Annotated in this window: 42 protein-coding genes and 3 pseudogenes; 23 read left to right on the top strand and 22 right to left on the bottom strand. The window is 75.0% G+C overall.

The window, feature by feature from the left end; all coding sequences use genetic code 11:
• Positions 1 to 301 precede the first annotated feature (301 nt).
• The 3 genes from IE271_RS21555 to IE271_RS21545 form a co-directional block, all read right to left on the bottom strand.
• Positions 302 to 1,324 (bottom strand): hemolysin family protein, encoded by a 1,023-nt coding sequence (locus IE271_RS21555; RefSeq protein ID WP_190192016.1) that lies wholly within the window; start codon positions 1,322 to 1,324, stop codon positions 302 to 304.
• Positions 1,321 to 2,658 carry a hemolysin family protein gene (locus IE271_RS21550; RefSeq protein WP_190192015.1) on the bottom strand — a complete coding sequence of 446 codons (1,338 nt, stop codon included), beginning with the start codon at positions 2,656 to 2,658 and terminating at the stop codon, positions 1,321 to 1,323. Before IE271_RS21550 ends, IE271_RS21555 begins: the two co-directional genes overlap by 4 nt.
• Before the next feature lie 331 nt (positions 2,659 to 2,989).
• On the bottom strand, positions 2,990 to 4,498 hold the full coding sequence (locus tag IE271_RS21545) for an LCP family protein (protein ID WP_229919480.1): 1,509 nt from the start codon (positions 4,496 to 4,498) through the stop codon (positions 2,990 to 2,992).
• Positions 4,499 to 4,892: 394 nt separating this feature from the next.
• Here IE271_RS21545 and IE271_RS21540 point away from each other — a divergent pair, with 394 nt between their 5' ends.
• Positions 4,893 to 6,086 carry a spore photoproduct lyase family protein gene (locus IE271_RS21540; RefSeq protein ID WP_190192014.1) on the top strand — a complete coding sequence of 398 codons (1,194 nt, stop codon included), beginning with the start codon at positions 4,893 to 4,895 and terminating at the stop codon, positions 6,084 to 6,086.
• Between the two features lie 107 nt (positions 6,087 to 6,193).
• On the opposite strand, the gene IE271_RS21535 is transcribed toward IE271_RS21540, so the two are convergent.
• From IE271_RS21535 to IE271_RS21525, 3 genes are all read right to left on the bottom strand, one after another.
• Positions 6,194 to 6,808, bottom strand: coding sequence for a hypothetical protein (locus IE271_RS21535; RefSeq protein WP_190192013.1), 615 nt, complete (start codon positions 6,806 to 6,808; stop codon positions 6,194 to 6,196).
• Positions 6,805 to 7,605: a MerR family transcriptional regulator gene (locus tag IE271_RS21530; protein WP_190192012.1), complete on the bottom strand. Its 801-nt coding sequence runs from the start codon at positions 7,603 to 7,605 to the stop codon at positions 6,805 to 6,807. The genes IE271_RS21535 and IE271_RS21530 overlap by 4 nt, the downstream gene beginning before the upstream one ends.
• Before the next feature lie 244 nt (positions 7,606 to 7,849).
• On the bottom strand, positions 7,850 to 9,070 hold the full coding sequence (locus IE271_RS21525; protein ID WP_190192011.1) for a cytochrome P450 family protein: 1,221 nt from the start codon (positions 9,068 to 9,070) through the stop codon (positions 7,850 to 7,852).
• A gap of 803 nt (positions 9,071 to 9,873) precedes the next feature.
• Here IE271_RS21525 and IE271_RS21520 point away from each other — a divergent pair.
• The 4 genes from IE271_RS21520 to IE271_RS21505 all read left to right on the top strand — a co-directional run bounded on the left by IE271_RS21520 (position 9,874) and on the right by IE271_RS21505 (position 17,184).
• On the top strand, positions 9,874 to 11,400 hold the full coding sequence (locus tag IE271_RS21520) for a hypothetical protein (protein ID WP_229919479.1): 1,527 nt from the start codon (positions 9,874 to 9,876) through the stop codon (positions 11,398 to 11,400).
• Between the two features lie 8 nt (positions 11,401 to 11,408).
• Entirely contained in the window at positions 11,409 to 12,992 is a 1,584-nt protein-coding gene (locus IE271_RS21515; RefSeq protein ID WP_229919472.1) for a vWA domain-containing protein, read from the top strand.
• A gap of 98 nt (positions 12,993 to 13,090) precedes the next feature.
• On the top strand, positions 13,091 to 14,215 hold the full coding sequence (locus tag IE271_RS21510; RefSeq protein WP_190192009.1) for an ATP-binding protein: 1,125 nt from the start codon (positions 13,091 to 13,093) through the stop codon (positions 14,213 to 14,215).
• Between the two features lie 32 nt (positions 14,216 to 14,247).
• Positions 14,248 to 17,184, top strand: a complete 2,937-nt coding sequence (locus IE271_RS21505) for a DUF5682 family protein (protein ID WP_229919471.1) — start codon at positions 14,248 to 14,250, stop codon at positions 17,182 to 17,184.
• Positions 17,185 to 17,227: 43 nt separating this feature from the next.
• Here IE271_RS21505 and IE271_RS21500 read toward each other — a convergent pair.
• From IE271_RS21500 to IE271_RS21480, 5 genes and pseudogenes are all read right to left on the bottom strand, one after another.
• A pseudogene (locus IE271_RS21500) lies at positions 17,228 to 17,850 on the bottom strand (histidine phosphatase family protein).
• Between the two features lie 785 nt (positions 17,851 to 18,635).
• A complete protein-coding gene (locus IE271_RS21495; protein ID WP_190192008.1) occupies positions 18,636 to 19,775 on the bottom strand; it encodes an XdhC family protein in 1,140 nt (379 codons plus the stop codon).
• Positions 19,768 to 21,912 (bottom strand): xanthine dehydrogenase family protein molybdopterin-binding subunit, encoded by a 2,145-nt coding sequence (locus IE271_RS21490; protein WP_190192007.1) that lies wholly within the window; start codon positions 21,910 to 21,912, stop codon positions 19,768 to 19,770. Before IE271_RS21490 ends, IE271_RS21495 begins: the two co-directional genes overlap by 8 nt.
• On the bottom strand, positions 21,909 to 22,901 hold the full coding sequence (locus IE271_RS21485) for an FAD binding domain-containing protein (protein ID WP_190192006.1): 993 nt from the start codon (positions 22,899 to 22,901) through the stop codon (positions 21,909 to 21,911). Before IE271_RS21485 ends, IE271_RS21490 begins: the two co-directional genes overlap by 4 nt.
• The gene (locus IE271_RS21480; protein WP_190192005.1) at positions 22,898 to 23,461 is read right to left on the bottom strand and encodes a 2Fe-2S iron-sulfur cluster-binding protein; all 564 of its coding nucleotides are present in this window, start codon (positions 23,459 to 23,461) and stop codon (positions 22,898 to 22,900) included. The genes IE271_RS21485 and IE271_RS21480 overlap by 4 nt, the downstream gene beginning before the upstream one ends.
• A 284-nt stretch (positions 23,462 to 23,745) precedes the next feature.
• Here IE271_RS21480 and IE271_RS21475 point away from each other — a divergent pair, with 284 nt between their 5' ends.
• Positions 23,746 to 24,345 carry a TetR/AcrR family transcriptional regulator gene (locus IE271_RS21475; RefSeq protein ID WP_190192004.1) on the top strand — a complete coding sequence of 200 codons (600 nt, stop codon included), beginning with the start codon at positions 23,746 to 23,748 and terminating at the stop codon, positions 24,343 to 24,345.
• A 51-nt stretch (positions 24,346 to 24,396) separates the two neighbouring features.
• Here IE271_RS21475 and IE271_RS21470 read toward each other — a convergent pair whose 3' ends face one another.
• Together IE271_RS21470 and IE271_RS21465 are read right to left on the bottom strand one after the other, a co-directional pair.
• Positions 24,397 to 25,227: a class I SAM-dependent methyltransferase gene (locus tag IE271_RS21470; RefSeq protein ID WP_190192003.1), complete on the bottom strand. Its 831-nt coding sequence runs from the start codon at positions 25,225 to 25,227 to the stop codon at positions 24,397 to 24,399.
• Positions 25,228 to 25,346: 119 nt separating this feature from the next.
• The gene (locus IE271_RS21465; protein WP_190192002.1) at positions 25,347 to 29,852 is read right to left on the bottom strand and encodes a cation-translocating P-type ATPase; all 4,506 of its coding nucleotides are present in this window, start codon (positions 29,850 to 29,852) and stop codon (positions 25,347 to 25,349) included.
• Between the two features lie 143 nt (positions 29,853 to 29,995).
• Between IE271_RS21465 and IE271_RS21460 the strand changes: the two genes are divergently transcribed.
• Positions 29,996 to 30,409: a hypothetical protein gene (locus tag IE271_RS21460; RefSeq protein WP_190192001.1), complete on the top strand. Its 414-nt coding sequence runs from the start codon at positions 29,996 to 29,998 to the stop codon at positions 30,407 to 30,409.
• A gap of 323 nt (positions 30,410 to 30,732) precedes the next feature.
• Here the strand turns inward: IE271_RS21460 and IE271_RS21455 are convergent, their stop codons facing one another.
• Positions 30,733 to 31,404, bottom strand: a complete 672-nt coding sequence (locus IE271_RS21455) for a formylglycine-generating enzyme family protein (RefSeq protein WP_190192000.1) — start codon at positions 31,402 to 31,404, stop codon at positions 30,733 to 30,735.
• A gap of 87 nt (positions 31,405 to 31,491) precedes the next feature.
• On the opposite strand from IE271_RS21455, the gene IE271_RS21450 reads away from it, so the two are divergent.
• The gene (locus tag IE271_RS21450) at positions 31,492 to 32,085 is read left to right on the top strand and encodes a GNAT family N-acetyltransferase (protein ID WP_190191999.1); all 594 of its coding nucleotides are present in this window, start codon (positions 31,492 to 31,494) and stop codon (positions 32,083 to 32,085) included.
• Between the two features lie 96 nt (positions 32,086 to 32,181).
• Here IE271_RS21450 and IE271_RS21445 read toward each other — a convergent pair whose 3' ends face one another.
• Complete coding sequence (locus tag IE271_RS21445; protein WP_190192086.1) at positions 32,182 to 33,105, bottom strand: GNAT family N-acetyltransferase; 924 nt, start codon at positions 33,103 to 33,105, stop codon at positions 32,182 to 32,184.
• A gap of 499 nt (positions 33,106 to 33,604) precedes the next feature.
• Here IE271_RS21445 and IE271_RS21440 point away from each other — a divergent pair, with 499 nt between their 5' ends.
• The gene (locus tag IE271_RS21440) at positions 33,605 to 35,170 is read left to right on the top strand and encodes an SLC13 family permease (protein WP_190191998.1); all 1,566 of its coding nucleotides are present in this window, start codon (positions 33,605 to 33,607) and stop codon (positions 35,168 to 35,170) included.
• A gap of 67 nt (positions 35,171 to 35,237) precedes the next feature.
• Here the strand turns inward: IE271_RS21440 and IE271_RS21435 are convergent, their stop codons facing one another.
• The gene (locus IE271_RS21435) at positions 35,238 to 35,840 is read right to left on the bottom strand and encodes a DJ-1/PfpI family protein (protein ID WP_190191997.1); all 603 of its coding nucleotides are present in this window, start codon (positions 35,838 to 35,840) and stop codon (positions 35,238 to 35,240) included.
• A gap of 279 nt (positions 35,841 to 36,119) precedes the next feature.
• On the opposite strand from IE271_RS21435, the gene IE271_RS21430 reads away from it, so the two are divergent.
• Together IE271_RS21430 and IE271_RS21425 are read left to right on the top strand one after the other, a co-directional pair.
• Positions 36,120 to 36,767, top strand: a complete 648-nt coding sequence (locus tag IE271_RS21430; protein ID WP_190191996.1) for an HAD family hydrolase — start codon at positions 36,120 to 36,122, stop codon at positions 36,765 to 36,767.
• 271 nt (positions 36,768 to 37,038) lie between these two features.
• Positions 37,039 to 37,398, top strand: a complete 360-nt coding sequence (locus IE271_RS21425; protein ID WP_229919470.1) for a DUF4190 domain-containing protein — start codon at positions 37,039 to 37,041, stop codon at positions 37,396 to 37,398.
• Positions 37,399 to 37,578: 180 nt separating this feature from the next.
• On the opposite strand, the gene IE271_RS21420 is transcribed toward IE271_RS21425, so the two are convergent.
• The 3 genes and pseudogenes from IE271_RS21420 to IE271_RS43360 all read right to left on the bottom strand — a co-directional run.
• Positions 37,579 to 38,058: a general stress protein gene (locus tag IE271_RS21420; RefSeq protein ID WP_190191995.1), complete on the bottom strand. Its 480-nt coding sequence runs from the start codon at positions 38,056 to 38,058 to the stop codon at positions 37,579 to 37,581.
• A gap of 202 nt (positions 38,059 to 38,260) precedes the next feature.
• Entirely contained in the window at positions 38,261 to 39,226 is a 966-nt protein-coding gene (locus IE271_RS21415) for an ABC transporter substrate-binding protein (protein ID WP_229919469.1), read from the bottom strand.
• A gap of 726 nt (positions 39,227 to 39,952) precedes the next feature.
• Positions 39,953 to 40,359 (bottom strand): annotated as a pseudogene (locus IE271_RS43360) (zinc-binding dehydrogenase); the annotation flags it as partial.
• A 70-nt stretch (positions 40,360 to 40,429) separates the two neighbouring features.
• Here IE271_RS43360 and IE271_RS21410 point away from each other — a divergent pair.
• Positions 40,430 to 41,860, top strand: coding sequence for an APC family permease (locus IE271_RS21410; RefSeq protein ID WP_190192083.1), 1,431 nt, complete (start codon positions 40,430 to 40,432; stop codon positions 41,858 to 41,860).
• A gap of 99 nt (positions 41,861 to 41,959) precedes the next feature.
• On the opposite strand, the gene IE271_RS21405 is transcribed toward IE271_RS21410, so the two are convergent.
• Entirely contained in the window at positions 41,960 to 42,700 is a 741-nt protein-coding gene (locus IE271_RS21405; RefSeq protein ID WP_190191994.1) for an SOS response-associated peptidase, read from the bottom strand.
• Positions 42,701 to 43,140: 440 nt separating this feature from the next.
• Here IE271_RS21405 and IE271_RS21400 point away from each other — a divergent pair, with 440 nt between their 5' ends.
• The 4 genes from IE271_RS21400 to IE271_RS21385 all read left to right on the top strand — a co-directional run bounded on the left by IE271_RS21400 (position 43,141) and on the right by IE271_RS21385 (position 48,652).
• Entirely contained in the window at positions 43,141 to 44,055 is a 915-nt protein-coding gene (locus tag IE271_RS21400) for an AurF N-oxygenase family protein (RefSeq protein WP_190191993.1), read from the top strand.
• A gap of 90 nt (positions 44,056 to 44,145) precedes the next feature.
• Entirely contained in the window at positions 44,146 to 45,801 is a 1,656-nt protein-coding gene (locus IE271_RS21395; RefSeq protein ID WP_190191992.1) for an FAD-dependent oxidoreductase, read from the top strand.
• A gap of 428 nt (positions 45,802 to 46,229) precedes the next feature.
• Positions 46,230 to 47,768 carry a hypothetical protein gene (locus IE271_RS21390; protein WP_229919468.1) on the top strand — a complete coding sequence of 513 codons (1,539 nt, stop codon included), beginning with the start codon at positions 46,230 to 46,232 and terminating at the stop codon, positions 47,766 to 47,768.
• An 83-nt stretch (positions 47,769 to 47,851) separates the two neighbouring features.
• Complete coding sequence (locus IE271_RS21385; RefSeq protein ID WP_190191991.1) at positions 47,852 to 48,652, top strand: SDR family NAD(P)-dependent oxidoreductase; 801 nt, start codon at positions 47,852 to 47,854, stop codon at positions 48,650 to 48,652.
• 88 nt (positions 48,653 to 48,740) lie between these two features.
• Here IE271_RS21385 and IE271_RS21380 read toward each other — a convergent pair whose 3' ends face one another.
• Positions 48,741 to 49,277, bottom strand: a complete 537-nt coding sequence (locus IE271_RS21380) for a cupin domain-containing protein (protein WP_190191990.1) — start codon at positions 49,275 to 49,277, stop codon at positions 48,741 to 48,743.
• A gap of 363 nt (positions 49,278 to 49,640) precedes the next feature.
• Between IE271_RS21380 and IE271_RS21375 the strand changes: the two genes are divergently transcribed.
• The gene (locus IE271_RS21375; RefSeq protein ID WP_190191989.1) at positions 49,641 to 51,473 is read left to right on the top strand and encodes an FAD-binding dehydrogenase; all 1,833 of its coding nucleotides are present in this window, start codon (positions 49,641 to 49,643) and stop codon (positions 51,471 to 51,473) included.
• A gap of 37 nt (positions 51,474 to 51,510) precedes the next feature.
• Here the strand turns inward: IE271_RS21375 and IE271_RS21370 are convergent, their stop codons facing one another.
• On the bottom strand, positions 51,511 to 52,044 hold the full coding sequence (locus IE271_RS21370) for a hypothetical protein (RefSeq protein ID WP_190191988.1): 534 nt from the start codon (positions 52,042 to 52,044) through the stop codon (positions 51,511 to 51,513).
• Positions 52,045 to 52,137: 93 nt separating this feature from the next.
• On the opposite strand from IE271_RS21370, the gene IE271_RS21365 reads away from it, so the two are divergent.
• The 6 genes and pseudogenes from IE271_RS21365 to IE271_RS21340 all read left to right on the top strand — a co-directional run.
• Positions 52,138 to 52,632, top strand: coding sequence for a DUF2243 domain-containing protein (locus IE271_RS21365; RefSeq protein ID WP_190191987.1), 495 nt, complete (start codon positions 52,138 to 52,140; stop codon positions 52,630 to 52,632).
• A 26-nt stretch (positions 52,633 to 52,658) separates the two neighbouring features.
• Positions 52,659 to 53,483: a cytochrome c oxidase assembly protein gene (locus IE271_RS21360; protein WP_190191986.1), complete on the top strand. Its 825-nt coding sequence runs from the start codon at positions 52,659 to 52,661 to the stop codon at positions 53,481 to 53,483.
• Between the two features lie 32 nt (positions 53,484 to 53,515).
• A pseudogene (locus IE271_RS21355) lies at positions 53,516 to 53,890 on the top strand (cytochrome P450); the annotation flags it as partial.
• A gap of 201 nt (positions 53,891 to 54,091) precedes the next feature.
• Positions 54,092 to 54,898 (top strand): thioesterase family protein, encoded by an 807-nt coding sequence (locus IE271_RS21350; RefSeq protein WP_190191985.1) that lies wholly within the window; start codon positions 54,092 to 54,094, stop codon positions 54,896 to 54,898.
• A 163-nt stretch (positions 54,899 to 55,061) separates the two neighbouring features.
• Positions 55,062 to 56,003, top strand: coding sequence for an alpha/beta hydrolase (locus tag IE271_RS21345; protein ID WP_190191984.1), 942 nt, complete (start codon positions 55,062 to 55,064; stop codon positions 56,001 to 56,003).
• 174 nt (positions 56,004 to 56,177) lie between these two features.
• The coding region (locus tag IE271_RS21340; protein ID WP_190191983.1) for an acyl-CoA dehydrogenase family protein at positions 56,178 to 57,671 on the top strand (1,494 nt) is incomplete at its 3' end.

Genomic DNA, 57,671 nt, shown 5'->3' with positions numbered 1-57,671 from the left:
CATTACCGCAGTTCGCCTAAGCGAATTCTGCGCCGCAATGATCGTTCGGCGCATGTCAGAGCCGCTGCCCAAATTCGTGCACATTACACCTATGAGGATGCGGGCCCACCGTCGTCGCGCAGCACCCCCTCCCAGGTCAGAGCGTCCGCGAAGCCGTACCCCCACCGTCCCGACCGGCCGCTGCGGCCCGCGCCGGCCACGACGCGTCCGGTACCGCGGTCGACGTCGTCGCCGTCGCACGCGCACACGTGCCGGGCCGCCCCGGGCGGGGTGCGCCCGGGACGGCCGTGCGGTCGCACCGTCATGCGGCGGCCGGGGCGGGGCCGACCAGTTCGGACAGGACGTCCTCCATGGTCACGAACCCGATGACGCGGCCGTTCCCGCCGAGCACGGCGGCGAGGTGGCTGCCCTCGGCGCGCAGCGCGGTGAGGGTGTCGTCCAGCGGGGTGTCGATGCGGACCCGGGTGACCGGGTGCAGGGCCGCGCGGGGGAAGGGCCGGTCGCGGTCGGCGAGGCCCAGGGTGTCCTTGATGTGCAGGTAACCCAGCAGGGTGCCGTCGGGGCCGGTGACGGGGAAGCGGGAGTACCCCGCCTCGGCGGCCGTCCGCTCCAGCTGGGCCGGTGTGACGGCGTGCCCGACGGTGTGCATGCGCTGGACGGGGACGAGGATCTCGCCGACCGGGCGGGTGCCCAGCTCCAGCGCGTCGCGCAGCCGCTCGCCGTCGGCGGGGGTCAGCAGCCCGGCCTCACTGGAGTCGACGACCATACGGGCCAGCTGGTCGTCGGTGAAGACGGACTCGACCTCGTCCTTCGGCTCGACGCGCAGGAGCTTGAGCAGCGCGTTGGCGAAGGCGTTGACACCGAGGACGACCGGGCGCAGCGCCCGGGTGACCGCCACCAGCGGCGGGCCGAGGAGCAGGGCGGTGGGCACCGGCGCGGCGAGGGCGACGTTCTTCGGGATCATCTCGCCGACCAGCATGTGCAGATACGTCGCCACGGTCAGCGCGAGGGCGAACGCGATCGGGTGCACCAGGCCGTGCGGGACGTGGGCCGCCTCGAAGGCGGGCTCCAGCAGGTGGGCGATGGCGGGTTCGGCGACCGCCCCGAGCACCAGCGAGGAGGCCGTGATGCCGAGCTGGGCGGTGGCCATCATGGCGGAGATGTGCCGCAGCGCCCACAGGGTCATCCTGGCCCGCTTGTTCCCCTCTTCCGCGCGGGGCTCGATCTGGCTGCGGCGCACCGAGACCAGGGCGAACTCGGCACCGACGAAGAACGCGTTGGTCAGCAGCGTCAGGGCGCCGAGGGCGAGCTGCAGGGCGGTCATCGGGCGTCCTCCGCGAGCTCGGCGGACCGCGCGGCGGCCGGCGCGGTGATGCGGACGCGGTCGGCGCGGTGGTGGTCGACGTCGAGGACCTCGATCCGCCAGCCGCCGACGTCGACGGTGTCGCCCTTGGCGGGGATGCGGGCGAGGCGGGTGGCGATCAGCCCGGCGGCCGTCTCGTACGGGCCCTCCGGCGCGGTGAGCCCGATCGCGGCGAGCTGGTCCAGGCGCACGCCGCCCTCCGCCTCCCACGCCCCGGGCCCCTCGCCCGTCCGCGGGACGGGCAGCAGGTCGGGGAGTTCGACGGGGTCGTGCTCGTCGCGCACCTCGCCGACGACCTCCTCGACGATGTCCTCGACCGTGGCCACGCCCGCCGTGCCGCCGTACTCGTCGATGACGACGGCCATGGTGCGGGTGGCCCGCAGCCGCTCCAGGAGCCGGTCGGCGGTGAGGCTGCTGGGCACCAGCAGGGGCTCGGTGGCCAGGTCGGTGACCGGGGTGACGGCCCGCTCCCGCGGGGCCAGGGCCAGGACGTCGCGGATGTGGACGGTGCCGACGACCTCGTCCAGGCCGTCGCGGTAGACGGGGAAGCGGGACAGGCCGGTCGCCCGGGTCAGGTTCGCGGCGTCGGCGGCCGTGGCGTGCGCCTCCAGCGCCTTGACGTCCACGCGCGGGGTCATCACGTTCTCCGCGCTCAGCTCGCCCAGGTGCAGGGTGCGGACGAACAGCTCGGCGGAGTCGGCCTCCAGGGCGCCCTCGGCCGCCGAGTGCCGGGCGAGCGCGACCAGTTCCTCCGGGGTGCGGGCGGAGGCCAGCTCCTCGGCGGGCTCCAGGCCGAAGCGGCGCACGACGTGGTTCGCGGTGCTGTTGAGGTGCCTGATGAACGGGCCGAACGCGGCGGTGAAGCCGCTCTGCGGCCGGGCGACCACCTTGGCGACGGCCACCGGCCGCGAGATCGCCCAGTTCTTCGGCACCAGTTCGCCGACCACCATCAGTACGACGGTGGAGACGGCCACGCCCAGCACGGTCGCCGCGGACGCGGCGGCACCGCCCAGACCGGCCGCCTCCAGCGGGCCTTCGAGCAGCGCCGCGAGCGACGGCTCGGCGAGCATGCCGATCACCAGCGAGGTCACCGTGATGCCCAACTGGGCGCCGGACAGCTGGAAGGTGAGGCGGCGTACGGCCTTCAGCGCGCCCTCGGCGCCGCGCTCCCCCGCCTCGACGGCACGTTCCAGGTCACCGCGCTCGACGGTGGTCAGCGAGAACTCCGCCGCGACGAACACCGCGCAGGCCAGTGTCAGCAGCAGAGCCAGCAGAAGCAGCAGCAGTTCGGTCATCGTGCCGCTCCCGCTTCCTCGACCGCCGCGGCGCCCGGACGGCGGGACAGGGCACGACTACTACTGGGAGGCTCACCCATCGGGGGTTCATCGCTCCTTCGTGGAATGCGCACGACGCGCGGGAGGACAGTGGGTGAAGACAGGATTCCCTGCTTCTACAGTCACTGTAAAGGAGCTGCGGGGAACGGTAACCGGCCCTCCGGTCCGCCCTTTGCCACCGGTCGCGGCGCACCCGCCCGTCCGCGCCCCACCGGACGCGACGGGCGCCCCACCGGACGCGGAGGACGCCCCATCCGCTTCGGCGGGCGCCCCACCCGGCGCGGTGGACGGCTCATCGGACGTCGTCGGCGTCGAGACCGGGGCCGACCACCAGGGTGACCACACCGTCGGCGGCGCCCGCGTCGCGGACGGCCCGCACACCGGGCAGGCGGGAGGCGAGCGCCGCGGCCTGCCGCTCCAGGCCCCGCGGGTGGACGACCACGGTGGTACGGACGACCTCCGGCGCCCAGTCCGTGCCCTCCGGCGCCCCGTCCGTGCCCTCCGGCGCCCCGTCCGTGCCCTCCGGGACCCGGTCGTCCTCCTCGCCCCTGCTCCCCTCCTCCCCCCTGCCGCCCTCCTGCTCCCCGTCGCCGTCCTCCTGCTCCCCGTCACCGTTCTCCTGCTCCCCGTCGCCGTCCTCCTGATCCCCGTCGCCGTCCTCCTGGGACCCGTCCGCGTCGACGACGGTGTATCCGCGTGCGCGCAGTGCGCCGGCGACGGCGGCGGTCCGCTCCGGGTCACCGGCGCCGTCGAGGACCCGTACGCGCACGGAGGACGCGTGGACGGGGTCCACCGCGCCCGTCCTCAGCCGCTCCTCGTCCACCTCCTCGTCCTCGGCCAGGGCGGAGAAGAGGCCGGCGGCCTGCGGGTAGCGCCACACCACGTTGGCCTTGTCGGTGGCCACGTCGGCCTGACGCGGGTAGTTGGGGACGGTGAGGAAGGCCAGCCGGTCGCCGGGCACGTCCTGCAACTCGGACGCGAGTTCGTACAGCGGCCTGATGCCGGCGAGCCCTTCGTCCGTGGTCAGGGACCCGGTCACGGACTTCAGGGCGCCGTAGACCGCGCTCGGGCTGGTCAGCCTGGACCGCGCCTTCCGGGCCAGGGCCGCCACGAACTCCTGCTGGCGGCCGATGCGTCCGAGGTCGGAGCCGTCCCCGACGTCGTACCGGGCGCGTACGTAGCCGAGGGCCGCCTCGTCCCTGACCGTCTGGCAGCCCGCGTCCAGGTCCAGGTGGGCCTTCTCGTCGTGGATGGCCTCCTCGGGACAGACCTCGATGCCGCCGAGCGCGTCGACCATGCCCTTGAAGCCCTGGAAGTCCACGGACACGTAGTGGTCGATGCGCAGCCCCGTGTTCCTCTCCACCGTCTTGACGGCGCAGGCGGCAGCGGCGGCGACGTCCCCGCCGCTGCCGCCGATCGCGAAGGCCTCGTTGATCTTGTAGTGGTGCGGGGACGAGACGGTGCCGTCGCCCCGGTCGCAGGCGGGTATCTCCACCCAGGAGTCGCGCGGGAGGGACACGACGGCGGCCCACTCACGGTCCGCCGGGAGGTGCACCACCATCAGCGTGTCGGACTGCATGGTGGTCAGCCCCGTGCCGTACCGCGCGTTCCCGGCGTCACGGCTGTCCGAGCCGACGACCAGGATGTTCCTGGAGCCCGGACTGCGGTTGACCGGCCGCTCCCCGCCGATCCTGGTGTTCACGTCCGCAGCCCTGATGCCGCCGTCCAGGTCCTCGTAGACCCAGGCGCCGGCGCCCGCGACGCCGAGGACGAGCGCCGCGCAGGCGCCCGCGCCCCACATCAGGATCCGGCCCCGCCGCGCCGTCTTCACCGTCAGCCCCTTCGCCGGCCGGACTCCCACCGCTGCGCGGGCGCGGCCCGCCCCGCCCCTCGCACCACGGGGCCGCCCGCGGGGCAGGGAGCCGGCACGGCTCCACGCGTCGCCCAAAGGAAGACGATCGCTCCGGACCACGGGTACACAAAAGGCACAAACAGGCCGTAGCGCAGGAGGCCCGAACACCTCGGTGGAGCGAGGGGGCCGCGCTCGGCGCGGCGGGCCCGCGCGCCACCGGCAGCCTTCGGCGATCGGCCCGGAATGCGTAGAATAGAGGGGTCGGTCCAGCCATGTGGCAGACCGCGGCCGACCACCGGCCCGGGCGACCGGCGCCCGCCGTACGACCCGCTCCGGAGCACCCATGACCCACCCGTCCGCCGCGCCGGGCGACGGTTCCGACGCCCTCTTCGGCCTGGAGGCCCTCGGCTCCGCGGCACCCGCGGCGGAACCGGCCCCCCGGTCCGGCACCGAGCCGCTCTTCCGCGACTCGCCCGCGGCCCGCCGGCTGCTGCCCGTGCGGGAGATCTACGCCGAGCCCGGGGCCGCCGCGTCGCCCCGCGGCCGGCAGGTCCTCGCGCGCTTCCCCGACGCCCGACTGATCGAGGTGGAGTCCCACTGGCGCATCCCCGAGCTGCACGGCAACGAGGGGAACGTCGAGCGCTGGGTGCGCGTCAAGGGCGAGACGCTCGTCCTGGGCGAGCGGAAGACCTTCACCAGCCGCCCCAACGGCCGGTCCGCCGACTGGATCGCCCCGGGCCCCTCCAACGGCTGCGCCATGGCCTGCGCCTACTGCTACGTGCCGCGCCGCAAGGGGTACGCCAACCCCGTCACGGTCTTCACCAACATCGACCGGCTGATCGCCCACCTGGGCCGGCACATCGCTCGGCAGGGTCCCAAACCCGAGCCCGACCAGGTCGACCCCGAGGCCTGGGTGTACGACATCGGGGAGAACGGCGACTGCTCGGTGGACGCCCTGATCTGCGACAACACCGCGGACCTCGTGCACGCCTTCGCCCGGTGGCCCACCGCGAAGGCGTCCTTCGCCACCAAGTTCGTGAATCCCGACCTGCTCGCCCTCGACCCGCGCGGCCGGACCCGGATCCGCTTCTCCCTGATGCCCGCGGACGACTCCCGGCTGCTGGACCTGCGCACCTCGCCGATCGCCGACCGCATCGCCGCCGCCCCCGACTTCCTCGACGCCGGCTACGAGGTGCACTTCAACCTCTCCCCCGTGGTGATCCGCCCCGGCTGGGAGGACGACTGGGCCGAGCTGCTGCGTCACCTCGACGACGTCCTGCCGGACCGGGTCAAACGGCAGGCGGCCGCCGAGGTGATCATGCTGACGCACAACCAGGAGCTGCACGAGGTCAACCTCGGCTGGCACCCCCGCGCCGAGGAGGCGCTGTGGCGGCCCGGCCTCCAGCAGGCCAAGCGGTCCCAGAACGGCGCGCTCAACGTCCGCTACCGCAACGACGTCAAGGCCGGGGCCCTGGAGACCCTGCGCGGCCTCGTCGCGGCCCACGCTCCCTGGCTGCGCATCCGGTACGCCTTCTGACCCGCACCGGCGCGGACCGCGCCCGGCTCCCGCCGACGGGACACACCGTCCGCCGCGCGCCGTCGGTCACACGGTGGCAGTCACACGCTGCGGTTCGCACTTCCGGGTCACACGTTGTCGGTCACCGCGCGGGCGCGCAGCGCCGCGACGGCCGCGGCCGGGTCCTCGGCGTAGAAGCGGAAGGTGCGGGCCTCGCCCCGCCGGCCCAGGGGCCGGACGAACACGACCGGCTCCGTCAGCTCGACCGTGACCGTCGTCCGGCTCCCCACCGCGAGGTCCACCCCGCCGTCCGCGCCCACGGACACCGGCCCGGCGTCGGGGTAGCGGCGCTCGACGCGGACGGAGGCCACGCGCCCGGCGGGGACGCGCAGGTCGAACAGTGCCCCGTAGCGCAGTCGCAGCGAGCCGTCGGCGCCGACGACGTGCGGGCGCACGACGCAGGAGGCGTGCAGGGCGATGACGAAGTACACGCCCCACAGGTCGAGGACGAGTGTGATCGCGTGCACCACGGGCCAGGGGACGAGGTACGCGAGAGCCACCGTCTCCACGACGGAGACGAAGAGGATGCCGTACATGAAGGCCGCCTGCCCCGGGGCGTACGGCACGGCCGTGTCGCCCTCGCGCACACCGTGCGGTCCGCGGCGGGCGAGCCACCGGAGGAGGCCGGCGGACAGGGCGACCTCGTGCGCGACGAGCCGGCGCGGCACCCGCGGCCCGGTCATCGGCCTCGCTCCCGCAGCAGCCGGACGGCCCGGCGCACCACCGCGGCCTGGGCCGGCGAGAACTCCGCGAGGAGGGCCCCGGTGAAGCCGCGCCCCGCCGCCTGCTCGTCCCACTCCTCGGGAACCGGCATCGCCCGCAGCGCCTCCTCGGGAATGCTGCCGGCCACGGCCCGCGCCGCCTCCTCCACCCGGGGGTCGTCCTCCGGGGCCTCCGCCAGCTCGTCCAGCAGGCCGTACACCTCGTACGCCCGCACGAGGGCGCCCGGGTCGGACTGCAGCGCGCCGAGCAGCGTGTCGAGCCAGGCGCGGTGGCCGTCCGCGGAACCCGTCTCCAGCAGGGCCAGCAGCTCACGCTCCCTGACCGCCATCGCGGGCTCCGGCCCGGGCAGGCCGGCCGAGGCGCGGGCCATGTGCTCGAAGAGGGCCGCGAGCTCGGGCGAGACCGGTGCCTCGGCGGGCAGCCCCTCCCCCTGCCGCGCCGACCGCAGCAGCTGCGCCAGGCGGAGCCGCCGCTGCCGGATGTCCTCCTCCTGGCGCGCCAGGTCGGCGTCGAGTTCGGCGAGCACCTCGGCCAGGTCGCGGTCGGCGTCCCCGGCCACGACGTCACGGACCTCGTCGAGGCTCAGCCCCAGCTCCGTGAGACGGCGGACGCGGGCGAGCTCGACGGCGTGGCGCAGCGAGTACTCCCGGTAGCCGTTGGGCTGCCGCGGAGGCTCGGGCAGCAGGCCGACGCGATGATAGTGCCGTACGGCACGCGTGGTGACGCCGACGACGCCGGCGAGTTCTCCGATCCGCATGCCACCAGTAGAAACGTTGTCGCCGCGACAAGGTCAAGGCAGGGAGCGGAAGCGGAAGCGGGAGAGGGAAAGGGAGAGGGACTGATAGGAACCGACCGTGACCGGCAGGGGCTGGCAGGGGCCGGACCGACTGGGATCGCCAGGGACCGACGGACCGTGGCCGGTGGCGGCCGGGACCGTGGCCGGTGGCGGCCGGGACCGTGGCCGGTGGCGGCCGGGACCGTGGCCGGTGGCGGCCGCCGGGTCAGCCGTCCGGGTGTTCCGACGTGCGCACCGGGAGCGCCCGCAGGCCGCGCGAGCGCATCGAGGGGCGCCAGCGCAGCGCGTCCGGCGGACAGTCGAGCGCGAGGCCGGGGAAGCGGTCGAAGAGGGCGGTCAGCGCGATCTCGGTCTCCGCGCGGGCCAGGGGGGCGCCGAGGCAGTAGTGGATGCCGTGGCCGAGCGCGAGGTGCCCGGCGGCGTCGCGGCCGAGGTCCAGGCGGTCCGGGTCGGCGAAGCGGCGCGGGTCGCGGTGCGCGGCGGCGAGCGACAGCAGCACGGTCTCGCCCGCCGGGACGGTGACCCCGCCGATCGTGACGTCCTCGGTGGGGAACCTCCGGATGGCCAGCGGGACCGGGCCGTCGTAGCGGGCCAGTTCCTCGACCGCGCCGCTCGTCCGCGCCGGATCGGCGCGCAGCGCGGCCAGCTGCTCGGGGTGGCGGAGCAGGGCCAGTACGGCGTTGCCGATCAGGTGGACGGTGTTCTCGTACCCGGCGACGAGGACGAGGAAGGCCAGGGAGGTCAGCTCGTCCTCGGTGAGCCGGTCCTCCTCGTCGCGCACGGCGATCAGCGCGGAGACCAGGTCGTCCCCGGGGGCCGTCCGCTTGCCGGCGATGAGCCGGGCGAAGAAGGCCAGGAGGCTGCCGACCGCCTCCTTCGCCTTCTCGGGCCGCGCGGGGTCGGGCGCGACGAGGGCGTCTGTCCAGGACCGGAAGTCGGGCCGGTCGGCCGCCGGCACGCCGAGCAGGTCGCAGATGACGACGATCGGCAGGGGCGCGGCGTACGACGCGATCAGGTCCGCGCGGCCGTCCCGGGCCAGGGGGTCCAGCAGCCGGTCGGCGGTGCGCCGGATCGGTCCGCGCAGCCGGTCGACGTGGCGGGGGGTGAACGCCCGTGACACCAGGCGCCGGATGCGTGTGTGGTCCGGCGGGTCCATGTTGAGCAGGTTCGCGTCCAGCGCGGGCGGCAGCGCCATCCCCCGGTAATTGCCCGGTGCCGCATGGCGCTTGTCCAGCGACAGCCGCGGATCGGCGATCGCCCGGCGCACGTCCTCGTAGCGGGTGACCAGCCAGGCCGGGAGACCGTCCGTGCCGGTGATCCGGTGGACCGGCCCCTCCTCGCGGAGGCGCCCGTACAGGGCGTACGGGTCGGGGAACGGCTCCGTCGGGTCAACTTCGTTTGCCTGTGCGGGTGTTGTGGCGCTCATGCGCCCAGCCTAGGCGCTCGCGCCCGGCCGTTCCGTAGGACGCCACGCGGGTTCCGCCGTACGGGCCGGGCGCGCCCGGCCCGTACGGCGGCCCTCATCATCCGCACCGTCCCGACCGCACCGTCCGGCCTCGCCGTCCCGAACGCGTTGTCAGTGGCCGCCACTAGGTTCGTTCGTGTTCCGCCGCTGTGGCGTGGACGTCCCCTTTGTGCTGCATGGGAGAGGGTGCGTTGTCGGATTGGGAGAGGTCGAGCACGGTGCGGGTGACACCGCCCGCGCGGCCGCGCAAGCTCGCCAAGGTTCCGTTCGTCGAGCTGGCCGACGGACGTCTGCAGGGTGTGGTGTCCAGCGGTTCGGACATCGGGCGGGTCTATGTGTCGTCGGTCGCGGCCGGCACGTACGAGTTCGCCTGCAGCACGAACAACAACCGCCCCTGCGGCGGCGCCCGTGGCACGTTCTGCAACCACATACGGGCCCTGGTCGGCGAGGCGGTGCTGCAGTACGGCGCAGGACGCGTCGCCCGTTACCTGAAGGCGGAGACCGCGGCGGAGGAGCCGGACGCGCAGGCCCTCACGGACGCCATGACCGCCGCGCGCCCGCCGCAGGGGGACACCACGGCCGCCGCGCCGGTCTTCAGCCGGTTCCTGCGCCACCTGGCCTACCTCGAACTCGCGCCCACGACCGCGCCGCTGCCGGAGATGCAGTGGTTCCCGCCGACCGGATCGGCGGCGGGCGGGCCCCAGGACGGGTCCGGTCCGGACACGGGTGAGCGCGCCGACGCGCTCACCGGCACCGTCGACGGGCTGGACGAGGTCCTGGCGGCCGTCGACGCCTTCGACCAGGTGCTGGTCGCAGGGCTGCTGCGCCCCCGGCCCGCGCAGGCCGCCGGTCTGTCCGGACTGGCCCGTGCCGTCGCGGGGTCGCCCCTGGCCGACCGGGTCGCCGAGGCGGCGGAGAAGGCGGCGGCCGGATCCGCGGCCGAGGACCACTTCGTCGCCCTCGCCGCGGCCCGCACCGCCCTGCTCGGCTCCGTCCACGACGCGCTGGCGGCCCGCGCCGAGGAGGTCACCGGCCGGTCCGGCGGCGGGGCCACCGCGCCGGGACCGGACGGGCCGGACGGCACAGGTGCCTCAAAGGACGACCTGGACGGCGCAGGCGGCTCGGTCGAGGCGGGCGGCACAGGCGGTTCGGGCGAGTCGGGCAGCACAGGCGGCCCGGACGAGTCGGGCAGCACAGGCGGCTCGGTCGAGGCGGGCGGCACAGGCGGTTCGGACGAGGCGGATGAGCAGCGGGCGGCGAACCTGCTCGCCGCCGCCCGCTCGTGGCTGTCGGACCTGGCGAGGCGCGGCTGGCAGGGCCTCGACCACGACGTGGTCGCCGGATCGGCACAGGTCGTCTCCGCGATGCTCCCGGTCCCCGGGCTGCGCCGCCTGGCGGTGCTCCTCGACGGGTTCGCCGCCGAACTCGCCGCGTCCTGCCCGGGCGCGGCCCTGGAGCGGATTCCGGTGCGCCGCTGGGCCGACCTGTGGGCGCGGGCGACGCTGCTGACGCTGCCCGGCGCGGCCCACGCGCCCGCGACCGGTACGGCCACCGGCCGTCTGCTGCCCCTCGGCGTCGACGTGCAGGAGCACGCGACGGCCGTACAGGCCCAGGTCCACGCGGTGTTCGAGCCCGCCGACGGTGCCGCGCCCCGCCTGGTGCGGGCCAGCGTGTCCGCGCCGAAGCCCGACACGGTCGTGGGGGCCGGCCTGTGGCAGCTGCTGCGCCCGCACATGTCCCTGCTGGCGGCCGCCGGCGAGGGGCGCGCGATGGAGCTCACCGGCATGCCGGTCACCGCAGAAGGCGACCTGCTCTGGAGCGACGTCCACGCCCGTCCCGGTGAGCCCGCCGACCCCTTCGCCACCGCCCGCGTCGCCCTGCCCGCCGCGGCGGACGCGGTGGCCGCGCCGCTCGACCGGCACCCCGCGCGCCTCGCGGTCCCCGTGTTCCTGGAGGGCTACGCCGTCCGACAGGACGACGACGCGCTGACGTTCACCGTCGCCGGGCACCCCCTCGCCGTCGACACCGGCCGCGTGCCGGCCGCCGGTCCGCTCACGCCCGGGGCGGTCGCGCGGTCCGGCGCGTGCATCGGGCTGCTGCGCTGGGACGCCGGGACGTTCGGCGTCCAGCCCCTGGCCGTGGAGACGACCGTACGGAAGAAGGCCGTCGCCGTCCACGCAGGCGCCTGGGCCGGCGGCACGACCGACAAGGCGGGCGTCAGGGCCGAGAAGGCCGCCACCGACGCCGTGAAGGTGCTGCGCGAGCGCGCCGGGAAGCTGCTGCGCACATGACCGAGTCCATGAACACGAACACGAACGCGCAGAGGCACGCGGCCGGACACGCGGCCTCACCCGCACCGGCACCGGCACCGGCACCGGCACAAGCCCCCGTCCCCGCCCCCGAGGCCCTCCCCCACGACAACCGCCGTCAGGTGCTCTACTGGCGGCTGCTCGCCCGCCTCTTCGACCACGAGGAGCAGGCCGCGCTGGAGTCGGCGAGCCTCGCCGTCGTGGAGGACATCGGTCTGCCGGCCGCGCTGCTGGACCCGCAGGCCTCCGTCGACTCGATCGTGCAGCGCCACCCGGAGCTGGCCGCCGAGTTCGACGGCCTGATGGTCCCCGAACCCGAACCCGCACCCGAGCCCGAACCCGCATCCGCATCCGACGCCGGCACGGACGACGACGCCGGTGCCGGTGCCGATCCCTCCGGGGACGGACGCGACCGGGCCGCCGAAGTGCGGCGCGCGGCCCTGGTGTCGAAGGTGCTGCTCAACGTCTTCGCCTCCGGCTCCGGCACGGTCACCGCCGGACAGCTGGCCCGTTGGCAGGCGGACGCGGGCTGGCTGGAGCGCGCGCTCGGCTGCGGCCCCGGCGAGCTGCGCGGCGGCCGCGGCGGCGCCGGCCAGGGGGCCGGCCGGAGCGCCGGGGGACCGGGCGTCGGCCCCACCGGTACCGGCGGCCGCGGCACGACGCCCGACCTGAGCCGGCTGATCCCGGCGATCGGCCCGGAGCTCGGCGCCATCGAGGCCGACCTCGTCAGGCGGATGCGCCTGCGCGAGGTGCTGGCCGACCCCCACCTCGCCGCGCAGCTCACGCCGAGCATGTCCCTGATCGAGCAGCTGCTGCGGGACAAGAACAACCTCTCGGGCGTGGCCCTGGCCAACGCCAAGGCCCTGATCCGCCGGTTCGTCGACGAGGTCGCCGAGGTGCTGCGCACCCAGGTGGAGAAGGCCACGGTGGGCGCCCTGGACCGCTCCGTCCCGCCCAAGCGCGTGTTCCGCAACCTCGACCTGGACCGCACGGTCTGGAAGAACCTCACCAACTGGAGCCCGGAGGAGGAGCGGCTGTACGTCGACCGCCTCTACTACCGGCACACCGCGCGCAGGACGACGCCCCAGCGGCTGATCGTCGTCGTGGACCAGTCGGGCTCGATGGTCGACTCGATGGTGAACTGCACCATCCTGGCCTCCATCTTCGCCGGGCTGCCGAAGGTGGACGTGCACCTGATCGCGTACGACACGCAGGCGCTCGACCTCACACCGTGGGTGCACGACCCCTTCGAGACGCTGCTGCGCACCGACCTCGGCGGCGGCACGGACGGCACGGTCGCCATGGCCCTGGCCCAGCCGAAGATCGCCGAGCCGCGCAACACCGTGGTGGTGTGGATCTCCGACTTCTACGAATGGCGCGGTGAGCAGCTCTTCGAGAGCATGACCGCCGTCCACCGCTCGGGGGCCAGGTTCATCCCGGTCGGCTCGGTGACCAGCTCCGGCCGCGGCAGCGTCAACCCGTGGTTCCGTGAGCGTTTCAAGGACCTCGGCACCCCCGTCCTGTCCGGGCACATACGCAAGCTCGTCCACGAGCTCAAGACGTTCCTCACGTAGCCGGCGCCCTTCCGCGCCCACCGCCCGTCTCGCGCTTCCCGCTTCCCGCTTTCGCTGTCCGCTTTCGCTTTCGCTTTCCGCTTCAGAAAGGCCCTGTGATGTCCGACCTGCTGCGCGCTCCCGCCGAGATCAAGTACGCCGAGGAGCTGGACTGGCTGGAGTCGATCGACGACGGCCCCAAGCCGTTCTCCTGGCGGCTGTCCCCGAAGATGGTGCGCCTGTTCATCCTGGGCTCCGAGCGGGCGGACGGCCTGGACCGAAAGGTCTCCCAGAAGTGGTTCGGCGACCGCAGCTTCGTCGAGCGCTCCATCGTGACGCTGGCCTCCGACCGCGGCCTGCTGCTCATCGGCGACCCCGGCACCGGCAAGAGCTGGCTGGCCGAGCTGCTGTCCGCCGCGATCTGCCGCAACTCCACCCTGGTGGTGCAGGGCACGGCCGGCACCACCGAGGACCACATCAAGTACTCCTGGAACGTGTCGATGGTCATCGCCAAGGGCCAGTCCCGCGAGTCGATGATCCCCTCCCCCATCATGACCGCGATGGAGGCGGGCGCGATCGGCCGCTTCGAGGAGCTCACCCGCTCCACCAGCGACGTCCAGGACGCGCTCATCTCGATCCTGTCCGAGAAGTACATCTCGGTCCCGGAGCTGGGCGGCGACGGCGACAGTGACAACATCGTCTTCGCCCGGCCCGGCTTCTCGGTCATCGCCACCGCCAACAGCCGCGACAGAGGCGTGAACGACCTGTCGTCCGCACTCAAGCGCCGCTTCAACTTCGTGCGCATCCCGGTGGTGACGAACAAGCGGAGCGAGGCGGAGATCGTCCGCTTCCGCACCGAGGAGCTGCTGCGCCGCCACCGCATCGAACTGGACGTGCCCCCGACCCTGCTCGACGTGCTGCTGCAGAGCTTCGCCGACCTGCGCGCCTCGGCGGCCGCGGCCGGCAGCGACGACGAGAGGCTGGAGTCGGCGCTGTCCACCGCCGAGCAGATCGGCGTGCTGGAGGACGCCGTCCTGCACAGCGACTTCTTCGGCGAGCGCGCCCTGAGCGCCCGTACGCTGGCCTCCTCGCTCGTCGGCTCGCTGGCCCGGCGCGAGCCCGAGGACCTGGCCATCCTCAACAAGTACCTGCACGGGGTCGTGGAGCCGCGCAGCAAGGAGGAGGGCGGCTCCTGGCCGGAGTTCCTGGAGGGCGGCCGCGACGCGATCGCCACCCTGTCCTGAGCGGCCGGCCCGACACGAGTGGCAGGAACAGCATGAGCGACACGCACGAGCAGAGCAGCGGCACGCCCGAGCCGACCGGCGGCGCGCACGAGCAGAGCAGCGGCACGGCCGAGGCGACCGGCGGCGAGCCCGAGCAGGACAGCGACGCGCACGGGCGGACCTTCGACGCGCTGCGCGGCCAACTGCGGGAGGCGGCCGCGGCGTTCGCGGGCGGTCCCGACGCCCTGGAGGGCATCCTCCTCGGCATCGTCGACGACGTCGACCGCGCGGTCCGCGAGCCCCTGGAGATCTTCCCCGTCTGCCACCACTCCCCCGCCTCGGCGCTCGCGATGGCGCGCCGGCTCAGGGAGAAGCGGCCGAAGGTGGTGTACCTGGAGCTGTGCGAGGACATGGCCCCGCTCCTGACCGAGCTGCGCAACTGCCGGCTGCCGGTGGCGGTGCAGGCGTTCGCGAGCGAGACCGACGGCTTCCCCGCCGAGTGGTCGCCGCTGTCGGTGGTCGCGCCGATCACCGAGGCCTCGGCCGAGTACCAGGCGATCGCCTACGCGCTCGACACACCGGGTGTGGAACTGGTCCTCGTGGACCGCTCCTCGGACCACGTCTTCCAGTGGGACGCGCGGGGGGCGCGGGGAACCGGCTCCGCCGGACCCGCCGGACCCGCCGGTGCGGACGAACCGCCCGCCGAGGAGGAGGCCGCGCTGCACGGCGACGCCGTCGGCGTGGGGATCGGCGACCTGCGGCCGCGCTTCGCCGAGCTGGAGGAGCACCTGCTGCGCCACGGCCGGGTGCGGCACTGGTCGGAGTGGTGGCACCAGTACGTGGAGCTGCCGCTCGGCGACGGCGACCACGACACCTACCGCCAGGTCATGCTCCTGATCGGCAGCCTTTTCCGGCGCCTGGCCCCGGGCGACCCGCACCGGATCCGGGTGGACGAGGACCGCGAGCGGTACATGTGGACCAGGATGCGCGAGCACCTGGCCGCGACCGGCACCGACCCCGCCGACTGCCTCTACGTCTGCGGCGCCTTCCACGCCGCGAGCCGGGTCGACGAGTTCGGCGTCGCCGGCGGCGGCTCCTTCGGGATCGCCCCGCGTACGGCCACCCGATGGCAGTACGGTCTGATCCCGTCCAGCCATGCCGCGATCGAGGCGCAGTTCGGTCTCGCCGCCGGTTCGGTGTCCATCGCCGCGACGGTGTGGGCGAAGAACCTCGAGCGCACCGGAGTGCGGCCGTACCGGCTGGCCGGGCAGGCGGGCGCGAACACGAAGAGGTCCGGGGCCGGGAAGGCACCGGCGGCCCCCGCACCGTCCGCACCGTCCCCGGACCGGCTCACCGGCTTCCTGCGGCGCCCTCCCGTCCTGGACCGGCTGGACGAGGCCGAACTGCTCGGCTGGTCGGTGGAGATCGTGCGCGCGGCCCGGCGCAACGGCTACCTCGCCTCCACCGCCGACGCCATCGCGGTCTTCGAGACGTCGATCCTGCTGGCCGGGATGCGGGACCGGGCCAAGCCCACGCCGTACGACTTCCAGGACGCGGCGGTCACCTGCATCGAGAAGGACAGTGTGCCCGGCCGGCGCGACGTCCGCCGCCTGGTCGAGATCATGATGGGCGGCGACCGGATCGGCCGGGTCGGCTACGACGCGCTGCCGCCACTGGCCCGCGACGTGCACGACCGCCTCGCACCGCTGGGTCTGAAGCTCCAGCAGCGCGGTGTGCGGCGCGCGCTGCTGGACATGGCGTCCCGGCCGGAACTGGAGCGCTGCTCCGACGTGCTGTGGATGCTGCGGTACCTGATGCCGCAGGGCGCCGCGCGGCCCATCATGGGTGAGCGGAAGCTGGGCGAGCGGCCCATCCAGGAGTCCTGGGACCTGGCCCTCGGCACGCACCAGCGCGCGCTCATCGAGCTCGGCTACGAGGGCGTCAGCGTCGAGCAGGTCCTGGAGCAGCGCCTGCGCCGCACGGCGTACGACCCGCGGGCCACCGCCGCCACCGTCCTGGAGGCCGTCGAGGACGCGACGCTGTACCTGCGCAGCCGCCGCCTCGCCGACGAACTGGGCACCCACGCCCTGCAGGTGCTGTCGGCCGAGCGCAGCGTCGACGGCGCGCCGGAGGTGCTGCGCCGGGTGCGCCGGCTGCTGGCGTACTACCGCACCGGCGAGCCGACGCTGCCGCAGTGGATCGAGTCCTTCGTCAAGGCCGGCTACGCCCACTACTGCACCCTGCTGCCGACGGCGTTCACCGACGACGACGCCACCGTGCGCCAGGTGGCGGCGATGCTGGGCTTCCTGTTCGACATGGAGGGCCTGGCGCTGTCGCTGGGCTGCGACCGCACGCAGCTGGAGCTCGCGGTCGCCCAGTCCCACCCCGAGGAGCCGGCGAAGACGGCCATGCTGTGGGCGGCCCGGACGCACCTGGGGCACCTGTCCCGCGCGGACCTGCGGGCCAGGTGCGACGAGCTGCTCGGCAACCCCCTGACGGTCCACGCCTACCCGCGCCACCTCAGCGGCTTCCTCCACGCCCTCCAGCCGGTGCCCGGCCTGACGGACTTCGTCGTGGAAGCGGTGTCGAACGCCTTCGCGCGCCTCCCCGACCGGGTGCTCCTGCCCTGGCTGCCGACGCTGATCACCACCCTGCGCTCGGGCGGCGCCGAACTGGCGCCGCTGCTGATCCGTGAGGCCGGCCGCGTCTTCCCCGGCCGGCTCGCGCGGCTGGACGCGTGGGTGCCGCCGTGGCGGGAGCGGCCGGGCCCGGACGAGGAGGCGGTGCTCACGGCGCGGCGTCCCGCGGACGGCGGCCGCGGCGTGGCCCTCCTGGCCGCCCGCCCCGCGACGTGCGACGCGGTGGCCGCCCTGCTGGGCTGCGACGGGCCGTGGGAGACGGCGGGCCCCTCAGGCCCGGCGGGCGCGGCCCTGGTCGGCCGGTACCCGGCCGCGGCGGAGGCGGCGGAGGCGCTGCTGGCCGCCTCGTGACACGGCCGGGCACCGGTCCGCGCGTGACCCGCGGGCGGGCTCCTCAGGCGCGCAGTTCGGGGGGAAAGCCCGTCCAGCGGAGTCCGGCGGGCAGGTGCGCCATGTCGTTGTGGAAGAGGACGGAGGCGGGGCGGCCGGGCGCGTACCGGATGACGGTGAGGGCGGCGTTGGCCTGGTTCAGCCCGGTCCAGCGCCACGCGGGCGCGTCGAGGGCGTCGCGGACGAGCCAGCCGATGAGGAAGTTGTGGGTCACGACCAGCTCGTGGCGCGGCTCGTCGCCGTCGACGGGTCCGGTGAACCGGGCGAGGGCCTCCCGGGCCAGCCCGGGGCCGTTCTCGCGTTCCTCGGCGGGGAACCGCCCCAGGTGTTCGAGCAGGGCGTCGGCCGACTCCGGCGGCAGCTCCTCCCTCCGCGGCACGTACGGGACGTAGTCCCCGGCCGCTTCCGAGGAGTGCAGGGGGACGGTGCCGATCCGGTCGCGGACCAGCCGGGCGGTCTCCGCCGCGCGCGGCAGCGGGCCGTGGTGGATCGCCGCGAGGGGCCGCCGCGCAGCCGTTCGCCGAGCAGTGCGGCCTGGCGCCGGCCGGCGTCCGTCAGCCGGCTCTCGTCCGGTGAGGCCTCGCCGTGCCGCGCGAGGTAGAGGTAACGGGACGCTCTTGCGGTCATGTACGGGACCTCCGTCGCGTGCGTGATCATGCGGACTGACGGACGGAGGGACGCCGCCCGCCACGGCCCGGTTCCGCCGCCGGACGGTGCGAAGTGCGTGTGGTCCGGCCCGGACTGCCCGCAGACGGCGCAGGCGCTCGGCGTCCCGGTCGGGACCGAGCGCTCCCGGCCGTTCCGGGCGCGGGCGGGACTGCGCGCACCGACCGACCAGCGGCTGGAGGGGGACGCCGGCAGGAAGCTGCGAAAGGACACCGGCCGGAAGCCGGAAGGGGCACCGGCCGGAAGCCGGAAGGGGACGCCGAGCGGAAGCCGGGACGAGGCACCGGCCGGAAGCCGGAAGGGGCACCGGGCGGGACGCACAGGACACCCGGGACGCCGACGCGGCCCCGGAAAGTCCGGGGAGACGGTGACGGTGGGGCTGGACCGGCCGGTCGGCGACCGCGTCCTCCTGGACGCCTCCACCGGCCGCCCGGTGCCGTACAGGGAAGCGTACGGACCGTCACCCGGTGCGCCCTGAACGACGCCTCCGGCCCGGGTCACCGCTCCCGGAGGTCACCGCTCCCGGAGGTCTCCGTTCCCGTAAGGCACCGGCCGGCGCACCGTTCCGGCGGCACCGTCCGCCGCGCTGTCCCGGCGGCACCGGCCGCGGGCCGGCGCCGCGGGATCCGTCCGTCCGCGCAGCGCAGGCGCCGTCACCGTTCCGCACCGCCGCGGCGGCCCGGCCGCGCGGGAGTGCGGAAGGCCCGCCGGACCCCGCGACGGGGTCCGGCGGGCCTTCGGCCGCTTCAGGCGGCGGCCGCCTGCCGCTCCGCCCCGTCCCGGTGGATCGGCGTCCCCGAGTCCGTCAGCGGGGTCCCCGTGCCGCCCCGCCGGGCCGCGACGACCTCCGCCGCGATGGACAGGGCCGTCTCCTCCGGGGTGCGGGCGCCGAGGTCGAGGCCGATCGGGGACCTGAGGCGGGCCAGGTCCCGTTCGGCGACGCCCGCCTCGCGCAGCCGGCGGTCGCGGTCCTCGTGGGTGCGGCGCGACCCCATGGCGCCGACGTACGCGACCGGCATCCGCAGGGCCTCCCGCAGCAGCGGGACGTCGAACTTGGCGTCGTGGGTGAGCACGCACAGGACCGTGCGCGGGTCGGTGGCGGTGCCCCGCAGGTAGCGGTGCGGCCAGTCGACCACGACCTCGTCGGCCTCCGGGAAGCGGGCCCGGGTGGCGAAGACGGGGCGGGCGTCGCACACCGTCACGTGGTAGCCCAGGAACTTGCCCACCCTCACCAGCGCCGCCGCGAAGTCGACCGCGCCGAAGACGATCATGCGGGGCGGCGGTGTGCTCGACTCGACGAGCAGGGTGAGACCGCCGGGACAGTGTGTTCCGTCCTCGGAGAGGTCGGCCGTGCCGGTGCGGCCGGTGTCCAGGAACGCCCGGGCCTCGGCCGCGGCCGTGCGGTCCAGCTCCGAAAGCCGCCCGAGGCCGCCCTCGTACGAGCCGTCGGGCCGGACGAGGAGTGCCGCGCCCAGGAGGTCGTCCGGGCCCCGGACGACCCGTGCGACGGCCACCGGACCGCCCTGGGCGACGGCCGCGAGCGCCGAGCGGAACACCGTCCCCGCGGGCGTTCCCGCCCGGACCGGTGTGATCAGGATGTCGAGCACGCCGCCGCAGGTCAGACCGACCGCGAAGGCGTCCTCGTCGCTGTAGCCGAACCGCTCGCGGACCGTCCGGCCGTCCGCCAGGGCCTGCCGGCACAGGTCGTAGACCGCTCCCTCCACGCAGCCGCCGGAGACCGAGCCGATCGCCGTGCCCCCGCTGTCGACGGCCAGGGCGGCGCCGGGGCCGCGCGGCGCGCTGCCGCCGACGGCGACGACGGTGGCGACGGCGAAGTCCCGGCCCTCCTCGGCCCAGCGGAGCAGCTCCTCGGCGATGTCAAGCATCGTGTGCTCCGGTGTGCGCCAGCAGGACGCGGTCGGGGCGGATCGGCAGGTGGCGGTGGCGTACGCCGGTGGCGTGCCAGACGGCGTTGGCGACGGCCGCCGCCGCGCCGACGATGCCGACCTCGCCGACCCCCTTGATGTCGATGGGGTCGTCCGGGTCCTGGTCGTCCACCCAGTCCGCCTCGACGGCCGGTACGTCGGCGTGCGCGGCGAAGTGGTACCCGGCGAGGTCGGCGCCCACGTGCGAGCCCAGGTTCCGGTCCCTGGCCGCCTCCTCGTGCAGGGCCATGGAGATGCCCCAGATCATTCCGCCGACGAGCTGGCTGCGGGCGGTGAGCGGGTTGACGATCCGGCCCGCGGCGAAGATGCCGAGCATGCGCCGTACGCGCACCTCGCCGGTGGCGGTGTCCACGGCGACCTCGGCGAACTGCGCGCCGTAGGAGTGCCGTTCCTTCTGCGACAGCGCGCCGAGGGCCTCGGTCGTGTCCGAGCGCACCGTGACGCCCTCCGGCGGAACGGTGCCGTCCAGCGCGAGCCGCTCGCGCAGTTCGCGCGCGGCGATCGTGATCGCCCAGGCCCACGAGCGGGTGCCCATCGAGCCGCCCGCGATCATCGCCGGGCCGAAGTCGCTGTCCCCGATGCGGACCCGGACGCGCTCGGGCGCCACCTCGAGGGTGTCGGCGGCGACCAGGGTGAGCGCGGTGCGCGCGCCGGTGCCGATGTCGGCCGCGGTGATGCGCACGGTGAAGGTGCCGTCCGCCTCCGCCGTCACCGCCGCCGTGGACGGTCCCGCACCGGCGTGGAAGGAGGCCGCGGCCGTGCCCGTGCCGAGCAGCCAGCGCCCGTCGCGGCGCAGTCCGGGGCGCGGGTCGCGGTCCGCCCAGCCGAACCTGCGGGCGCCCTCCTCGAAGCAGGCGACGAGGTTGCGGCTGCCGAAGGGCAGCCCGGAGACCGGGCCCCTGTCGGGTTCGTTGCGGGTGCGCAGCGCGATCGGGTCGACGCCGCACTTCTCCGCGAGCTCGTCGAGCGCGGACTCCAGCGCGAACGACCCCGGCGCCTCGCCGGGCGCGCGCATCCAGGTCGGCGTCGGCACGTCGAGCCGGACGAGCTCGTGGGTGGTGTGGTGGGCGTCGGCCGGGTACAGCGCGCGGCCCGCCGCGGCGCTCGTCTCGACGAACTCGCGCACCGTCGAGGTGGCGCTCAGGCTGCGGTGCTCCAGCACGCGCAGCCGCCCGTCGGCGTCGGCGCCGAGCCGGACCCGCTGCACGGTGGGGCTGCGGTAGCCGGCGAGCGAGAACACCTGGCGCCGTGTCATGACGACCCGCACCGGGCGCTGCAGGACGGTGGCGGCCATCACCGCCGCCACCTGGTGGGCGCGTACGCCCTTGGAGCCGAAGCCGCCGCCGACGTGCTCGGAGCGTACGCGCACCGCCCCCGGGTCGAGGGAGAACATCTGGGCGAGTTCGCTCGCGACCCAGGTGCTGCCCTGGTTGGAGTCGACGACCTCGAGGCGGCCGCCGTCCCAGCGGGCCGCGGCCGCGTGCGGCTCCATCGCGTTGTGGTGCTCCTCCGGCGTGGTGTACTCGGCGTCCACCACGACCGAGGACGCCGCGAGGGCCGCCTCCAGGTCGCCCTTCTCCACCGCCGCCTCGGCGTAGCCGGCGCTCTCGGGTGCGTACGCTCCCGGGTGCCCGGCGGAGAACGCGACGTCGTGCGGCTCCTGGTCGTAGTGCACCACCAGTGTCTCGGCGGCCTCCCTGGCCTGCTCGGACGTCTCGGCGACGACCAGGGCGACCGGCCAGCCCGCGTGCGGCACCCGGTCGTCCTGGAAGACGACGGCGGCCGGGTCCGGCGGCACCCCCAGCATGCCGACGAAGTCGCTCTCGACGCGCGGCGCGTTGCCGTGGTGCAGGACGGCGAGCACGCCGGGCATCGCCAGGACCGGGTCGGCCTCCACGGAGCGGACGCGGCCGCGGGCCACCGTGGACAGCACCAGCCAGCCGTGGGCCAGTTCGGCGAAGGGGATCTCGCCCGCGTAGCGGGCGGCGCCGGTGACCTTGTCCCGGCCCTCCACGCGGGTGCGTGCGGTGCCGATGGAGCGGACGGCCGCGGCCGCCGGGTCGGTGGTCGTGGTCATCGGGCGTCCTCCTCGGCCAGTTCGCTCAGTACGGCGACCACGAGGTTGCGTATCAGGGTCACCTTGTATCCGTTGTCGCGCAGCGGCTCGGCGGCGGCCAGTTCGGCGTCCGCGGCGGCGGCGAACGCCTCGGCCGTGGCCGGCCCGCCGGTCAGCGCGCGCTCGGCCGCGCGGGCCCGCCACGGCCGGGAGGCGACGGCGCCGAAGGCCAGCCGCACGTCCCGCACAACGTTGTCACGGACGTCGAGCGCGGCGGCGACCGAGCCGATGGCGAACGCGTAACTGGCGCGCTCGCGCACCTTGCGGTAGCGGGAGCGCGCGGCGACGGGGGCGGGCGGCAGGGTGACGCCGGTGATCAGCGCCCCCGGCGGCAGGGCGGTCTCGCGGTGCGGGGTGTCGCCCACGGGGAGGTAGAAGTCCGCGAGCGGTGTCTCGCCCGGTCCTTGCGCGGTCTCGTACGAGACGACGGCGTCGAAGGCGGTCAGGGCCACGCCCATGTCGGAGGGGTGGACGGCCACGCAGTGGCCGCTGGCGCCCAGGATCGCGTGGTTGCGGTGCTCGCCCTCGACGGCGGGGCAGCCGGTGCCGGGCTCGCGCTTGTTGCACGGCTTGGTGACGTCGGTGAAGTAGGCGCAGCGGGTGCGCTGGAGCAGGTTGCCGCCGACCGTGGCCATGTTGCGCAGCTGTCCGGAGGCGCCGGCCAGCACCGCCTGCGCCAGGGCCGGGTAGCGGCGCCGGACCTCGGGGTGGGCCGCGAGGTCGCTGTTGGTGACGGTCGCGCCGATCCGCAGGCCGCCGTCCCGTGTCACCGCGATCTCGTCGAGGGGCAGTTCGCGCACGTCGACGAGGCGGGAGGGCCGCTCGACGCCGGTCTTCATGAGGTCCACGAGGTTGGTGCCGCCGCCGATGAAGCGCGCGTCCGGGTCCGCGTCGAGCACGGCGAGGGCGCCGGAGACGTCGGAGGCCCGCTGGTAGCCGAACTCCCTCATGCGGCCTCACCCGTCTCCCGGACGGCCTCGGACTCGGCACCGGCGGCCCGGGCGACGGCCTGGGCGATCGACACGTAGGCGCCGCAGCGGCACAGGTTGCCGCTCATCCGCTCGCGGATCTCGTCGGGGGTGAGCGGTGGCGGCCCCGCCTCGGGCCGGACGTCCTCGGTGACGGCGCTCGGCCAGCCCGCCGCGTGTTCGGCGATCACCCCGACGGCCGAACAGATCTGCCCCGGTGTGCAGTAGCCGCACTGGAAGCCGTCGAGGTCGAGGAAGGCCTGCTGCACCGGGTGCAGCTCCTCGCCGTCGGCCATGCCCTCGATGGTGGTGATCTCACGCCCCTCGGCGGCCACGGCGAGCTGTAAGCAGGACACGGCCCTGCGGCCGTCGATCAGTACCGTGCAGGCTCCGCACTGCCCCTGGTCGCAGCCTTTCTTGCTTCCCGTCAGATCGAGCCGCTCACGCAACGCGTCGAGCAGGGTGGTGCGGTGGTCGACCGTCAGTTCGTGCTTGTCCCCGTTGACGGTCAAGGTGATGGCGCTGGACGTCGGTGAAGCCATGGTCTGCCTTCTTTCGCTTCTTTCGCATGCGGAACGCGTCGGCGAGAACGGTCGAAAGACTGGGTGGGAGTGGGAGTGGCGGCGCTGTACGTGACGGTCCCGGCTTGAAAACATGCAGGGTGCGGGGGAAAACCGGTGGTCACCCGTCCGCCGCCCACACTCCGCACCGGCCGCGTCCACCGTTAGAGTGGACTCAACCGGACAGTTGTCCGTTACGGGGAAACGTACCGGACAGCTGTCCGGTCAGCAAGACCCGGTCCGCTCCGGGCCCGCGAGGAGGACCAGTGCAGCACAAGAAGGACGCACCCGTGCGCTCGGACGCGCAGCGCAACCGCGAGCGCATCCTGGCGGTGGCGCTGGCCGAGCTGACGCGCTGCGCGAACACCCCGCTCAGCGCCATCGCCAAGAAGGCCGGCGTCGGGCAGGGCACCTTCTACCGCAACTTCCCCAACCGCGAGTCCCTGGTGCTCGAGATCTACCGGCACGAGATGCAGCAGGTCGCCGACAGCGCGGCCCAGTTGCTCGCCACCCGCGCGCCGGACCGGGCCCTGCGCGAGTGGATGGACCGGCTCGCGCGGTTCGCCCTGGCCAAGGCGGGCATGGCGGACGCCATCCGCCAGGCGACCAGCGCCCCGGCCGCCCCCGCCAAGCCGGGGCACGCTCCGCTCACCTCCGCGGCCGAACTCCTGCTCAGGGCCGGCGAGGAGGCCGGTGCCATCCGCCCCGGCGTCACCGCGGACGACTTCATCCTCGCCATCGCGGGCCTGTGGCAGATCGACCCCGCCGGGGACTGGGAGCCGCGGGTGACGCGGCTGCTGGACCTCGTGATGGACGGGCTGCGGGCGGGAGCGGGCAGAGGGGCCCCGCCCGCCGCCCGCGGGTGAGCGCCCGGGCCCGGGCGGCCTCCCGCCCCGGCACGTCCGCCGGGCCGCCCCTCAGGTCCTGCGGGCCTCGATCAGGTAGCGCTGCGAGTACGCCACGAAGGGGCCGTGGCGCTCCATGAAGCCGTGGAGCGCGCGGAGGCGGTCGCGGTACGCGTCCACGGCGAAGCCGGGGACGATCCAGATCACCTTGCGCAGGAAGTGGACCACGGCCGCGATGTCGTGGAACTCCATCCGGCAGGCCTCCTGCCGCACGTCCACGACCTCCAGGCCCGCCGCTTCCGCGCACCGCACGGCCGTGACCGGGGACGTGCCGGACCTCGTCGTGAAGGGGGTCCGGGGCGGGTCGTCGCCACCGCCTCCGGCGCCGGCGTCCTCGCCGGAGGGAGCGGCGCGGACGGCGGGCGGTCCGGCCTCCCGCAGGAAGTCGGCCAGCTCCCCCACCGTGTGCGCCCCGACCTGCTGCGTAAGGTACGTACCGCCCGGCCGCAGCACCCGGCGCACCTCGTCCCAGCGGGTCACCACGGGGTGGCGGCTCACGACCAGGTCGAAGCGGTCCGAGGCGAAGGGCAGGCCGGCCGCGTCGGCCACCTCGACGACGACGGCGCCGAACCGGGCCAGGTTGCGCCGGGCGATCTCCAGGTTCGGCGGCCAGGACTCCGTCGCCGCCACCACGGGCGGGGCGACGGGAACGGACGCCAGCACCTCGCCCCCGCCGGTCTGGACGTCCAGCACGGCCTCGGCCCTCCTCATCCGCTCCGCGAGCAGCCGCGCGTACCCCCAGGACGGCCGCTGCTCGCTCGCGCGCCCGTCGAACCAGGAGAAGTCCCATCCCTCGGTCGGAACGGCCTCCCCTTCCGCGAGGAGGTCCTCGAAGTCGGCCATGCGGAGAGGATGGCAGAGGCCGGGACCGCACGCGCGGCATTATGCGCCGCCCCGGCGCCGCGGCCCGGGCGCGCCACGGCGTACGTGTCCTCACCCCGACAGGGCCGTCTCCGCGGACGTCACCCCGTCGCGGGCCCCGTCCGCAGGCGGGGGACGAGGGCCTGCAGGCGTGTGATCAGGGGCAGCAGGAGCGGGGAGCCCAGTGTCGCCGCCGTCGCGGCGGTCAGGGCCAGGGCCCAGGCGAACGGGCCCAGCGGGGCGCAGTCGAAGAAGTGGCTGAGGCCCGGCGTCTGGACGACCGCCGCGAGCGCCAGGAGCGAGCCGAGCGAGGACAGGACGACGCTCCGGTCGCGGCCGCCGATCAGCAGGGTCTGGCCCAGCTGGGTGGCGACGAGCGCGGCGAGCGCGACCGTGCGGGCGCGGGCCCGGCGTCCCGTGCGGCGCGCGACGAGCCAGCCGGCCGCGGCCCCGGCGGACGTGGCGAGCGCCCGCTGCGCGGTCTCGCCGGTCAGCGCCGCCCCGAGCGAGGCCTCCGGGCCCTCCCGCAGCAGGCGGCCCGCGGCCCTGGGGTCGGGCGGGCGGACGGCGAGGGCGAGGGCGGGGAGCAGGTCGGTGAAGAGGTTCACCAACAGCAGCTGACGGGCCGTCAGCGGCGAGGTGCCGGAGACGGTGGCGCCGAGGACGGTGAAGGCGATCTCGCCGAGGTTGCCGCCGACCAGCATGGCGAGCGCCTGGCGCACCGAGGCCCACATGGCGCGGCCCTCGACGAGCACGGCGAGGATCGCCTCCAGCCGGTCGTCGGTGAGCACGAGGTCGGCGGCGGCGCGGGCGGCGGGCGTGGCCCGGTCGCCGAGCGCGATGCCGACGTCGGCGATCCGGATGGCGGGCGCGTCGTTGGCGCCGTCGCCGGCCATGGCGACGGTCCGCCCCAGCCGCTGGAAGGCCTGGACGACGCGCACCTTGTGCACCGGCGTGCCGCGCGCGACGACGCCGATCTCCGGCAGCGCCCTGTCCAGCGCCCCGTCGTCCATGGCGTCGAGTTCGGCGCCGGTGACGACGCGGCGGCCGTCGACGACCCCGAGCTGCCGGGCCACGGCCTCGGCGGTCTGCGGGTGGTCACCGGTGATCATCACGATGTGCACGCCCGCGTCGGCGAGTTGCCGCACGGACTCAGGGGCGGTGCTGCGCACCTGGTCGGACAGGGCGAGAAAGCCGAGGAAGGTCAGTTTGCGCACGGTCCCGTCGGTCAGTTTCCCGCCGGGCGCGGGGTCCTTGGGGGTGCGGCGCTCGGCGACCGCGAGGACCCGGTGCCCCTCGGCGGCCAGCTTCTCGCCCTCGGCGAGGAGCTCCTCGCGGTCGGCCCGGTCCAGGCGGCGCCCCGCGGCCCGGCCGCACCGCTGGACCACCTCCTCCGGCGCGCCCTTGACCGACAGGACGTACTCCTCGCCGCTGCGGCCGACCGCCGCGTGGAAGCCGCGGCTCGGCTCGAAGGGCAGCTGGGCGGTGCGCGTCCAGCCGCGCGCCGAGCGGGTCCGCCGTACGCCCGCCTCCTCCGCGCCGGCGACCACCACGCTGTCGGTGACGTGCGCGAACGGCTGCTTGCGGCGGCGGCGCGGAGTGGCGCGCAGCGCGGCGGCGAGGACGTCCTGCTGCTCGGGGCCGAGGCGTTCCAGGGCCGCGCTGCGGCCCTCCGCCGACACGGCGGCGAGCGACATCCGGCCGTGGGTGAGGGTTCCGGTCTTGTCGAAGCACAGGACGTCCGTACGGCCGACGGCCTCGATGGTGCGCGGGTCGCGCACCAGTACGCCCTGTGCGGACAGCCGCCGGGCGGCGGCCAGTTGGGCCGCGGAGACCAGGAACGGCAGCCCCTCGGGGACGCTGGCCACGGCCAGGCCGACGCCCGCGCCCACCGTCTCCCGGGCGGGGCGGCCGCGCAGCAGGCCGACGGCCATCAGGGTGCCGGCCGCGCCGAGCGCCACCGGCAGCGTCGTCCGGGTCAGCTGCGCGAGGCGGCGCTCCACGCCGACCCGCGTGGGGGCGCCGCGCCCCGCCGCCGCGCCGCGCCCCGCCTCGGTGGCCGTACCGGTGGCGACGACCACGGCGCGCGCCCGGCCCGCGGCGACGGTGGTCCCCTCGTACGCCATCGACGTGCGGTCGGCCACGTCGGCGGCGAGGACGGGGGCGACGTCCTTGGCGACCGGCAGCGACTCGCCCGTCAGCGCGGACTCGTCGGCCTCCAGGCCCTGGGCGGTCAGCAGCCGGGCGTCGGCGGGGACGACGTCGCCCGCGTTCAGCGCGATCACGTCGCCGGTCACCAGCCGCTCGGACGGCAGCCGCCGCTGCTCTCCGTCGCGCACGACGGTGGCCATGACCGCGGAGCGGCGCTGCAGGTCGGCCACGGCACGGTCGGCCAGGTGCCGCTGGACGCCGCCGATGCAGCCGGACAGGAAGGTGACGCCCACGATGATGTACGCGTCGAGCAGCGCGCCGACGCCCACGGACAGGGCGGCTCCGGCCAGCAGGACCGGCGTGAGCGGGTTGGCGCTCTCGGCGGCGACCGCCCGCAGCAGCGAGGGCTTGCGCGCCCGCGCCTCGGCGGTCCCGGCGCGGCCGCCGGCCTGATGCTCCGTCAGCCCGTCCTCGCTCCCGTCGGTCAGGTCCAGCACGGTCCGCGGCGTCATGGCGTGCCAGGGCCGGCGGGCCGCCACCGGCGCGCCGGTGGCGCGCAGCGCCCGCGCCGCCGACCACACGCCCTCGGCCATGGCGAGCGCGGAGGCCGCGTTGACGGCCAGCAGGCTGCGCGCGGCGGACCGCTGCCGGCGCCCGGCCGCCACCGCCGTGACGACGCCGACCACGGCCGTGGCGCGGGCCAGCCGTACGCCGTGCCGCACCGTGGTGCGCACGGCGCCGCACGCGGCCACGAGGACCAGTGCGTGCCGCAGGTCGTCGGCGACGTGCAGGTCGGCGCCCCAGGGGAGCACACCGTCCGGCCCGGCGACACCCACTCCCACGTCGGCGGCGGCGAGCGCGGCACGGTCCCGGGAGACCAGCAGGACGCCGCCGCCGTCGCACTGCCTCTCCCGTACGGACACGGCGAGCCGGTCGCCGCCGGGCAGCACACCGTGTGCGTCGGACAGGGCCGCGTGGTCGGTGTGGGCGCCCGCGGCCAGGACGGTGAGACCGGCCCGTCGCCCCTCCGCCACCAGGCTCTCGGCCGTCTCGTGCACCTCGGGGACCACCGCCGCCAGGGCGTACGGGCGTCCCCGGCGGGTGAGCGCCAGGACGTGCCGGGCGCCGCCCTGCCGCAGCCGGTCCGCCGCCCGTGCCACCGCCGCACCGGGCCCCGCCGTCCTCCCGTTCTCCTTCCCCCCGGTCCGGTCCGGCCGCGCCTCCCGCGTCTCCGTCGTGTCCTCGTCGCCCCCGTGCTCCCCGCCGCCCTCCGGGAGCCGTTCCAGCGGCGCCAGCCGCCAGTCGTCCGCCTCGTGGGCCGCCGTGGGACGGCGCGCGTCGAACAGCCGGTACACGGTCGCCGCGAGGTCTCCGGTGGAGTGCTCCCCGTCCAGCGGTACGAGGTCCGTCAGCAGATGACGGCCCGTCAGCATGGTGTCGGTGTCGAGGACCACGGTGTCCACGCGGTCCAGCCGGCGCAGCGCCTCGGCGTCGGCCACGAGCGCGCCGCGCACGGCGAGACTGCGGCCCAGGAGGGCGGCGAAGGCCTCACGGGCCGCCCAGGGCGGTTTGGGCAGCGCGGCCAGGGCGGCACCGCCCGAGGGGGCGATCCTGCCGGTCACCGCGAACGCGCCGGCGAAGGCGGTGCCCGCCACCCAGCCGGCCCGGCGCGCGTACCGCTCGGCCGGGCCGTCCCGCAGGGGCGTCGCGCGCTCCGGCACGGCGGGCGGTGCGGCGGTCCGGACGTGCTCCGCGCTCCCGGTGTGCCGCGGGGCCGCCCGCCGCCAGGCCTCGCGGCGGGCGGCCGACTCGGCGAGCCGCAGCGCGTGCCGGGCGGTGTCCACGGCGAGCCCGGCGAACCCGCCGGTGCCGGCCTGCACGAGCGCGCTCAGCGTCGTCGTGGCCAGGACGGTGTTGCGGGGGCCGACGACGGCCGCCGCCTTCCGGCGCAGCGTGGGATGGGTGTCGACGACCGTGCCGAGCGCGGCGAACCCGGCGGGCAACGGTGTGAGGCGGGACAGCCGGACGACGGTGGCCAGCGGCACGGTGGCCAGCTGCACGGCGAGGGCGAGCGCGGCCCGGCGGATGTCGTCGGGCGCGGCCGGGTGCTCGGGCAGCGGTCCGTCGAGTCCGTGCTCCTCCTCCACCTCCTCCACGGCCCCGGTCAGCGCCCGCACCGCGCGGACGGCCCCGGTGCCGCCGAGCGCGTCCTCGTCGAGCGCGACGACCGCGAAGCCGAGGACGGTGTTGACCGCGGCCCACCGTACGGAGGGCAGGGCGGCGAGCCGCCGTTCGAGGGCCTCGGCGGCCGCGGCCCCCTCCGCGTCGCGCAGGCCGCGCACCGCCAGGTGCACGTGCGCGCCGACGACGTGGGCACGGGGGTGACGCGGCGCGGTGAGCGCGCTCACCGCGGACCGCACCACCGAGTGCACGACACCGATCCCCGGAACGAACACCGCCGCCACCCCTCCCTGGCCGCCGGCCGCGTTCCCGCGGAGCCGGTCGCCACACGCCTCGTTCCGATGCCCCGACGCGCCGCCGGACGCGCGAGAATGGAGTACGCACAGCGCACCGTACTCGGGCCGGACGAGGAGTTGGGATGCCCAGTACAGCCGAAAGCACACGGAAAACCGCCGCCAGGAAGGCGGCTCCGCAGGACAGGGGCGAGGATACGCACGTCCACCGCAGCAAGCAGGGCCTGAGCGTGCACACCCTCGACGTCCACGCGCCGCTGCACGTCCCCTACTTCACCCCGCAGGACGTGGTGAACAACGCGCGCACGGCCTCACGCTGGCTGCCGCCCCTGCCGCCCACCAGGGACGTCGTGTTCTACGGCGGTCTCGGCGCACTCGCGGTGGCCGGGGCCCTCGAGTGGCCGGTGGCCCTCGCCGTCGGCGGCGCCACCGCCCTGCTGCGGCGCTCCGGACAGCGGGGCGGGCAGGGGGAAGCGGCCGAGGAGCACGAGCCGCGGACCGACGGCGCGTCCCGGCAGACCGCCAAGAAGAAGGAGTGACGGCGCAGGAGGGAGGAGGACAGCCGTCGTACGCCCGGTGCCGGGGCCGCTCCCGCGCGGAACGGGTCCCGGCACCGCAGAACGGTGGAGCGTGGCTCCGGCGCGGGCGTAGTCCCGGACCGCCGCGGGTCCCGCGGGCGCCGGGCGCCCGGCGTACGGCCCCGCACCCGCTCTCCGTACGGTCCGCCGCGCCGGTCCCCGTGCCGCCCCCGTGGGGCGCGTCCGCGCGGCCGTCGGCACGACGCGGCCGTACAACCGCCGGCACCACGCGGCCGGGTGGCCGCCGGGCGGCCGGGTTCGTACCGCGGCCGGCCGCGGACGCGTCACGCGGACGACCGCGCCACCCGGAACCCGACGTCGTCCACCCGGAAGGTCGGGTGGCTGCGGCGGCGCACCGACGCGCGGCAGCTCCACCGCTCGTCGAACCAGCCGCCGCCGCGCAGCACCCGGTAGGTTCCGTAGACCTCGGGGTCGTAGAGGTCCCAGCACCACTCCCAGACGTTGCCCAGCATGTCGTACAGGCCCCAGGCGTTGGGTTCCCTGCCGCCCACGTCGTGGACCCGGTCGGCGGAGTTGCCGCGGTGCCAGGCGATCTCGTCGAGGGGGCCGTAGCGGGGTCCGTCCGTCCCGGCGCGGCAGGCGTGCTCCCACTCGGCCTCGGTCGGCAGCCGGTACCCGTCGGCGGAGGCGTCCCACTCGACGCCCTCGTCGTCGCCGTGGAGGACGTAGGCGGGTGCCAGCCCGTCACGGTGTGACAAGGTGTTGCAGAAGCGGACGGCGTCCCACCAGGACACCTCCGAGGCGGGCGCCCGGCACGGGCCGCCGGGCTCCGTCCCCCCGCCCGTGATCCGCGCGTACAGCCCCCGGGTCACCTGGAACGCCGAGAGCCGGTACGGCCCGAGCTCGACCGGCCAGCTCCGTCGTGTCCGCCGGTCCGACAGTGTCACCCGTCCCGGCGGGACGGCGACCGTCCCGATGTCCGCGCCCATGTCCATGGACAGGTGATCGTAGTCGGCACCCTCCCCTTTGTCCGACCGCCTTGTCCGATCGCCGTGCCGACGCCGTCGCGTTAGGTTGGCACGATGGTGGAACTGCGGACCCGGCGTCTCCTGCTGCGCGGCTGGCGGACGTCCGACCTGGCCCCCTGGGCGGCGCTCAACGCCGACGCCGAGGTGCGCGAGCACTTCCCCGGCGTCCTCACGCGCGAGCAGAGCGAGGCGTCGGCGGCCCGCTTCCGGGCCGACCTCGAACGGCGGGGCTGGGGGTGGTGGGCGGTGGAGGTGACCGGCACGGGCGAGTTCATCGGGTTCGCCGGGCTCGACCCCGTCGACGACGGCATGCCGTTCGACGGCGTCGAGGTCGGCTGGCGGCTGGCCCGGTCGGCCTGGGGACACGGCTACGCCACCGAGGCCGCCCGGGCCGTGGTGGCGTTCGGCTTCGGGACCCTCGGTCTGACGGAGATCCTCGCCGTGACCACGGCCGGGAACCTCCGCTCCCAGGCCGTGATGCACCGTCTCGGGATGACCCGGGACCCGGCCGAGGACTTCGACGATCCCGGTGTCCCGGAGGGGCCGCTGCGCCGCGGCGTGGTGTACCGCCTCCGGGCTCCCTCGTCCGGCTCCTTCGACGTCCCCACGGCCCTCTCACGGAGTGAGGACCGCCTCTTCCGCGGGTGAGCACCGTCCTTCGCACGGGTGAGTGCTGTCTCCCCCAGGTCGGGGCGGTCCCTCCCCGGGTCGAGGGCCGGGGGCCGGTGGGCCCGCGGGCCGGGATCAGTCCCAGGTCATGTTGATCTCCCGTTCGAAGTCGACGTACCCGGCGCGCCGGAAGGCCGCGGCCATGGGGACGTTGCCGAGGTCCGTCGAGGCCCGGATGCGGGGCACGTCCTGTGCGGCGAGGACGCGGGTGCCCTCGGCGAGGATGTCGTCGACGTGGCCGCGGCCGCGGTGCCCGGGCAGGACCGCGATGTAGGCGATGACCGGGTTGTAGGTGTTGTGGGCCGGGATCACGAAGCCCACGGGCTCCCCGTCGGGCAGGGTCGCGATCCGCCACCACTCCCTCGGGCTGGGGTAGCGCGCGAGCTCCTCCTCGTACTGGGCGGCCGCGGCCTCGCGTGGGGACATCCGGGTCAGGTCCTCGCGGCTGTGGGCGTCCAGCGTCCCCTCCAGGACCGCCGCCATCAGCGTCAGCAGTTCCCCGCTGTCCTGGACGGGGCGGAAGGCCAGGCGGCCGCTCGGCCCGGGGACCGCGGTGCCGGGGCGCCACTCCAGGCGGAGCCGTTCCACGAACAGCCGGGCGCCGGCGCGCTCCAGGATCGTCATGCGGTCCCGGACCGGGCGGGCGGTGGCGGGGTCGTCGCGCCAGCCGGGCGGGACGAACCGGGTGTACTCGGGCCGGGGCGCGCCGTCCGGCAGGACGGCGGCCGCCGCCGTGCGCAGCAGTCGTTCGCCGACCTCGACGCGCTCGTGGGCGGGGAGGCCGTCGTCGACGTCCAGGACGTCCAGCAGATGCGGGGTGTCGTTCCCCGGCCGGGTCCACCAGGCGGCCCTGGCCAGCAGCCGGTCGCCGCGCAGGGCGACCCACATCCACTCCGGCCGCCTGCGGGCCCGTGCGAGGTCCTCGGGGAACTCCCCGTTGAGGGCGTAGGACAGGCGGCAGAAGAGGTCGAGTTCTTCGCGTCCGGTGATCGGGCGCATGGTCACATCGTTCGGGTTCACGGTCGGGACACGCTCCTGTGGGAGGTGCTCGCCCGCTCCGGGTTCAGCCGCGGTCGGCGTCCCGGGAAGGGGCGAGCACGGTGATGACGGGGTGCACGGAGTTGTTCACGGTTCCCCCTCCTCCCTCTGTCGCGGTCCCGCGTGCCCGGCGCCCGGGGATCCGGCCGTCAGGTCTATCCGACCGGCGTCCCGCCCGCAACGCCTTTTCCGCGGGCGCGCCCGGGCGGAGCGGCCGGACCGGCCGCGCGCGTCCCCTTGACGTGCGATCGGGCGCGGTTCAGGCTGACGGGCCATCAGGACCGGGCCGCCGGCGGCCCGGTCGCCCGACCCCCGCGGGAGGCGGCAGGCACACGTCCCACTGTCCACCGTCCGCCGTCCCCCGGCAGGCACACGTCCCACTGTCCGCCGTCCCCGCCAGGACCCGTCGAGGTCCGCTCCTCCCCGTCCGCGTTCCGGATCCCGAAGAGTGGGAGTCCGCATGTCCCCTGAACTCGTCTCCGTGCTCGTCCTGGCCGCGGTGTTCGTCATCGCCACGACGCGCTCCGTCAACATGGGCGCCCTCGCCTTCGCGGCCGCCTTCGCCGTGGGCGGGCTCGTCGCCGGTCTGGACGCCGACGGCATCTTCGCCGGCTTCCCGGGCGACCTCTTCGTCGTCCTCGTCGGCGTCACCTATCTGTTCGCGACGGCCCGCGCCAACGGCACCACGGACTGGCTGGTGCACGCCGCGGTCCGCGCGGTGCGCGGGCGGGTGGTGCTGATCCCCTGGGTGATGTTCGCGCTGACCGGGGCGCTGACGGCGATCGGCGCGGTCAGTCCCGCGGCGGTGGCCGTCGTGGCGCCCGTCGCGCTCGGCTTCGCGAGCCGGTACGGGATCCACCCGCTGCTGATGGGCGCCATGGTGGTGCACGGCGCCCAGGCCGGCGGCTTCTCCCCGATCAGCGTCTACGGCACGATCGTCAACGGGATCGTGGAGCGGGAGGACCTCCCCGGCAGCGAGGTCACACTGTTCCTGGCCTCCCTCGTCGTCAACCTCGTCATCGCCGCCGTCGTCTTCGTCCTCTTCGGCGGAGCGCGGCTGCGGGACCGGGGCGCCGCCGTGCCCGGCGACCGCGCGGAGGCCGGGACACCTCCGTCACAGGGCGCGGAGGCCGGTGGCGGCCCCGGGTCATTGCCGTCCAGGAGACCGTCGTCACCGGAAGGACCGTCGTCGCCGGAGGCGGGCGCGCCCAGCGGGCCGGCCGGGGCGTACGGGTCGAGCGGGCCTGCCAGGACGTACGGGCCGAACGGCACGGCCGCCTCGCACGGGTCTGCCGCCTCGCGCGGACCGGCCGCCTCACTCGGCACGGCCGCCTCATGCGGGGCGAGGACGGACACGGCCGTCGCGGCGCCCGACGGCGCCGGCGGTTCGGGCGGTTCGGGCGGTTCGGGCGGTTCGGGCGGTGTCCGCCTCACCCCCGCCCGGATCGCGACACTGGCCGCGCTCGTGGTGCTGGTCGTCGCCGTCCTCGTCCTCGACCTCGACGCGGGACTGACCTCCCTCACCCTCGCCGCGCTCCTGAGCGCAATCTGGCCGGCGGACAGCCGGGCCGCGGTGGGGCGGATCGCCTGGCCCACCGTGCTGCTCGTCTGCGGTGTGCTCACCTACGTCGGCGTGCTCGACGAGATGGGCACGATCACCTGGGCGGGCGAGGGCGTGAGCGACATCGGTGTGCCGCTGCTGGCCGCGGTGCTGCTGTGCTACATCGGCGCGATCGTCTCGGCGTTCGCCTCGTCCGTGGGGATCATGGGCGCGCTGATCCCGCTGGCCGTGCCCTTCCTGGCGCGGGGCGAGATCGGCGCCGTCGGCATGGTGGCGGCCCTGGCGGTGTCCGCCACGGTCGTGGACGTCAGCCCGTTCTCCACGAACGGTGCGCTGGTCCTGGCGGCGGCTCCGGACGTCGACCGCGAGCGCTTCTTCCGGCAGTTGATGACCTACGGCGGGGCCATGGTCGCCGCGGTGCCCGCGGTGGTGTGGCTGGTGATGGTCGTACCCGGGTTCGGCTGAGCCCGGGTGGCCCGCACGGGCCCCGGTACGGGCGCGGCGTCCGGCGGACCGGCCGTCCGGGACGGTCTCACACCGGCGGCTGCGGGTCGTACTGGATGCCGTGCCGCACCTGACGCGCGCGCTCCGGTGACGCCAGCCGGGCCACCAGGTGCAGGGCCATGTCGATACCGGCCGAGACGCCGGCGGAGGTGACGACGTCGCCGTCGTCCACGAACCGCTCGTCGGGCCGTACGTCGATCGTCGGGTCGAGCTCCGCGAGCAGGTCCAGCGCGCCCCAGTGCGTGGTGGCGGGGCGTCCGGACAGCAGTCCGGCCGCCGCGAACACCAACGCGCCGGTGCACACACTGGTCATCAGGGGAACCGAGCGCCGCTGGGACCGCACCCATTCGAGATGCCGTTCGTCCTTGAGTCGGGGCCTGGTCCCGCGGCCGCCCGGATGCAGCAGCACGTCCAGCGCGGGCATGTCGGCCGTCCCGTGGTGAGCGGCGATGGTGAGCCCCTTGGCGCAGGTCACCGGCTCACCGTCGGCGGACACGCAGAACACCTCCCAGCCGTCCTCGGGGAAGGTGCGGGTCCAGTACGACAGGACCTCCCACGGTCCGACGGCGTCGAGCTCCTCGACGTCCGGGAACAGCAGGATGCCGATCTTCCGCGTGTCTTCACCGGTCATGCCGCGATCCAAGCAGACCCGCCCGCGCACGGCCACGGGATTCCCCGCCCGCGCACGGCCGCAGGGTTTCCGCCCCCGCACGGCCGCGGCGTCCCCCGCTCGCACACGGCCGCGGCGTCTCCCCCGGCCCGTACGCGGCCGGGGCAGCGGCCGCCCGCGTACGGCCGGGGCGTGCCCCCTTCTCCCGCGGGTTCGCGGGGTCTTCCGCTCGGGCGGATCCCGCAGGCCGCGCGATGCCGTGATCGGAAACCGCCGGTCCGCCCGGTTAAGGTCACCCGTATGCGCCTCGCCCTCTTCGACCTGGACGGCACCCTGGTCGACCGCCGCTCCGCCTTCACGGACGCCATAGCCGAGCTCAGCCACGACCACGGGTACGGGCCGGAGATCGAGCGGTGGCTGCTGACCGAACTCGCCGACCGCGCCGACCGGCACGACTTCGTCCGCCTGCGCGACACCTTCCGCCTCGGCGAGGACCCCGACCACCTGTGGCGGGTCTACGTGGACCGCATGGCGGACTCCGTCACCTGCCGCCCGGCCGTCCTCGACAGCCTCACCCGTCTCAGGGAGGCGGGCTGGAGCATCGGCGTCGCGACCAACGGGGCCAGCGACATCCAGCGCGCCAAGGTCCACGCCACCGGCCTGTCCGGCCTGATCGACGGCATGGCGGCCTCCGGCGACATCGACGTCCGCAAACCCGACCCGCGCCTCTTCGAACTGGCCGCGGCCCGCTGCGGGACCCAGCTCACCCCCGGCGACTGGATGACCGGCGACAACCCCGAGACCGACATCGCCGGCGGCCACCGGGCCGGCCTGCGCGCCATCTGGGTCCGGGGGCGCCCCTGGCCCGAGGACCTCGCCACCCCCCATCACACCGTCGGTGACGTGCCGGAGGCCGTGGACCACCTGCTCTCCCACTCCTCCGCGTAGCCCGGCGTACGGCCCCGCCGCCGGTCTCGCGCCGCCCGCTGTGCGGCAGGACAATGGGGCCGGAAGCCCCCGGGCGGCTCGCGGCGCGAGCGGAGGAGGGCATACCGCTGCGCAACGGGGGCAACCGGTCGCCATGGCCGACCGGCTGCCGGCGGACGGCACGCGCCCGGACCGGAGACCGGGCGGACGCGTCACTGCACCCGACACAGCGGAGGTGGCAACGATGGCATCGGCCCGAGGACATTACGGAACCTGGCAGCCCCACCCGGGCGTGCCGCACGAGCGCCGCAACGGATTCGGCATCGCGGCCCTGGTGCTCGGACTGGTGGCGCTCGTCTCCTTCTGGACCGTGATCGGCGGGATCGTCCTGGGCGTGCTCGCCATCGTCTTCGGCGTTCTCGGCTACCGCCGCAAGAAGCGCGGCACCGCTACGAACGGTGCCATGGCGATCATCGGCGCGGTGGCGGGTCTGCTGGGCCTCATCGGCTCGGCGATCATCCTCGCGGCCGGCGTGGCCGTGTTCAACAGCGACGAGTTCAAGAGCTACTCCGACTGCGTCCGGCACGCCGACACCCAGGCGGAGCGCGACCAGTGCTCCAAGGACTTCAACCGGGACGTGAACAACGGCTGACGGCGTCCCGCCACACCTGACGGCGCCCGCGCCGCACGGTGTTCACGGTGCCGCGTTCACGGTGTCGCGGCGGCCGGTCCGCACGGTCCTCGTGCGGACCGGCCGCCGCGGTGCCGTGTCCGGCCCGCGGAGCCGGAGAGCGGCGGTCCCCCGACCCGCCTCTCCCGGTCCTCCCGTCCCTCACCCCTCCCGCCAGCCGAGTTTGATGAGCATGTTCTTCGCGTCCTCGGCGACCTCGGAGTCCGCCACCACGTCGTAGCGGGCCGCGACGATCTGGCTGCGCGAGGAGAAGTCGCGGCGGCCGCCGCTCAGCGCGTGCCCGACGAACCCGAAGAGCGCGCCGAAGACGGCACCGTAGAGCAGGCCGCTGAGCATCAGGACGAGGGCGTGGTGGTTCCCCGCGGCGAACAGTGACAGCAGCAGACCGATGAGCAGACCGAACCAGGCGCCGGAGCCCGCCCCGGCGAGGGCGGCGCGGCCGCGGGTGAGACGGCCCAGCACCGTCTCGACCATCCGCAGGTCCGAGCCGATGATGGCGGTGCGCTCGACGGGGAACCTGCTGTCCGACAGGAAGTCGACCGCGCGCTGCGCACCTTCGTACGTCTGGTACGAGCCGACCACCGGGCGGTCGACGGGCACCGTGGGCGGATAGTGGGTCATCGAAGGACTCCCTTCGTGCCTTTGCCGTCCAGCCTGGTGCCGGGCCGTACCCGCCGCAAGGCGCGGCGGACCGTATCGGACGCCGTGCGCGCCCACCGACACCCCGCTCAGCGGGTTTCCCGCTCCTCCCGCTCCTCCCGTTCCTCCCGTTCCTCCCCCGCGGGCCGCCTCCGGGGCGCTCCCCACGTCCGCTTCCTCCTGTTCACCTCCGCTCGGGCGGGTTGATCCGCGAGGTCTCGATCGCGGAGTCGCCGGTGCCCCACTTGTCGAGGATCTCGGCGTACGTGCCGTTCTCGATCAGCTCGTCGACGGCGGCCCGGAATGCCTTGGTGAGCGGGGAGCCCTTCTTGAACGCGAAGCCGACGTCGAGGCGGTGGAACTCGTTGAGGAACGTGGTCCGCGAGGCGGGCTGGGATGCCTGGTGGCGCAGGCCGTTGATGGTCGACATGATCACGTCGATGCGGCCCTGCTGGAGGGCGGTGACCGCCGCCCCGTTCTCGGAGTAGACCTTCACGTCGTACGGCTTCCTGCCCGCGTCGGCGCACACCGTCCTCTGCTCCCGGAGCGTCACCTCGAAGGTGGTGCCCGCGCCGGTGCCGACGGTCAGTCCGCACAGCTGCGTGAGGTCGGTGACCTTCCCGCCGAGCGTGTCGTTCCCCGTCCGCACGGCGAAGCCCTGGCCGTCGTTGATGTAGGTGACGAAGTCGATGGTCTTCAGGCGCTCGGCGGTGACGCCGAAGTTGCCGGTGCCCACGTCGTACTTGCCGCTGCCGAGGGCGGGCAGGATCGTCTCGAAGGAGGCGTCCTGGCGCAGCAGTCGGATGCCGAGGACCTTGGCCACGGCGTCGGCGATGTCGATGTCCTGCCCCTCGGGCGCCTTGTCCGAACCGTTCGGGAAGTAGGCGGAGGGCGGTGCTCCGACGGAGCTGCCGATCTTCAGCGTGCCCGCCTCGCGCACGTCGGCGGGGAGGAGCGCGGCGACGGAGTCCACCTTGCGGACGTCCGCGACCGGGTCGCCGGTCGGTGCGGCGGACGGCCGCGCGCCCGCCGCCGTCGTGGCGTCGGTGCCGCCGGAGCCGCACGCGGCCGTCGTCAGCAGCAGTACGGACAGGAACGCGGCGGCGGCCGGGACGCGGCGCCGGCGGACTCCGGGAGCGAAGAGCTTCACGGGACGGTGGCCTTTCGGGTCGGTGGTGGGGAGGGGAACTGCTTCTCGGCGGGCGGGGAGGTCCGCTCGTCCCCGCGTCGGCCCGCGCCCTTCCGCGCGCACGGCGTCGGCCGACGCCACGGCCGACGCCGCGTCCGTCGCCCGGGATCGACCGGGGAGGCCGGTGACGGGAAGAGACGGTGCCTGCGCGGACAGGGCCGGGGCGTCGGGGCGGACCGGAGAGGTGGCGGCGAGCGTCCGGGACAGGACCGCGGGACCGGTGTCCGGGACGGGGTCCCGGAACGCGTGGGACCGTACCGGCCGGAGGACCGGCCTACGGGCGGAACGCGCGGGCGGTGCTCAGCCCACTACGGGGGCACCGCGAAGGAGCGGGGCCGGTCGGGCGGCCCGCCGCCGGATCAGGCGCGACACGCGGCGGACCACACGCGACCGAAGTCGATGTGATCGCGCGTCACCAAACGCCGCTGAACCGTCATGCCGCCCATTCAGCAGGACGACGCGTGTCCCGTCAACCACCGCCCGTATACCGGACTCCTTCAGGACCCCACCGTGCCTCTCGCGTCCGGCGGGCCCCTGCCCTGTGACGGCTGCGGAGCCCGGCCACTCGGCCGCTCGACCGTCCGGCAGCACGGCCGTCGTACAAGCCCGACCACCTGGCCGTCGTACGGGCCCGGGCGCACCGCGCGGGCCCCTACGACGGCCGTGCGCCCAGTGCCTGACGGTACGTCAGGGATGCAGGACGAGGCGGACGGGGTCGCCCTCCCTCCCCTCCAGGCGCCCGACCGCCTCCGCGGCCCCGGCCGGCAAGAGCACCCCGCTGATGGAACCGGAGGAGTCCGGACGCCCGCCCCGGACCAGGTTCAGGAGCTGCGGGAGGGCCACCGGCATGTCCGAGCCGCAGTGGCCGAGGATCCGCTGCTGGAGGTGGCTGAAGCGGGTGCGGCGGAGTCCAGCGCGGCGTCGGCGCCGGCGGCCGGGGCCCGCTCGCGGGCGACGGGGCTGGGGTCGACGGCGACGACGGGGCAGGCGCCCACGGCGCGCAGCAACTGGACCGCGTGCACGCCCAGTCCGCCCACGCCCCACACTCCGACGGCCTCGGCGGCCCGCACCGCGCCGGTCACCGGGTACCACGGTTGCCGCTGTGACACGCCCGGCCCCGCCCCGGTCCCCGTTCCCGGAGCGGGCAGGGCGCCGAAGGGAAAGATCGGCGTCTCCACCGTCGCCCCGGTCTACTGCCTGACGGCCACCCTCGGGCCCACGGTCGGCGAGGTCGGGCTGCAGATGCCCGCGGTCTTCCTCGCCGGCTTCCTGCCGATGCTGCTGGTCGCCTTCGCCTACCGCGAGCTCAACCAGGCCGTACCGGACTGCGGCATCTCGTTCACCTGGTCGGTGAAGACCTTCGGGCCGTACGTGGGCTGGATGTGCGGCTGGGGCCTGCTGGTGGCCACGGTGGTGCTGTCCAACCTCGCCGGCGTCGCCACCTCCTTCTTCTGGCTGACCGCGGGCGAGCTGACCGGCAGCGACGCCGTCGCCGCCCTGGACGGGAACAAGGCCGTCCACGTCCTCACCACCCTCGCCTTCGCCGCCGCCATCACGATCGGCCACCGCGGCATCACCGCCACCAAGTGGGTGCAGTACGCCCCGGTGGGGCTGCAACTGGTGGTGCTCGCCCTGTTCGTGGTGATGGCCGTGGCCAAGTCCGGCGAGGCGGCCGGGTCGCTGAGCTTCTCCTGGTCCTGGATGAACCCCTTCGGCGTCGAGTCCTTCGCCGCCTTCACCGCCGGACTCTCCCTGTCGATCTTCATCTACCGGGGCTGGGACACCTGCCTGTCCGTCGACGAGGAGAGCGTCGGCAGCGCGAGGACCCCAGGGCGCGCCGCCCTGCTGGCCATCGTCGTGATCGTGGCGTCCTGCCTGACGGTGGCGGTCGCCGCCCAGGTGTACGCGGGCGTCGGCGGGACCGGCACCGGCCTCGGCAACCCGGACACCGCCGACGACGTCTTCGCCGTGCTCGCCGGCCCGGTCCTCGGCTCCGGCCCGGGCGTCCTGCTCTTCGTCGCCGTCGTGGCCTCCGCGGCGGCGAGCCTGCAGACCACCTTCATCCCGGTGGCCCGCACCGCCCTGGCCATGAGCACCTACAAGGCGCTGCCCGCCTCCTTCGCCCGGGTGCACCCGCGCTTCCGGACGCCGGGCCGGGCGACCGTCGCCGCGGGCGCGGCCACCGGCGTCTTCTCCACCGCGATGACCCTGCTCAGCGAGAACGTCCTCGTCGACACCGTCTGCGCCCTCGGCCTCATGATCTGCTTCTACTACGCGATCACGGCCTTCGCCTGCGTGTGGTACTTCCGCCGCGAGCTGCGCCGCTCCGTGCGCGAACTGGCCGTCAAGGGGATCGCGCCGGGGCTCGGCGGCCTGATGCTCACCGCCGTGTTCGGGCAGACCCTGTACGACGTGTGGGACCCCGCCTACGGCAGCGGCTCCGCCGTCCTCGGCATGGGCTCGGTCTTCGTCATCGGCGTCGGACTGCTGCTCCTCGGCGTGGCGCCGATGCTCCTGATGCGGCGCCGCAGCCCGGAGTTCTTCCGCGGCGAGACGCTGGCCCGGGACACGCCCGCCCTGGTCGTCGAGGACTGACGGCCCCGCAGGTGCGGGCCCCTTCCGGCGCCCGCGCCTTTTCCGCCCGCCCGGTCCGGCCGGACGGAGACCTCTTCGGCCGGGCGGGGACCTCTCCGATCAGACGGATGCCTCTTCCAGGAGGTGCGGGCCGTTGTTGCGGACGTTGTTGACGGCCGTGGAGACCGGGCGGGCGGCCAGGCGGCCGTCCGCCGGGCGGGTCAGCAGGGCGCGCAGCTCGTCGGGGTCCCGGCGCTCGGGGGACAGCCACGCGTCGTAGTGGTCCTCGGTGAGGGCGAGCGGCATGCGGGGGTGCACGCGGCCGGCCGCGTCGGTGGCCTCGGTGGTGATGATGGTGCAGGTCATCAGCCAGGCGGCCGGGTCGTCGTCCTGCTTCACGTCCGGGTCGCGCCAGTACTCGTAGAGACCGGCGAAGGCCATCACCCGTCCGTCCTCGGGGTGGATGAAGTACGGCTGCTTGCGCGGCTTGCCGGTGGTCCCGTCCGTCGTCTGCTGCCACTCGTAGAAGCCGTCGGCGGGGAGCAGGCAGCGGCGCTTGGCGAAGGCACTGCGGTAGGAGGGCTTCTCGTGCACGGTCTCCACCCGCGCGTTGATCATCCGCGAGCCGATCCCCGCGTCCTTCGCCCAGGACGGCACCAGGCCCCAGCGCAGGGGGCGCAGCTCCCGCCGCACCGGCGCGTCGGCGTCCTCGCGCGGGGCGCGGTCGAGGACGGCCCACACCTCCTGGGTCGGGGCGACGTTCCAGTTGGGGGTCAGGGATTCCTCGGCGGGCGGGTCGGCGACCTGGAAGAGCCGCGCCAGGTCCTCGGTGCCGCGAGTGGAGACGTAACGACCGCACATGCCCACACTGTGCCACTGTCCGGGCCGCGCCGCCCGCACATACGCACAGGAAGGCGGACGGCGCGCGTACCCGGGCCTGCGGACGTCGGCCCGCGCATGCGGACGCGCCGTCGCGGCAAGACGACGAGAGATGGCTACTGGGGGGTAGGCCGGGCGCGGACCCTTGTTATACAGTCCGTCTAACAAGGGTCGGCGGCGGCCCCGCCGGGCGCCGCGGCACGGAACGCGTGACGGCCGTGCGCCGCCTCGAGCACGGGCGGGCGGCACGCGCTCCCACCGTGCCGCCGGGCGGGAGCCGCACACCGCCGGGCGTGAGCCGCGTCCGGAGCCGGTCCGCCGAGGCGGCAGGCGCCCACGCGGCCGGCGCGCCGCCGCACCACCCGCACCACCCGCGCACCGCACGGCAGTTACTCGAACTCTCGAACCGAGGAGTGGGGAGCATGGCAAGCAGCACGGCCCGGCCGGACGTTCCGGAGAGCGCCCAGGGGCCCGGCGTTGCGAGGCGACTGCTCGACTCGTCCGCGACGCTGTCCTACGACCCGGCGAAGGAAGTGGACTGGGAGACGCCGCTGGACGAGGACTTCCACGGCGCGAGCCCGGAGTGGAGCACACTGTTCGGCACCGCTTACTGGTCCGAGATGACCGAGGAGCAGCGCAAGGAGCTGACGCGCCAGGAGGCCGCGTCGGTCGCCAGCACCGGCATCTGGTTCGAGATGATCCTCCAGCAGCTGATCCTGCGGGACGTCTACGCCAAGGACCCCACCGACGACACGGTCCAGTGGGCCCTCACCGAGATCGCCGACGAGTGCCGCCACTCGATCATGTTCGCCCGCGGCGCCAAGAAGCTGCGGGCCCCGGCGTACCGGCCGCCCCGGGCCGCCGTCGAGCTCGGCCGGGCCTTCAAGACCCTCGCCTTCGGCGAGGCCGCCTACGCGGCGATCCTGGTCGCCGAGGAGGTCCTGGACGTCATGCAGCGCGACTGGATGCGCGACGAGCGGGTCGTTCCGTTCGTGCGCACCATCAACAACATCCATGTCGTCGAGGAGTCCCGGCACATGAAGTTCGCCCGCGAGGAGATGCGCAAGCACCTGGCGAAGGCGGGACCGGCCCGTCGCAACATCCACGCCTTCGTGATCGCGGTGGCGGCCTACGTCATCGTCACCAGCATGGTGAACAGGAAGGTGTACGCCAACGCCGGCCTCGACGAGGAGCGCGCGCTGGCCGAGGCCCGGGCCAACGAGCACCACAAGGCGATGCTGCGCTCCAGCTGCGCCGGCCTCATGGAGTTCCTGGCCTCGTGCCGGCTGCTCACCAAGCCGGCCCTGGCCTTCTACAAGCGCGCCCACCTGATCTGACGCGTTCCCCGGTCCGGGGCCGTCGGCCGGACGGTCCGGACGACCCGGCCGGCCCGGCGGCGTCGCCGGGCGAGAGCAAGAGCGGACACCATGACCTACGCCATCACCCAGACCTGCTGCAGCGACGCCACGTGCGTCGCCGTGTGCCCGGTCAACTGCATCCACCCGACGCCGGAGGAACGGGACTTCGCCGGCACGGAGATGCTGTACATCGACCCGAAGGCCTGCATCGACTGCGGCGCGTGCGCCGACGCCTGCCCGGTGGACGCGATCTTCCCGGCGGACACGCTCACCGGCCCGCGGAAGGCGTACGTCGACATCAACGCCGCGTACTACGCGGACGCCGAGCCCACGGAGGTCGCCGAGGACAGCCCGAACTTCCACCGCTGGGGCGCGCCGGTGTTCGAGCGGACGCTGCCCGCCGACTTCCGCCCGCTGCGCGTCGCGGTCGTCGGCACGGGACCGGCGGGCATGTACGCCGCCGAGGACCTGCTCCTGCACACCGGCGCCCGCGTCACACTGATCGACCGGCTGCCGGTGGCCGGCGGTCTGGTGCGCTACGGCGTGGCGCCCGACCACCCCGCCACCAAGAAGGTGGGGGACACCTTCGCCCGCCTCCACGACCACCCGCGCGTACGGATGCTCCTCGGACTGCGGGTCGGGGAGGACCTGTCCGTGGACGAGCTCGCCGCGCACCACGACGCCGTGGTGTACGCGGTCGGCGCCTCCGGCGACCGGCGGCTCGGCGTCGACGGCGAGGACCTGCCCGGCAGCGTCTCCGCCACCGCCTTCGTCGCCTGGTACAACGCCCATCCCGACGTCGCCCCCGACGCGGTCGACCTCTCGGCCGAGCGGGTCGTCGTGGTCGGCAACGGCAACGTCGCCCTCGACGTGGCCCGCATCCTCGTCTCCGACCCGGACGACCTGGCCGGCACCGACATCGCGGACCACGCGCTGAAGGCGCTGCGCGGCAGCAGGGTGCGCGAGGTCGTCCTGCTCGGCCGCCGCGGTCCCGAGGACGCGGCCTGCACCCGCCCCGAGCTGCTGGCCCTGACCCGGCTCCCCGGCGTGGACGTCGTCGTGGACGACCACGACCCGCGGACCGCCGCCGCGATCGACGCGGCCGGGCCGCACGACAAGGCCGCCCTGCTGCGCGACGCGACGCGCGCGCGGGTCGACTGGTCGGCCCCGCCGCCGGCCGGCCGCCGCCGCATCGTCCTGCGCTTCCACTCCGCGCCGCTGGAGGTGGTCGGCGACGAGGACCGGGGCGTGCGCGCGGTCCGGGTCACCGGGGCGGCGGGCGGGACCTCCCTCCCCGCCGGCCTGCTGCTCCGGGCGATCGGCTACCGGGGCGTCCCGGTGCCGGGCCTGCCCTTCGACGAGGCCACCGGAACCGTCCCGCACGAGGAGGGCCGGGTCGTGGGTCGGCCGGGGGCGTACGTCGTGGGGTGGATCAAGCGCGGTCCCTCCGGCGGCATCGGCGCCAACCGCTCCTGCGCCGCGCAGACCGTCGGCACGCTCCTCGCCGACGCCGTCGCGGACGCGCTCCCGGCCCCGACCGGGTCGGAGAAGGAGTTCCGGCGGCTGGCGCGCCGCCGCAACCGCCACGTCGTGGACGCCCGCGGGCTCGCCTCCATCGACCGCGCCGAGCGGGCCCTGGGCAGCGGCGACGGCAGACCCCGCGCCAAGCTGGCCACCGTGCCCGAACTCGTCGCGGCGGCCAGGCGGCGGCGCATCAGGGGCTGACGCCCCGCCACCCGGCATCCCTCCCTCCGGCGCCCCGGACAGCACCGGCGTCCGGGGCGCCGGTGCTGTCCGGGGCGCCGGAGGGAGACGGTGGGGGCGGAGACGCCGCCACCGAGATCCCGGAGCGCCGGGAAGTCCGGGGATTCGAGAGGTCCGCGAAGGCCGGAGGCCCACGAAGGCCGGGAAAACCCTGACGCCCCGAAGAGGGCCCGGTGGAAAATCGTGTTATTGCTCCACCACGCGTACGCCGTGGCGGGCACCGGCGGTACGCGGCTCAACCTCGCGGGGCCGCCGGCCGATCGACAAGGGGCGGACACCGTGTCGACGGGACGGCGCCGCGGAGCACCGCGCGACACGGTGGCACCGGGCGGACCCGTCGTGCCGGCGGCCGCGCCCCCGCGCTCACGGCCCCACTCCCTGAAGGGACCATGGACAGTACCGACACCGGCACCGGCACCGTGTCCGCCACCGCACCGCGTCCGTCCGGTCCGCCACCGTCCCGGCGGCGCCCCCGGCTCCCGGTGCGCCATTGGCTCACCGCGGTGGCGGTCTCGTACGGCCTCGCCCAGCTCCTCCTCGTCCTGCCCCGCACCGGTCACGCGCTCGGCTGGGACGAGACGGTCTACGTCTCGCAGACCGCGCCGTGGGCCCCCGCCGCGTACTTCAGCGCCCCGCGCTCGCGCGGCGTCAGCCTGCTGGTCGCACCGGTCCTCGCGGTCACGGACTCCGTCCTCGTGCTGCGTCTGGTCCTGGTCCTGCTGTCGTCCGCGGCCCTGTACGCGGCGTTCCGCGCCTGGCGCCCCCTCATCGGCTCCCGGGACAGCGCGCTGGCGGCGCTGCTCCTCGCCGGGCTGTGGACGGCCCAGCACGCCGGTTCGCAGGTGATGCCGAACCTCTGGACGGCGCTGGCGGCCGTCGCCGGCGTCGCCTGGTTCCTGCGCGTCCCCGCGGAGCCGCGGGCCCGCTGGTGGCTCGCCGCGCTCCTCGCCGCCGCCACCGCGGTCCGGCTCCCCGACGCCGGCTGGGTGGCCCTGCCCCTGCTGGGCACGGCCCTCGTGGTGCGTGCCCAAAGGTCCGCCGTGCTGCCGCTGTGCGCCGGAGCGGCCGTCGGCGCGCTGCCGTGGGCGGTCGAGGCGTACGTCCGCTTCGGCGGTGTCGTCGCCCGGCTGCGCCGCTCCAGCGAGGTGGAGGGCGGGATGTCCTTCCACATGAACGTGGGCAACGTCTGGCGCACCCTGAACGGACCGCAGTTGTGCCGCCCCTGCCACGTCCCCCTGGAGCACCCGGAACTCACCCTGTGGTGGTGCGTGCTGCCCCTCCTGACGGTCCTCGCCGTCGTCGGCGCCCTGCGCGGCCGCGGCGGGCACCCGCCGGCGGTGACCGTGGTCCCGGTGCTGTGCGCCGTCGCGGCGGCCGTCCCGTACCTCTTCCTGCTGACGTACTCGGCCCCGCGCTTCCTGCTGCCGTCCTACGCCCTGCTCGCCCCGCCGCTGGCCGTCCTCCTCGGCCGGGTGCCGGACCTCGGGGGGCGCCGTTCCCGGCCCAGGCTCCGCTCCCTGTCCGCCGTCACCGTCGCGCTGGCCGCAGCGGGCGCCCTGCACACGGTCTCCCAGGAGGCGGTCGTATGGCGGAACAGTGTGCGCACGGGGGGCGCCGCCGAGGCGTACCGGGCGGCGGCCGGGGCCCTGCACGCGCTCGGTGTGCGGCCGCCCTGTGCGGTCACCGGGCCCACCGCGCTGCCGGTGGCCTTCGACGCCGGGTGCGCCTCCGTCCAGACGCACGGCAACAACCGCTCCGTCACCCCGTCCCGCCTGCTGGAGCTGGCCCGCGAGATCCCCTTCGCGCTCCTCGTCGAGCCCTCCGGGAAGGCGCCGTCCTACGCCCGCGGCTGGTCCCGGCACCCCCTGCCGGGCGGCTGGTGGGCCCACCTGCCGCCCGGCCGGCCCGCTCCATCGCCCGGACGGTGACCGCCGCGGGCCGGGCTCCTCCCGTGCCCGGTCCCGGCCGGGGACCGACGGTTGACCGCGCCGTACGGGGTTACTCCGTCCCCATGGACGACAACAGGCCTCTCGCCCTGGTGACCGGGGCTTCCAGTGGTATCGGACACGAACTGGCGAAGCAGTTCGCGCGGCACGGCTACGACCTGCTGGTCAACGCCGAGGACGACCGCCTCGACCTCGCGGCGCAGCGGCTGCGCGAGCTGGGCGTCCAGGTGCGGGCGGTGCGGGCCGACCTCCGGACGGCCGAGGGCGTCGACGAGCTGGTCGCCGCGACCACCGGCCTCACCCTGGACGCGGCCGCCCTCAACGCGGGAGTGGGGCAGGGCGGCGCCTTCGCGGACACCGACCTGGACGACGACCTGTCCGTGATCGACCTCAACGTGGTCTCGACGGTGCGGCTCGCCAAGCCGCTGCTGCGCCGGATGGTGGCGCGCGGCGAGGGGCGGCTGATGTTCACCTCGTCGATCGCCTCCATGATGCCGGGCTCCTTCCAGCCGGTCTACAACGCCTCGAAGTCGTTCGTGCAGTCCTTCGCCGAGGCGCTGCGGGAGGAGCTGAAGGACACCGGCGTCACCGTCACCTCCTTCATGCCGGGGCCGACCGACACCGACTTCTTCCGGCGGGCCGGCATGGAGGACACGAAGATCGGCAGCTCGGGCAAGGACGATCCCGCCCAGGTCGCCGAGCAGGCGTTCGAGGCGCTGATGAAGGGCCGTCCGAAGGCCGTCACGGGCTCCCTCGGGACCAAGGCCCAGGGGCTGGCCGACAGGGTGCTCCCCGACACCGCCAAGGCCGTCCTCCACCGGAAGATGGCGGAGCCGGGGTCCGCACGGGACGGCGAAGAGGGCTAGGCCCTGTCGCAGGTACCTGGGCCGGTTCTGTCGCAGGCCCCCGAGTCGGCCCTGTCGCAGGTCTCCGGGTCGGTCCTGTCGCAGTCCCTCAATCGGTGGAGTCCGTGCCCTGCCCGCCCTTGGGCGAGAGGTGCTCCTCGGACCCGGTCGGCACGCGGTGCAGCAGGCCGTCGCCGGGGTCGCCGTACTGGCCGGTGAAGGTCAGCGGCGGCGAGTAGGCGTGCACGGTGACGGTGGGCGGGGCGCCGGGCTCCTTGCGCATCCGGTGGATGACACTGTTGTCGAAGCAGAACCCGTCGCCGGCCGCGACCGGCTCCCCCACCGGACGGTGTCCCAGCCGCAGCTTCTCGTGCCTGATGACACCGTCCGCCACGTAGACGGCCCCGCAGGAGCGGTCGTGGTCGTGGTACCCGGTGTCGTGGGTGTCCTCGCTCCAGGAGATCGCCCACACCCCCACGTGCTCGTCCAGGAAGAGCGACACGTAGGTGCGGTCGTCCGCGCACCGCTCCAGCCGCTCGCGCCACACGTCCTCGGCCCGGCCGACCCGGCGGGCCACCTCCAGCAGTTCCGGCGGGTCGAGACGTCTTCCCGGCGGCGTGACCGGTACCCCGTCCTCTGCGTGCATGGCGCGTCCCTCCTGACGTCCGGCGGGAGCGGCCCTCCCGTCCCGCGGCGGGAACCGTCCAGGTACCCGTCGGGCACCCGCGGCGAACCGGCCGCCTCCCCACGGCCCCTCCAATGGCCGATCGGACCGCCGTCCCCCCGGCTCACCGGCTCCCCCTCCCGCTGACGCCATCCGGCGTGAACTGCCGTCCCAGGTAAGAAAGTTGTACTCGGCGACCGGCCCCGCGGCCTCGTCCGCACTTCGTCGTGCACGACCCTGGCGGCTCCCCACCCTGTGGGCTACCTTCGGTAACACCCCGGCGCCCCGGTGTCCCCTCGCGCATCCCTCTCCCCCTCGGTGTCCTGCCCGGAAGGCGGTCAGCTCATGGAGAACCTCGGAGGAAACCCCGCAGCGCGGCACGCGGACGGTCCCGCGTCCGCCGGGGAGGGCGCCGGCGTCACCCGCCGGCACGCCCTGACGGTGGCGGGCGGCGTCCTCGCCGGTGCCGCGCTGGCCCAGACGGCGTTCCCGGCCTTCGCGGCCGAGTCGCAGGACGCGGACGCCATCGTCGTGGGCCACGGGCTCGCCGGCCTGGTCGCCACGGCCGAACTGGCCGCGGCGGGGCGCAAGGTGCTGCTGCTCGACCAGGAGAACGAGGCCAACCTGGGCGGGCAGGCGTTCTGGTCCTTCGGCGGGCTGTTCTTCGTGGACTCCGAGGAGCAGCGGCTGATGGGCGTCAAGGACTCGCACGAGCTGGCCTGGCAGGACTGGCTGGGCACGGCGGGCTTCGACCGGGGCGTGGACGACCCGTCCGGCCAGGACCACTGGGGCCGCAAGTGGGCCGAGGCGTACGTGGACTTCGCCGCCGGCGAGAAGCGGTCCTGGCTGTACGGGCTCGGTGTGCGCTGGTTCCCGATCGTCGGCTGGGCGGAGCGCGGCGGCGGCCTCGCGGACGGGCACGGCAACTCGGTGCCGCGCTTCCACGTGACGTGGGGGACCGGGCCCGCCGTGGTCGAGCCGTTCGAGAAGAAGGTGCGGGCCGCGGTGGCGGACCGCGGGGTGACCTTCGGGTTCCGGCACCGCGTGGACGGGATCGTGACGACCGGCGGCGCGGTCACCGGCGTGCGCGGCGCCGTCCTGGAGCCGAGCGGCGCCGCGCGCGGGAAGCCCAGTTCGCGCACCGTGGTGGGCGAGTTCGAGTTCCGCGCCCCGGTCGTGGTGGTCACCTCCGGCGGCATCGGCGCCGACCACGAGCTCGTACGCAGGAACTGGCCCGCGCGCCTGGGCACCCCGCCGAAGTCCATGATCACCGGCGTGCCCGCGCACGTGGACGGCCGCATGCTGGCGATCACCGAGAAGGCGGGCGGGCGGATCGTCAACCCCGACCGCATGTGGCACTACACCGAGGGCCTGCGCAACTACGACCCGATCTGGCCCGGCCACGGCATCCGCATCCTGCCCGGCCCGTCGTCGATGTGGTTCGACGCCACGGGCAGGCGCTTCGGCACGCCCGACATCCCCGGCTACGACACCCTGCACACCCTCAGGTCGATCACCGACTCGGGGTACGACTACTCGTGGTTCGTCACCACGCAGAAGATCATCGCGAAGGAGTTCGCCCTGTCCGGGTCCGAACAGAACCCGGATCTGACCGACAAGAACGTGCTGCAGCTCCTCTCCCGCATCTGGCAGACGCCGGAGCCGGTCGAGAGGTTCAAGAGGAACGGCGAGGACTTCGTCGTCGCCTCGACGCTGTCCGCCCTGGTCACCGGCATGAACAAGCTGACGGGCGACGGTCTGGTCGACCTGGCGGACCTCAAGCGGCAGATCGAGGCCCGCGACCGGGAGATGGACAACCCGTACACCAAGGACGTCCAGGTCATGGGCATCCGCAACGCGCTCGCCTACGTCGGGGACTCGCTCAGCCGCACGGCCGCGGCCCACAAGATCCTGGACCCCGACGCCGGGCCGCTGATCGCCGTGCGGCTCAACATCCTCACCCGCAAGACCCTCGGCGGCCTCCAGACCGACCTCTCGGGACGTGTCCTGAATGCGGCCGGGAAACCCGTCCCCGGTCTGTACGCGGCCGGCGAGGTCGCGGGCTTCGGCGGGGGCGGCGTGCACGGCTACCGCTCCCTGGAGGGCACCTTCCTGGGCGGCTGCCTGTTCTCGGGCCGCCTGACGGGACGGGCGGCCGCGGCGGCCACCGCGTTCTGAACCCCGCCCCGCCCCGTGGGACCTTCCGTGGGGTCCTCTACCGCCCGTGGGCCTCTTCGCGGGGCAGCGGCCCCACGTCCGGGCGGCGGCCCGGGCGCAGCGCCGCGTGCCGCTGCCCCGGGCCGGGCCCGGACCGGGCGGCCAGGGCGTCGGCGACGGCCCCGGTGGCGAACGCGTAGACCGCCTTGTGCAGCAGGTCCACCGCCAGTTCCCTGCGCGGCCAGGTCTGCGGCGGCGCGCCGACGCCGGTGGCGTTCTCCAGGATCTGGTCGTTGGTCAGCCGCACCACCGTGAACTTCGCGGACGACCACGGTCCGCGCAGCCCGGCGTGCGCCATCGTGGAGCGCAGCACGCCCAGGAGCGCGGCCTGCCCGAAGTGCATGGCCCAGTTGACCGGCAGGGACTGCTTCCCGGGGCGTTCCGGCATGCCGGTCACCCGTTCCAGCGTCCGCGCCGGGACGTGGGAGTCGGGCCGGCCGGTCAGGCGCTGCTCCGCCTTCTCGCCCAGCGTCATCACCACGGCTCCGGCGGTGCCGGCCAGCAGGCCCTGCCACAGTACGCGCTTGATCATGCCGCTACGGGTACCCCTGTGCCGCGGACTCATCTCCCCGGCGCGCCGGGGTACACGTTCCGCACCCGCAGGCCCCTCAGGAGAGCAGCGCCGATGACGAGCGAACAGGACCGTCCCGCCCCGTCCGGGGCCCGCCCCGAGACCCGGCGGTCGCTGGCCGTGTGCGCGCTGATCGGCGCGGCGGTCATGGCCGCGGTCGACGAGATCGTCTTCCACCAGGTCCTGCACTGGCACCACTTCTACGACCGCTCCACCCCGGGCGTCGCCCTGCTGTCCGACGGCCTGCTGCACACCGCCGAGCTGCTGGGCCTGGTCGCGGGGTTCTTCCTGCTCGCGGACCTGCGTCGGCGCCGCGCCCTGTCGGCCGCGCACGCCCGGGCCGGGTTCTTCCTCGGCGCCGGCCTCTTCCAGCTCTTCGACGGGGTCGTCGACCACAAGCTGCTGCGCCTGCACCAGGTCCGCTACGGCGTCGACGTCACCCCGTACGACTGGGCGTGGAACCTCGCCGCGCTCGCCCTGCTGGCCGTCGGCGCCGTGCTCGCGGTGCGCGCCCGCCGCCGGACCCGGCTTCCGGCGGCGGCACGGTGATCCCGCCGCGGTCCGACCTCGCGGCCGTGTCCGCGCACGCGCACCCGGGCGGCGGGGCGTTCGGGGCGGTCCTCGCCCTGGCCGCGACGGCGGCCGTCGTCGCGTACGTGGCGGCCGCCGTCCGGCTGCGCCGGCGCGGGGACGCCTGGCCCCGGCCGCGGGACGCCTCCTTCGCCGCCGGCGGCGCCGGCCTCGCGTACGCGTCGACGGCGCCCCTGCCGGGAGGGCCGTTCACCGCGCACATGGCGCAGCACCTCGTGGTCGCGATGGCGGCCCCGCTCCTGCTGGTCCTCGCCCGGCCGCTCACGCTCGTCCTGCGCACCCTGCCGCCGGGGCCGGTGCGGCGCGGGCTGCTCGCCGCGGCGCACTCCCGGCCCGCCGCGTGGCTGCTGTTCCCGCCGCTGGCCGCCGTGCTCGACGTGGGCGGCCTGTGGCTGCTGTACCGCACCGGCCTGTCGGCCGCGGCCCGCCACGACCCGCTGCTGGGTGCCGCCGTGCACGCCCACGTCCTGGCCGCCGGGCTGCTGTTCACGGCCGCCGTCTGCCAGCTCGACCCGGTCCGCCGCCGGTGGAGCGTGCGGTGGCGCGGTGCCGCCCTGCTGGCGGCCGGGGCGGGCCACGCCGTCCTCGCCAAGACCCTCTACGCCGCCCCGCCGCCGGGCACCGCCGTCGCGGCCGCCGACCTGCACGCGGGCGCCCGGCTGATGTACTACGGCGGCGACCTCGTCGAGGCCGCGCTCGCCGCCGTCATCGCCGCCCGGTGGTACGCCGCCACGGGCCGGGCCCACCGGCGGCGCGGGCGTCCGGCGGCGCTTTTCCGCCGTGCCGACGCCCCTTCTTCCCTGCCGTGAGGGAAAGGCGGGGAATTCCACGGAATTCTTTGCCGCGCCGGAACCTGCTGCGCGTGGCCTCCCCCGGGTTCCACCGGCTCGACGGACGCATCGGCGCGGGCGACGACGTCCTGATGCTGCCGCTGCTCAGCCACCGCGACCCCGCCCTGTGGGACGACCCCGGCGCGTTCCGCCCCGAACGGTGGGAGGGGCTCGATCCCGACACCGCCTCCGGCTACCTCCCCTTCGGCCACGCCGGCGAGCGCTGCTGGGGCCGCCACATGGTGCTGCCCCTGGCCGAGCGGCTCCTCGACATCGTCCGCCACAACGGCCTGGCCCCCGATCCGCGCCAGACGGTGGCGAAGGTCCCCCTCGCGGGCCTGATGAGCGTGGCGGACGTACGGGTTCTGCCCCGCCCGCGGGGGTGAGCGCGCGCCCTGCCCTCCCGGTCCTCCTGTTCCTGCCTCTCCTCTCCCCGACCCCGGTCCTCGGCCCCGGAGGTGAGTGCGTACTTCCCGGCGTTGACAGCGGCACCGTCGTCCACGGCACCCTGAGCACGAGTACATGCTTAATACATCGTTCAGGACCGCAGGACGACCGCGCCGCCCCAGCCCCAGGAGAAGTACCCGTTGAACACCGCCACCCCGGCCCCCGGCAGCTACTACGAGCGCATCGACGAGCACCGCTACAAGCCGACCCCGCACGCGAGCGGCGCGTGGGACCCGGGCGAGACGCACTTCAGCCCCCTGGGCGGGCTCGTCGTCCACGCCCTCGAACGGCACCTGGCGGCACGTCCCGGACCGGAGCTGCTGATCGGCCGGATCAGCTTCGACATCCTGGGGCGCCTCGCGCTGGACGAGTGCGAGATCCGGGTGGAGACGGTCCGGCCCGGCCGCACCATCGAACTGCTCGAAGCCGTCGCGACCGTCGCCGGCCGCCCGGCGGTGCGCGCCCGCGCCTGGCTCCTCGCGGCCCTGGACACCTCCGCCGTGGCGGGCGGCGGCGCCGGCCGGCTCACCCCGCCCGAGCGGCTCGCCTCCCGGCCGCTGACCGACGTGTGGCCGGGCGGGTACATCGCCTCCCTGGACCTGCGGCCCGTGTCCCCGCCGCGGCCGGGGCGCGCGACGGTGTGGGTCTCCACCGGCCTCGACCTCGTCGCCGGTGAGCCCAGCGGCCCGCTGGCGTCCTACGTCGCGCTCGTCGACACCGCGAACGGCATCGCCGCGCGCGAGCGGCCCACGGAGTGGATGTGGCCCAACGTCGACCTCACCGTCCATCTGCACCGCCGTCCCGAGGGCCGGTGGACCGGCCTCGACACCACGGTCACCTTCGGCGCGACCGGGCAGGGCGTCACGAGCACCGTGCTGCACGACGTCTCCGGACCGGTCGGCCACGCCCAGCAGATCCTCACCGTCCGGCCCCAGCCGGGCCGCTGACCGCCTCCGGAGCGGGGACACACCGTCCCCGCTCCCCCGTCCCCGCTTCCCCGTCCACGCCACATGCTCGGCGCCGCCGGTCCATGTGCCGAGCCGGTGTGCTCGGGGTGCCCGTCCGCGCGGCCTTCTTCCGGTACGGGCCGGCGTGCGCGATGCTGTGACGATGTTCGAGCGCTTCGAGGCCGGGTTCGTCGAGACCGAGGAAGCATCGATCTTCGTGCGCCACGGCGGGGAGGGCCCGCCGCTCCTCCTGCTGCACGGCCATCCCCGCACCTCCGCGACCTGGCACCGCGTCGCCCCGCTCCTGGTCGCCCGAGGATTCACCGTCGTCTGCCCCGACCTGCGCGGCTACGGCCGCTCCCGCGGACCGGCCCCCGCCGCCGACCACTCCGCCCACTCCAAGCGCGCGGTCGCCGGCGACATGGTCCGGGTGATGCGCGCCCTGGGGCACGAGCGGTTCGGCCTCGCCGGGCACGACCGGGGCGTCGCCGTCGCCCTGCGCCTCGTCCTCGACCACCCCGAGGCGGTGACACGGGTGGCGTTCATGGACGGCCTGCCGCTCACGGAGCACCTGGACCGTGTGGACGAGAGGTTCGCGACACAGTGGTGGCACTGGTTCTTCTTCGCCCAGCCCGGCGTCCCCGAACGCGTCATCACCGCGGACCCGGACAGCTGGTACCGGGGCGACCCAAAGATCATGGGCCGGGAGAACCACGCCGAGTGGCGCGCGGCCACCCGGAACCCCGAGGTCGTCCGCGCCATGCTGGAGGACTACCGCGCCGGGCTCACCGTCGACGCGCGCCACGAGCGGGCCGACCGGGCCGCCGGCCGGCGCGTCGGCTGCCCCGCCCTGGTCCTGTGGTCGCTGCGCGACGACCTGGAGGACCTGTACGGCGACCCCGTCCGCATCTGGCGCGACTGGGCCGGCGACGTCCGCGGGCACGGCATCGACTGCGGGCACCACGCGGCCGAGGAGGCGCCGGAAGCCGTCGCCGCCTCCCTCGGCTCCTTCTTCGCGGGCCGGGAACCGTCCGGGACGGACGGGCGGACGTCCGGGGCACACCCTTCCGGTCCTTCTGCAGAGCGCGGGTGCCACTGCCGGTGAGGGGCCCGCCGGGCCCGGCAGGTCGTCGGCGAAGGGCCGCCCCGTACCCGGTCCGGCCGTCGCCGTCCGCGTGCCGGGCGGCACGGACCCGCGGAACGATCCCTTTCGGTCAACCCTCGGCCGGGTCGGCCATCACGCTGAGTGGAATAGGTTCATCCGCTACCGTTCCCGATCATGACCACTCAACTACCGGACGTACACGGCCCGTCCCTCGCCGCGCATCTCACCCACGCGCTCTTCGGCGACCGGTTCGCGCAGCTCCACGCGCCGTGGCGGAAGCTGTTCTCCACCGGTGAGTTCCGTTTAAGGGACGGTCTCCCCCACGACGAGCGGGCCGCCCTCTCCTACGAGCGGCTGCGCCTGCTGAACGAGGCCGTCGCCGACCCCGCGGGGCTCGTCCGGGACGTCGAGCGGCTCTCCGCGCTGCACGAGTGGGTGGGCGCGGTGGACCCCGGCCTCGGCACGGTGGCGTCCATCCACTACAACCTCTTCCTCGGCAGCCTGCTCGACCACGACGGCGACCGGCGCGACCTGCGGGAGTTCACCTCGCTCTCCCGCACGGGCACGTTCCTGTGCACCGAGGCCGACCACGGCAACAGCGCCTCCCAGCTGGAGACCACCGCCGCCTACGACCCGGACAGCCGCACCTTCCTGCTGCACACACCGTCGCCGGCCGCCGCGAAGTTCATGCCCAACACCTCCTCCACCGGCGGGCCCAAGACCGCCGTCGTGGCCGCCCGCCTGCTCGTCGGCGGCAGGGACGAGGGCGTCTTCCTGTTCCTCACCACGCTCCACGACGGCACCGGGCAGCCGATGCCGGGCATAGAGATACGCAGACTGCCCCAGACGGCCACCGCCCCGGTCGACCACTGCGTCACCTCCTTCGACCGCGTCCGGCTGCCGTACGAGGCGATGCTGCAGGCCGACCACGGGCGGCTGCTGCCCGACGGCACCTTCACCAGCTCGGTCGGCAACCGCCGCAAGCGGTTCCTGGCCTCGGTCGGCCGCGTGGCCACCGGCAAGCTCTGCATGAGCGGTTACAGCCTGGGCGTCACCCGCCACGCCGTCACGGTCGCGGTGCGCCACGCCCACCACCGTCACACCACCGGGGCCACCGCGGGCACCACGGTCCCCCTGTTCGGCTACCGCAGCCATCACACGCCCCTGGTGGACGCCCTCGCCACCACCTACGCCGCCACGCTGCTGCAGCGCACCGCCGTGCAGCGGTGGGCCGAGGCCGTACGGCCGGAGGCGGACGGCGCGGCACGGGACGACGCCGAGCGGCTCGTCGCCGTCGTCAAGGGCTGGATCACCTGGCAGGCCCGCGCCGTGATGACCGAGTGCCGCGAACGGTGCGGCGCGCAGGGCCTGTTCCTCGCCAACGGCATCGCCGCGCAGCTCGCCGCCAACGAGGGCACCATCACCGCCGAGGGCGACAACCTTGTCATCTGGACCAAGGCGGCGGGCGAGATGCTGCTGGGCCACTTCACGCCCCGGCCCCCGTCCGGCGTCCCGGCGGCCGAGCGGCAGCTCGCCGACCCGGACTTCCTGCAGGACCTGCTCGCGGGCGTCGAGCGCGTCTGGCACCAGCGGGCCCGCACCCGGCTGCGCTCCGGCAAGGCCGGCGGCCCGCTCGGCCGCTGGAACCGCACCGTCACCCCCGCCCTG

Source organism: Streptomyces minutiscleroticus, from assembly GCF_014650875.1.
GTDB lineage: Bacteria > Actinomycetota > Actinomycetes > Streptomycetales > Streptomycetaceae > Streptomyces > Streptomyces minutiscleroticus.
This window is presented reverse-complemented; position numbering and strand designations above follow the sequence as displayed.

Excerpts from the sequence above, each read along its gene's own strand:
- IE271_RS21555 (WP_190192016.1), bottom strand. The coding sequence starts at position 1,324 with ATGACCGCCCTGCAGCTCGCCCTCGGCGCCCTGACGCTGCTGACCAAC.
- IE271_RS21550 (WP_190192015.1), bottom strand. The coding sequence starts at position 2,658 with ATGACCGAACTGCTGCTGCTTCTGCTGGCTCTGCTGCTGACACTGGCC.
- IE271_RS21545 (WP_229919480.1), bottom strand. The coding sequence starts at position 4,498 with ATGTGGGGCGCGGGCGCCTGCGCGGCGCTCGTCCTCGGCGTCGCGGGC.
- IE271_RS21540 (WP_190192014.1), top strand. The coding sequence starts at position 4,893 with ATGACCCACCCGTCCGCCGCGCCGGGCGACGGTTCCGACGCCCTCTTC.
- IE271_RS21535 (WP_190192013.1), bottom strand. The coding sequence starts at position 6,808 with ATGACCGGGCCGCGGGTGCCGCGCCGGCTCGTCGCGCACGAGGTCGCC.
- IE271_RS21530 (WP_190192012.1), bottom strand. The coding sequence starts at position 7,605 with ATGCGGATCGGAGAACTCGCCGGCGTCGTCGGCGTCACCACGCGTGCC.
- IE271_RS21525 (WP_190192011.1), bottom strand. The coding sequence starts at position 9,070 with ATGAGCGCCACAACACCCGCACAGGCAAACGAAGTTGACCCGACGGAG.
- IE271_RS21515 (WP_229919472.1), top strand. The coding sequence starts at position 11,409 with ATGAACACGAACACGAACGCGCAGAGGCACGCGGCCGGACACGCGGCC.
- IE271_RS21510 (WP_190192009.1), top strand. The coding sequence starts at position 13,091 with ATGTCCGACCTGCTGCGCGCTCCCGCCGAGATCAAGTACGCCGAGGAG.
- IE271_RS21505 (WP_229919471.1), top strand. The coding sequence starts at position 14,248 with ATGAGCGACACGCACGAGCAGAGCAGCGGCACGCCCGAGCCGACCGGC.
- IE271_RS21495 (WP_190192008.1), bottom strand. The coding sequence starts at position 19,775 with ATGCTTGACATCGCCGAGGAGCTGCTCCGCTGGGCCGAGGAGGGCCGG.
- IE271_RS21490 (WP_190192007.1), bottom strand. The coding sequence starts at position 21,912 with ATGACCACGACCACCGACCCGGCGGCCGCGGCCGTCCGCTCCATCGGC.
- IE271_RS21485 (WP_190192006.1), bottom strand. The coding sequence starts at position 22,901 with ATGAGGGAGTTCGGCTACCAGCGGGCCTCCGACGTCTCCGGCGCCCTC.
- IE271_RS21480 (WP_190192005.1), bottom strand. The coding sequence starts at position 23,461 with ATGGCTTCACCGACGTCCAGCGCCATCACCTTGACCGTCAACGGGGAC.
- IE271_RS21470 (WP_190192003.1), bottom strand. The coding sequence starts at position 25,227 with ATGGCCGACTTCGAGGACCTCCTCGCGGAAGGGGAGGCCGTTCCGACC.
- IE271_RS21460 (WP_190192001.1), top strand. The coding sequence starts at position 29,996 with ATGCCCAGTACAGCCGAAAGCACACGGAAAACCGCCGCCAGGAAGGCG.
- IE271_RS21455 (WP_190192000.1), bottom strand. The coding sequence starts at position 31,404 with ATGGACATGGGCGCGGACATCGGGACGGTCGCCGTCCCGCCGGGACGG.
- IE271_RS21450 (WP_190191999.1), top strand. The coding sequence starts at position 31,492 with ATGGTGGAACTGCGGACCCGGCGTCTCCTGCTGCGCGGCTGGCGGACG.
- IE271_RS21445 (WP_190192086.1), bottom strand. The coding sequence starts at position 33,105 with ATGCGCCCGATCACCGGACGCGAAGAACTCGACCTCTTCTGCCGCCTG.
- IE271_RS21440 (WP_190191998.1), top strand. The coding sequence starts at position 33,605 with ATGTCCCCTGAACTCGTCTCCGTGCTCGTCCTGGCCGCGGTGTTCGTC.
- IE271_RS21435 (WP_190191997.1), bottom strand. The coding sequence starts at position 35,840 with ATGACCGGTGAAGACACGCGGAAGATCGGCATCCTGCTGTTCCCGGAC.
- IE271_RS21430 (WP_190191996.1), top strand. The coding sequence starts at position 36,120 with ATGCGCCTCGCCCTCTTCGACCTGGACGGCACCCTGGTCGACCGCCGC.
- IE271_RS21420 (WP_190191995.1), bottom strand. The coding sequence starts at position 38,058 with ATGACCCACTATCCGCCCACGGTGCCCGTCGACCGCCCGGTGGTCGGC.
- IE271_RS21405 (WP_190191994.1), bottom strand. The coding sequence starts at position 42,700 with ATGTGCGGTCGTTACGTCTCCACTCGCGGCACCGAGGACCTGGCGCGG.
- IE271_RS21400 (WP_190191993.1), top strand. The coding sequence starts at position 43,141 with ATGGCAAGCAGCACGGCCCGGCCGGACGTTCCGGAGAGCGCCCAGGGG.
- IE271_RS21395 (WP_190191992.1), top strand. The coding sequence starts at position 44,146 with ATGACCTACGCCATCACCCAGACCTGCTGCAGCGACGCCACGTGCGTC.
- IE271_RS21390 (WP_229919468.1), top strand. The coding sequence starts at position 46,230 with ATGGACAGTACCGACACCGGCACCGGCACCGTGTCCGCCACCGCACCG.
- IE271_RS21385 (WP_190191991.1), top strand. The coding sequence starts at position 47,852 with ATGGACGACAACAGGCCTCTCGCCCTGGTGACCGGGGCTTCCAGTGGT.
- IE271_RS21380 (WP_190191990.1), bottom strand. The coding sequence starts at position 49,277 with ATGCACGCAGAGGACGGGGTACCGGTCACGCCGCCGGGAAGACGTCTC.
- IE271_RS21375 (WP_190191989.1), top strand. The coding sequence starts at position 49,641 with ATGGAGAACCTCGGAGGAAACCCCGCAGCGCGGCACGCGGACGGTCCC.
- IE271_RS21370 (WP_190191988.1), bottom strand. The coding sequence starts at position 52,044 with ATGATCAAGCGCGTACTGTGGCAGGGCCTGCTGGCCGGCACCGCCGGA.
- IE271_RS21365 (WP_190191987.1), top strand. The coding sequence starts at position 52,138 with ATGACGAGCGAACAGGACCGTCCCGCCCCGTCCGGGGCCCGCCCCGAG.
- IE271_RS21345 (WP_190191984.1), top strand. The coding sequence starts at position 55,062 with ATGTTCGAGCGCTTCGAGGCCGGGTTCGTCGAGACCGAGGAAGCATCG.